The sequence below is a fragment of the Halogranum rubrum genome (assembly GCF_900114455.1).
Taxonomy (GTDB): Archaea; Halobacteriota; Halobacteria; order Halobacteriales; family Haloferacaceae; genus Halogranum; species Halogranum rubrum.
Genome location: NZ_FOTC01000003.1, coordinates 53,840 through 109,788 on the forward strand (window position 1 = coordinate 53,840; position 55,949 = coordinate 109,788).

The 55,949-nt window shown below is 63.4% G+C and carries 54 protein-coding genes and 4 tRNA genes (2 of these 58 running past the window's edge); 29 read left to right on the top strand and 29 right to left on the bottom strand.

The genetic code is table 11. The features are described 5' to 3' along the window. Positions 1-487: the 3' portion of a protein-L-isoaspartate O-methyltransferase family protein gene (locus tag BM083_RS14155; RefSeq protein WP_089870152.1), read on the top strand. Its footprint begins 281 nt before the window's first position; only the last 487 of its 768 coding nucleotides appear in the window; its start codon lies off the left edge, out of view; the stop codon is at positions 485-487. 20 nt (positions 488-507) lie between these two features. On the opposite strand, the gene BM083_RS14160 is transcribed toward BM083_RS14155, so the two are convergent. Beyond that, positions 508-981 carry a DUF7382 domain-containing protein gene (locus tag BM083_RS14160; protein WP_089870153.1) on the bottom strand — a complete coding sequence of 158 codons (474 nt, stop codon included), beginning with the start codon at positions 979-981 and terminating at the stop codon, positions 508-510. Between the two features lie 91 nt (positions 982-1,072). On the opposite strand from BM083_RS14160, the gene BM083_RS14165 reads away from it, so the two are divergent. Genes BM083_RS14165 through BM083_RS14175 form a run of 3 tightly spaced genes read left to right on the top strand, consistent with a single transcriptional unit; the run spans position 1,073 to position 2,896 of the window. After that, complete coding sequence (locus BM083_RS14165) at positions 1,073-2,149, top strand: ATP-binding protein (protein WP_089870154.1); 1,077 nt, start codon at positions 1,073-1,075, stop codon at positions 2,147-2,149. Between the two features lie 52 nt (positions 2,150-2,201). After that, positions 2,202-2,540 carry a fluoride efflux transporter FluC gene (locus BM083_RS14170; protein WP_009366680.1) on the top strand — a complete coding sequence of 113 codons (339 nt, stop codon included), beginning with the start codon at positions 2,202-2,204 and terminating at the stop codon, positions 2,538-2,540. Then, positions 2,537-2,896: a fluoride efflux transporter FluC gene (locus BM083_RS14175; RefSeq protein WP_009366681.1), complete on the top strand. Its 360-nt coding sequence runs from the start codon at positions 2,537-2,539 to the stop codon at positions 2,894-2,896. Before BM083_RS14170 ends, BM083_RS14175 begins: the two co-directional genes overlap by 4 nt. A 218-nt stretch (positions 2,897-3,114) precedes the next feature. Here the strand turns inward: BM083_RS14175 and BM083_RS14180 are convergent. From BM083_RS14180 to BM083_RS14195, 4 genes are all read right to left on the bottom strand, one after another. Continuing rightward, positions 3,115-3,187: transfer RNA gene (locus BM083_RS14180), tRNA-Asp, on the bottom strand. 48 nt (positions 3,188-3,235) lie between these two features. Continuing rightward, positions 3,236-3,308 (bottom strand) — tRNA-Asp (locus BM083_RS14185). A 125-nt stretch (positions 3,309-3,433) separates the two neighbouring features. Beyond that, positions 3,434-3,859, bottom strand: a complete 426-nt coding sequence (locus BM083_RS14190) for a group I intron-associated PD-(D/E)XK endonuclease (RefSeq protein WP_089870155.1) — start codon at positions 3,857-3,859, stop codon at positions 3,434-3,436. 219 nt (positions 3,860-4,078) lie between these two features. Further along, a tRNA-Asp gene (locus BM083_RS14195) sits at positions 4,079-4,151 on the bottom strand. A gap of 289 nt (positions 4,152-4,440) precedes the next feature. Between BM083_RS14195 and BM083_RS14200 the strand changes: the two genes are divergently transcribed. The 9 genes from BM083_RS14200 to BM083_RS14235 all read left to right on the top strand — a co-directional run bounded on the left by BM083_RS14200 (position 4,441) and on the right by BM083_RS14235 (position 14,384). Continuing rightward, positions 4,441-4,674 (top strand): DNA-directed RNA polymerase subunit H, encoded by a 234-nt coding sequence (locus tag BM083_RS14200; RefSeq protein WP_009366683.1) that lies wholly within the window; start codon positions 4,441-4,443, stop codon positions 4,672-4,674. Further along, positions 4,674-6,239, top strand: coding sequence for a DNA-directed RNA polymerase subunit B'' (locus tag BM083_RS14205; RefSeq protein ID WP_009366684.1), 1,566 nt, complete (start codon positions 4,674-4,676; stop codon positions 6,237-6,239). The genes BM083_RS14200 and BM083_RS14205 overlap by 1 nt, the downstream gene beginning before the upstream one ends. Before the next feature lies 1 nt (position 6,240). Then, on the top strand, positions 6,241-8,067 hold the full coding sequence (gene rpoB / locus BM083_RS14210) for a DNA-directed RNA polymerase subunit B (protein WP_009366685.1): 1,827 nt from the start codon (positions 6,241-6,243) through the stop codon (positions 8,065-8,067). A 19-nt stretch (positions 8,068-8,086) separates the two neighbouring features. Next, positions 8,087-11,014: a DNA-directed RNA polymerase subunit A' gene (locus BM083_RS14215; RefSeq protein ID WP_089870156.1), complete on the top strand. Its 2,928-nt coding sequence runs from the start codon at positions 8,087-8,089 to the stop codon at positions 11,012-11,014. Next, positions 11,007-12,275 carry a DNA-directed RNA polymerase subunit A'' gene (gene rpoA2 / locus BM083_RS14220; protein ID WP_089870157.1) on the top strand — a complete coding sequence of 423 codons (1,269 nt, stop codon included), beginning with the start codon at positions 11,007-11,009 and terminating at the stop codon, positions 12,273-12,275. Before BM083_RS14215 ends, rpoA2 begins: the two co-directional genes overlap by 8 nt. Further along, positions 12,276-12,695, top strand: coding sequence for a NusA-like transcription termination signal-binding factor (locus BM083_RS14225; RefSeq protein ID WP_049893657.1), 420 nt, complete (start codon positions 12,276-12,278; stop codon positions 12,693-12,695). It abuts the gene before it with no gap. 217 nt (positions 12,696-12,912) lie between these two features. After that, positions 12,913-13,083 carry a hypothetical protein gene (locus BM083_RS23390; RefSeq protein WP_177197649.1) on the top strand — a complete coding sequence of 57 codons (171 nt, stop codon included), beginning with the start codon at positions 12,913-12,915 and terminating at the stop codon, positions 13,081-13,083. A 258-nt stretch (positions 13,084-13,341) separates the two neighbouring features. Beyond that, on the top strand, positions 13,342-13,770 hold the full coding sequence (locus BM083_RS14230; protein ID WP_009366690.1) for a 30S ribosomal protein S12: 429 nt from the start codon (positions 13,342-13,344) through the stop codon (positions 13,768-13,770). Beyond that, positions 13,770-14,384 (top strand): 30S ribosomal protein S7, encoded by a 615-nt coding sequence (locus BM083_RS14235; RefSeq protein ID WP_009366691.1) that lies wholly within the window; start codon positions 13,770-13,772, stop codon positions 14,382-14,384. Before BM083_RS14230 ends, BM083_RS14235 begins: the two co-directional genes overlap by 1 nt. A gap of 99 nt (positions 14,385-14,483) precedes the next feature. Here BM083_RS14235 and BM083_RS14240 read toward each other — a convergent pair whose 3' ends face one another. After that, positions 14,484-15,245, bottom strand: a complete 762-nt coding sequence (locus BM083_RS14240; protein WP_049893658.1) for a DUF5781 family protein — start codon at positions 15,243-15,245, stop codon at positions 14,484-14,486. Positions 15,246-15,455: 210 nt separating this feature from the next. Here BM083_RS14240 and BM083_RS14245 point away from each other — a divergent pair, with 210 nt between their 5' ends. After that, on the top strand, positions 15,456-17,639 hold the full coding sequence (locus BM083_RS14245; RefSeq protein WP_009366693.1) for an elongation factor EF-2: 2,184 nt from the start codon (positions 15,456-15,458) through the stop codon (positions 17,637-17,639). A 133-nt stretch (positions 17,640-17,772) separates the two neighbouring features. Here BM083_RS14245 and BM083_RS14250 read toward each other — a convergent pair whose 3' ends face one another. The 3 genes from BM083_RS14250 to BM083_RS14260 form a co-directional block, all read right to left on the bottom strand. After that, the gene (locus BM083_RS14250; RefSeq protein ID WP_089870158.1) at positions 17,773-19,827 is read right to left on the bottom strand and encodes a glycoside hydrolase family 15 protein; all 2,055 of its coding nucleotides are present in this window, start codon (positions 19,825-19,827) and stop codon (positions 17,773-17,775) included. A 57-nt stretch (positions 19,828-19,884) separates the two neighbouring features. Beyond that, on the bottom strand, positions 19,885-21,099 hold the full coding sequence (locus tag BM083_RS14255; RefSeq protein WP_089870159.1) for an NAD(P)/FAD-dependent oxidoreductase: 1,215 nt from the start codon (positions 21,097-21,099) through the stop codon (positions 19,885-19,887). A gap of 133 nt (positions 21,100-21,232) precedes the next feature. Continuing rightward, on the bottom strand, positions 21,233-22,027 hold the full coding sequence (locus BM083_RS14260) for an NAD-dependent epimerase/dehydratase family protein (protein ID WP_089870160.1): 795 nt from the start codon (positions 22,025-22,027) through the stop codon (positions 21,233-21,235). A gap of 260 nt (positions 22,028-22,287) precedes the next feature. On the opposite strand from BM083_RS14260, the gene BM083_RS14265 reads away from it, so the two are divergent. The 3 genes from BM083_RS14265 (at position 22,288) to BM083_RS14275 (ending at position 24,402) form a co-directional block, all read left to right on the top strand. After that, positions 22,288-22,893, top strand: a complete 606-nt coding sequence (locus BM083_RS14265; protein WP_009366697.1) for an amino acid-binding protein — start codon at positions 22,288-22,290, stop codon at positions 22,891-22,893. Next, on the top strand, positions 22,890-23,837 hold the full coding sequence (locus tag BM083_RS14270) for a homoserine dehydrogenase (protein WP_089870161.1): 948 nt from the start codon (positions 22,890-22,892) through the stop codon (positions 23,835-23,837). Before BM083_RS14265 ends, BM083_RS14270 begins: the two co-directional genes overlap by 4 nt. 328 nt (positions 23,838-24,165) lie before the next feature. Continuing rightward, positions 24,166-24,402 carry a hypothetical protein gene (locus BM083_RS14275; RefSeq protein ID WP_089870162.1) on the top strand — a complete coding sequence of 79 codons (237 nt, stop codon included), beginning with the start codon at positions 24,166-24,168 and terminating at the stop codon, positions 24,400-24,402. Positions 24,403-24,413: 11 nt separating this feature from the next. Here BM083_RS14275 and BM083_RS14280 read toward each other — a convergent pair whose 3' ends face one another. After that, positions 24,414-25,418, bottom strand: coding sequence for a PrsW family intramembrane metalloprotease (locus tag BM083_RS14280; protein WP_089870163.1), 1,005 nt, complete (start codon positions 25,416-25,418; stop codon positions 24,414-24,416). A gap of 130 nt (positions 25,419-25,548) precedes the next feature. Between BM083_RS14280 and BM083_RS14285 the strand changes: the two genes are divergently transcribed. Together BM083_RS14285 and BM083_RS14290 are read left to right on the top strand one after the other, a co-directional pair. Next, a complete protein-coding gene (locus BM083_RS14285; RefSeq protein WP_009366701.1) occupies positions 25,549-25,923 on the top strand; it encodes a DUF7532 family protein in 375 nt (124 codons plus the stop codon). After that, entirely contained in the window at positions 25,920-27,344 is a 1,425-nt protein-coding gene (locus BM083_RS14290) for a ribonuclease FAU-1 family protein (RefSeq protein WP_089870164.1), read from the top strand. Before BM083_RS14285 ends, BM083_RS14290 begins: the two co-directional genes overlap by 4 nt. A 75-nt stretch (positions 27,345-27,419) precedes the next feature. Here the strand turns inward: BM083_RS14290 and BM083_RS14295 are convergent, their stop codons facing one another. The 6 genes from BM083_RS14295 to BM083_RS14320 form a co-directional block, all read right to left on the bottom strand. After that, positions 27,420-28,133 carry a hypothetical protein gene (locus BM083_RS14295; protein ID WP_089870165.1) on the bottom strand — a complete coding sequence of 238 codons (714 nt, stop codon included), beginning with the start codon at positions 28,131-28,133 and terminating at the stop codon, positions 27,420-27,422. An 895-nt stretch (positions 28,134-29,028) separates the two neighbouring features. Further along, entirely contained in the window at positions 29,029-29,355 is a 327-nt protein-coding gene (locus tag BM083_RS23810; protein ID WP_009366705.1) for a NifU family protein, read from the bottom strand. A 72-nt stretch (positions 29,356-29,427) separates the two neighbouring features. Continuing rightward, positions 29,428-30,870, bottom strand: a complete 1,443-nt coding sequence (locus tag BM083_RS14305; protein WP_245756901.1) for an LVIVD repeat-containing protein — start codon at positions 30,868-30,870, stop codon at positions 29,428-29,430. A 55-nt stretch (positions 30,871-30,925) separates the two neighbouring features. Next, complete coding sequence (locus BM083_RS14310; RefSeq protein WP_089870167.1) at positions 30,926-32,998, bottom strand: bifunctional metallophosphatase/5'-nucleotidase; 2,073 nt, start codon at positions 32,996-32,998, stop codon at positions 30,926-30,928. Positions 32,999-33,170: 172 nt separating this feature from the next. Then, entirely contained in the window at positions 33,171-34,139 is a 969-nt protein-coding gene (locus BM083_RS14315; protein ID WP_089870168.1) for an ROK family protein, read from the bottom strand. A 113-nt stretch (positions 34,140-34,252) separates the two neighbouring features. Beyond that, positions 34,253-34,939, bottom strand: a complete 687-nt coding sequence (locus tag BM083_RS14320; protein ID WP_089870169.1) for a TIGR00266 family protein — start codon at positions 34,937-34,939, stop codon at positions 34,253-34,255. Positions 34,940-35,028: 89 nt separating this feature from the next. Between BM083_RS14320 and BM083_RS14325 the strand changes: the two genes are divergently transcribed. After that, on the top strand, positions 35,029-35,427 hold the full coding sequence (locus BM083_RS14325; RefSeq protein WP_089870170.1) for a hypothetical protein: 399 nt from the start codon (positions 35,029-35,031) through the stop codon (positions 35,425-35,427). Positions 35,428-35,470: 43 nt separating this feature from the next. On the opposite strand, the gene BM083_RS14330 is transcribed toward BM083_RS14325, so the two are convergent. After that, a complete protein-coding gene (locus BM083_RS14330) occupies positions 35,471-35,929 on the bottom strand; it encodes a universal stress protein (protein ID WP_089870171.1) in 459 nt (152 codons plus the stop codon). A gap of 165 nt (positions 35,930-36,094) precedes the next feature. Between BM083_RS14330 and BM083_RS14335 the strand changes: the two genes are divergently transcribed. Beyond that, positions 36,095-36,835 (top strand): SDR family NAD(P)-dependent oxidoreductase, encoded by a 741-nt coding sequence (locus BM083_RS14335; RefSeq protein ID WP_089870172.1) that lies wholly within the window; start codon positions 36,095-36,097, stop codon positions 36,833-36,835. Between the two features lie 79 nt (positions 36,836-36,914). On the opposite strand, the gene BM083_RS14340 is transcribed toward BM083_RS14335, so the two are convergent. Both BM083_RS14340 and BM083_RS14345 read right to left on the bottom strand, forming a co-directional pair. Then, complete coding sequence (locus tag BM083_RS14340; protein ID WP_009366714.1) at positions 36,915-37,298, bottom strand: DUF5611 family protein; 384 nt, start codon at positions 37,296-37,298, stop codon at positions 36,915-36,917. A 152-nt stretch (positions 37,299-37,450) separates the two neighbouring features. Then, a complete protein-coding gene (locus tag BM083_RS14345; protein ID WP_089870173.1) occupies positions 37,451-38,365 on the bottom strand; it encodes a DUF7093 family protein in 915 nt (304 codons plus the stop codon). Positions 38,366-38,493: 128 nt separating this feature from the next. Here BM083_RS14345 and BM083_RS14350 point away from each other — a divergent pair, with 128 nt between their 5' ends. Together BM083_RS14350 and ygfZ are read left to right on the top strand one after the other, a co-directional pair. Then, the gene (locus tag BM083_RS14350) at positions 38,494-38,793 is read left to right on the top strand and encodes a DUF6432 family protein (RefSeq protein ID WP_009366716.1); all 300 of its coding nucleotides are present in this window, start codon (positions 38,494-38,496) and stop codon (positions 38,791-38,793) included. Positions 38,794-38,853: 60 nt separating this feature from the next. Continuing rightward, positions 38,854-39,945, top strand: a complete 1,092-nt coding sequence (gene ygfZ, locus BM083_RS14355) for a CAF17-like 4Fe-4S cluster assembly/insertion protein YgfZ (protein WP_089870174.1) — start codon at positions 38,854-38,856, stop codon at positions 39,943-39,945. 156 nt (positions 39,946-40,101) lie between these two features. Here the strand turns inward: ygfZ and BM083_RS14360 are convergent, their stop codons facing one another. From BM083_RS14360 to BM083_RS14375, 4 genes are all read right to left on the bottom strand, one after another. Then, entirely contained in the window at positions 40,102-41,187 is a 1,086-nt protein-coding gene (locus BM083_RS14360; RefSeq protein ID WP_089870175.1) for a geranylgeranyl reductase family protein, read from the bottom strand. A gap of 191 nt (positions 41,188-41,378) precedes the next feature. Further along, on the bottom strand, positions 41,379-42,380 hold the full coding sequence (locus BM083_RS14365) for a WD40/YVTN/BNR-like repeat-containing protein (RefSeq protein ID WP_177197650.1): 1,002 nt from the start codon (positions 42,378-42,380) through the stop codon (positions 41,379-41,381). A gap of 77 nt (positions 42,381-42,457) precedes the next feature. Further along, positions 42,458-45,421: an excinuclease ABC subunit UvrA gene (uvrA, locus tag BM083_RS14370; RefSeq protein WP_089870176.1), complete on the bottom strand. Its 2,964-nt coding sequence runs from the start codon at positions 45,419-45,421 to the stop codon at positions 42,458-42,460. Between the two features lie 190 nt (positions 45,422-45,611). Next, on the bottom strand, positions 45,612-45,965 hold the full coding sequence (locus BM083_RS14375; protein ID WP_009366721.1) for a cell division protein SepF: 354 nt from the start codon (positions 45,963-45,965) through the stop codon (positions 45,612-45,614). Between the two features lie 160 nt (positions 45,966-46,125). Between BM083_RS14375 and BM083_RS14380 the strand changes: the two genes are divergently transcribed. After that, complete coding sequence (locus BM083_RS14380) at positions 46,126-46,797, top strand: DUF1028 domain-containing protein (RefSeq protein ID WP_089870177.1); 672 nt, start codon at positions 46,126-46,128, stop codon at positions 46,795-46,797. A gap of 43 nt (positions 46,798-46,840) precedes the next feature. Here the strand turns inward: BM083_RS14380 and BM083_RS14385 are convergent, their stop codons facing one another. Continuing rightward, complete coding sequence (locus BM083_RS14385; RefSeq protein ID WP_009366723.1) at positions 46,841-47,320, bottom strand: RNA-binding protein; 480 nt, start codon at positions 47,318-47,320, stop codon at positions 46,841-46,843. Between the two features lie 166 nt (positions 47,321-47,486). Here BM083_RS14385 and BM083_RS14390 point away from each other — a divergent pair, with 166 nt between their 5' ends. The 4 genes from BM083_RS14390 to BM083_RS14405 all read left to right on the top strand — a co-directional run bounded on the left by BM083_RS14390 (position 47,487) and on the right by BM083_RS14405 (position 50,599). After that, positions 47,487-47,816, top strand: coding sequence for a DUF7562 family protein (locus BM083_RS14390; protein ID WP_089870178.1), 330 nt, complete (start codon positions 47,487-47,489; stop codon positions 47,814-47,816). 41 nt (positions 47,817-47,857) lie between these two features. Next, positions 47,858-48,670, top strand: a complete 813-nt coding sequence (locus BM083_RS14395) for a GIDE domain-containing protein (RefSeq protein ID WP_089870179.1) — start codon at positions 47,858-47,860, stop codon at positions 48,668-48,670. Positions 48,671-48,715: 45 nt separating this feature from the next. Next, the gene (locus tag BM083_RS14400) at positions 48,716-50,038 is read left to right on the top strand and encodes an RNB domain-containing ribonuclease (protein WP_089870180.1); all 1,323 of its coding nucleotides are present in this window, start codon (positions 48,716-48,718) and stop codon (positions 50,036-50,038) included. A gap of 90 nt (positions 50,039-50,128) precedes the next feature. Next, positions 50,129-50,599, top strand: a complete 471-nt coding sequence (locus BM083_RS14405) for a YbaK/EbsC family protein (protein WP_089870181.1) — start codon at positions 50,129-50,131, stop codon at positions 50,597-50,599. A 142-nt stretch (positions 50,600-50,741) separates the two neighbouring features. On the opposite strand, the gene BM083_RS14410 is transcribed toward BM083_RS14405, so the two are convergent. The 4 genes from BM083_RS14410 to BM083_RS14425 all read right to left on the bottom strand — a co-directional run bounded on the left by BM083_RS14410 (position 50,742) and on the right by BM083_RS14425 (position 53,429). Further along, positions 50,742-50,813: transfer RNA gene (locus tag BM083_RS14410), tRNA-Ala, on the bottom strand. Between the two features lie 107 nt (positions 50,814-50,920). Continuing rightward, a complete protein-coding gene (rpsJ, locus tag BM083_RS14415; protein ID WP_390079403.1) occupies positions 50,921-51,232 on the bottom strand; it encodes a 30S ribosomal protein S10 in 312 nt (103 codons plus the stop codon). Beyond that, positions 51,229-52,497, bottom strand: coding sequence for a translation elongation factor EF-1 subunit alpha (gene tuf / locus BM083_RS14420; RefSeq protein ID WP_089870182.1), 1,269 nt, complete (start codon positions 52,495-52,497; stop codon positions 51,229-51,231). Before tuf ends, rpsJ begins: the two co-directional genes overlap by 4 nt. Before the next feature lie 344 nt (positions 52,498-52,841). Further along, positions 52,842-53,429: a riboflavin synthase gene (locus tag BM083_RS14425; RefSeq protein ID WP_089870183.1), complete on the bottom strand. Its 588-nt coding sequence runs from the start codon at positions 53,427-53,429 to the stop codon at positions 52,842-52,844. Positions 53,430-53,525: 96 nt separating this feature from the next. On the opposite strand from BM083_RS14425, the gene BM083_RS14430 reads away from it, so the two are divergent. Beyond that, on the top strand, positions 53,526-54,164 hold the full coding sequence (locus BM083_RS14430) for a DUF502 domain-containing protein (protein WP_089870184.1): 639 nt from the start codon (positions 53,526-53,528) through the stop codon (positions 54,162-54,164). Between the two features lie 11 nt (positions 54,165-54,175). Here BM083_RS14430 and BM083_RS14435 read toward each other — a convergent pair whose 3' ends face one another. Then, positions 54,176-55,949: the 3' portion of an SLC13 family permease gene (locus BM083_RS14435; RefSeq protein ID WP_089870185.1), read on the bottom strand. 110 nt of this gene lie beyond the right edge of the window; only the last 1,774 of its 1,884 coding nucleotides appear in the window; its start codon lies beyond the right edge, outside the window — the gene reads right to left on this strand; its stop codon occupies positions 54,176-54,178.

Sequence of the window (55,949 nt, forward strand, 5' to 3'; positions counted from 1 at the left end):
CCTCGTCGGCGACCGCCACGTCCACGCCGTCGACATCAACCGAAGCGCGGTCATCGACGCCCGTGAGAACCTCCGGAAGGCAGGCTGTGAAGCCGTGCTCGTCGACTGCCGCGACGGGGCGAACGGAATGGCAGAATACGCACCGTTCGACTGTATCCTCGTCGAAGCCGCCGCCGTCCGTCCGCCGCGCGTACTCCTCGACCAACTCGCCGACGGCGGCCGACTCGTCATGCCGATGGGCGGTCCCGAACAGACGCTCGTCGCCGTCGAAGCGAGCGACGACAGCGAACCCAGCGGGTTCGACGTCGTCGACGAGTACGGCCCGGCGGCGTTCAACCCCATCCTCGTCGACGGCGAACAGGCGGGCGGGCTCTCGCGAAACCGGATGGAACGCGAGGACCGCGAGTTCGCCCAGCAGGGCTACTTCGCGAAGTCCGGGTGGGAGTACGAGTGGGTCGACTGGGACGACCGACTCGACGGTCGGTGACGCTCGATATCTATTCAACCTCACGACTCGCTTACGACCAATATCTCCGTGTTTCCGCGCTCGTCGGCGAACTCACTTCCTGCCGGTGGCTTGATGTCGACGACGAGCGTGCCGTCTTCTTGATTCGGTCGGAGTGACGGGTCGACGCGGACAGAAGCCGTCCCGTCGCGTCCCGTCGTCGCCGTCTTCACCCCGTCGATGTCGGCGGTGCCGCCCGTGACGACGACAGTAGCGTCCGAAACCGGGTCGCCGTCGGACCCGACGACGGTCAGGTCGATAGTCTGGTCGCCCGGAGTGACGACTTCGGGCGAGGGTCGAGCGTCGAGTTCGGTGACCGAGAGCCCCTGCAACCCGCCGAGCATGTTCATCATCACCGAGAGACTCGCGACGCCGACGACGAGCGCGATGACGAGGCGAATCGGCAACCCTTCGATGGCGCGTTCGTCGGTGTGAAAACCCTGCGACCGGTGGAGACGCGTGAACCTGTCGAGCATGGCCCGGACTGGTCTCGTTCTCGGTGATAAAGCTCCGGACAGTGGATGCAGAGCCAGAGGTTCATCTGTAAAGAGGTGACCACCCACAGCCATGCACGTCCTCGGACGCGACGAAGGGGCTGGAAGCCTTCCAACCGGACGACTCGGAACCTACCGCGCTCGCGACGGGAGCGCCGGTGCTCCGGTCGGCGTCGACTTCGACCGCCCCCACGCTGGCCTCGTCGTCGGCAAGCGCGGGTCGGGGAAGTCGTACACGCTCGGTGTGCTCGCGGAGGCTGCCGCCCGCGCATCGGGTGTCGCACCGGTCGTCGTCGACCCGATGGGTGTCTTCACCGGACTCGCCCGAGGCGACCCGACCGTTCCGGCGAGAGTCGTCTCTGACCCCTCGGTTCGTGCAGACGCACTCGTACCCGCCGCATGGCCGAGACTCCTCGGCCTCGACTCGGCCGACGCAGCGGGAACACTCGTCTGGGAAGCCGCCAGTGCGAGGACGTCACTCGACGGGATGCGAGACTACGTCGCCGACGCCGACGCTACTCAGACGACCCGTCGGGCGGCGGAGAACCACCTTCGGCTCGCCGACTCGTGGGGCGTCTTCGAGTGCGATGGACTGACCCCGGAAGAGCTGTCGGGACCCGAGGCGACCGTCCTCGACGTCTCCGGACGACATCCGGCCGCGATGAACGGCGTCTGCGCTGCCGTCGCCCACGGGCTGTACGACGCGCGAGTCGGAGCGGCCAGAGAGGAATCGGTCGTCGACCGTCTGCCGTGGCTCTTCGTCGACGAGGCGCACGCCTTCTTCGACGGCGTCGCGGCCGACGCGCTTCGGACACTGCTCACTCGTGGTCGTGCACCCGGCGTCAGCCTCGTCGCCGCGACGCAGCGACCCGGCTCACTCCCCGACGTGGCAGTCTCGCAGGCCGACCTGCTCGTCGCACATCGGTTGACCGCCGAGTCCGACGTCGCTGCGCTCGCGGCGGCTCAGCCGACCTACCTGGGAGACGCGATCGCGAACCGACTCCCAACGGAGACGGGTGACGCACTCGTCGTCGACGACGCCACCGAGTCGGTCCACAGTGTGTCGATTCGCGAGCGTGACACACCACACGGCGGCGCGAGTGCTCGTTCGAGTCACGTCCGTCTGAGAGGCGACCGGAGAGACCACTGAAGCTACTCGAAGTCGAAAGGTCCCTAAGCGCCGCCGCCGAGAGGACGGACGAATGAAGCGGGTAGAGCCGCTCGTGCTGGTGGCCTGCGGTGGGTTCATCGGGGCAGTGCTCAGGTACGGCGTCGCCCTCGCACTCCCAGAGGTGGCTGGAACGCTCGTCGCGAACGTCGTCGGCAGCTTCGTCCTCGGATTCCTCGTCTCGGTGACGACGACAGAGCGAATCCGCCTCTTTCTCGGCACCGGCCTGCTCTCGTCGTTCACCACGTACAGCACCTTCGCCGTCGAGACGACACAACTCGGCCCGCTCGCCGGAACGCTCAACGTCGGCGTGACCTACCTCCTCGGGTTCGTCGCTGCCGGGGCCGGACTCGTCGTCGGAGGCCGGCGATGAACCCACAGCCCGCACTCCTCGTCGGCGTCGGCGGAATGCTCGGTGCCGTCTCGCGGTATCTCGTCGGCGAGCGTCTGCGAGGCAGTCGTGGAACGCTCGTCGTGAACGTCGTCGGGAGCGTCTTCCTCGGTGCTATCGTCGCCGGGCAACTCTCGGGTGCGTTCAGCGAGTCGGCGGCGTTGCTGTTCGGGACGGGGTTCTGTGGCGCGTTCACGACGTTCTCGTCGTTCGCCGTCGAGGTGGCAAATCGGTCGGCAGACGGGAGAGAGGTCGCTGCAGGTCGGTACGCCGTCGTCAATCTGGTCGGCGCACTCGTCGGCGTCGCGCTCGGGACGCTACTCGTCGGGTTGGTGTAGCAGTCGGTCGTCAAGCGGATACGCCTCGACGGATTGTTCGACGACGAGACGTCTCACTCAGCGTGTGAGGTCGATAGAAAAGCGCCCGAGGCGGGAGTTGAACCACGGTCGCTCCTTTCAGTCGCTCCCTGATTCGAATCCCTCTAGCGACGTTTAGAGATTCCACTCGTCGTCACTCGGCGACGAGACACCTCGCTAGAGAGTTGGAATCAGAGAAACGCCCGAGGCGGGATTTGAACCCGCGTCACGACCGTGACAGGGTCGTATGATGGGCCACTACACCACCCGGGCACACAAGCGTGAAAACGAGAGTGGCTCTCGTCTCACGAATCGAGCAAGCGCCCGAGGCGGGATTTGAACCCGCGTCACGACCGTGACAGGGTCGTATGATGGGCCACTACACCACCCGGGCTTGCTACACTCACGTATTTGCCGATGTATTAAATAAGACTTGCCATATCGAGAGAGGGCGGGGGTCGGTATCATGCCGCTCTTTCGGCTGAAATAGTCTTACGGCCATCACTCGGAACACTACCGTCATCCCTGCCGTAACTCCGCTACCTTGGTACTGAGGGTGTACTCGGTGGCTGGGTTAATCGAGGGATGGTCTATCTCTGCCTCTTCGATACGAAGGTACGTACTTCGCTTTCCAGCCTCTTCGACTGGCACCCAGTATAGCGACTCGGCGTCCGGACAAACGACCACGAAGGCTTCGATTCGGTCGTCGTACCCGACGTACGAAACGTCGCCGTCTCTCGTGGTCTTACTAGCTGTTTTGAATCGGATACAACTCTCCTCGATCCATCCGGTCTTACACTGAAGACGGAACAATCCACCGTCGACGTCGACGACGAGGTCGTAGGGGTCGTTGTCTCCAAACGGAATCGAGACACTGAGTCCCCGAGAGACCAACTCTGCGAGTGCAGTTGCTTCTGTCTCGTCACCTCGCTGTTTCGTGTTCACACCACAGAGTCGAGTCGAATTAGGACAAGTAGTTTCACCTGAAATCGGCGACGCCTCGCTTAGTAGTTAGCTCCGGTAAAAGACGCCCGAGGCGGGATTTGAACCTCGGTCGCTCACTTCGTTCGCTCCCTGATGCAAATCCCTCTAGCGACGTTTAGAGATTCCACTCGTCGTCACTCGGCGACGAGACGCCTCGCTGGAGAGTTGGAATCAAAGAAACGCCCGAGGCGGGATTTGAACCCGCGTCACGACCGTGACAGGGTCGTATGATGGGCCACTACACCACCCGGGCTTGCTGCACTCCGTCCTTTCCCAGTGAGAGAGATAAGGCTTCTCATCTCGTCGCTCCGTGTGGTGAAGTGCCGAGGTTGGGGTAGAGAGACATGGAACGAGGCGAATCGAGATAGGCACAACGACTATACCACCGGGAACCATGAGTGGAGGTAACAGAGTCTCGTCGGCCGCCCTCCACGGCCGGAGAGCGGTGCGTGAGCGGCGGTTAGCAAGGACTAAATGGATGGGCCGTTTATGCCGCTGTAGTATCTCGTGATAGCTTCTCCCTACAGCCAACCCCATCCAACATGGTAGACGTAAGCCAACACAACCTGGTTCCGGAGCATACTGTCCTCGACGAGCCGGAGCGCGTCGAGGAGGTACTCGAAGAGTACAACGTGGAGAAAACAAACCTGCCGAAGATCAAACGGAAAGACCCGGCACTCCGCGACACGGATGCGGAGGTCGGCGACGTGATAGAGATCGTACGGGACTCCCGAACGACTGATCAAGCGGTCGTCTATCGACTGGTGGTCGAGTAATGGACCGACAAGCACGAAGAACGGTTTCACGCGAGTATTTCTCGCAAGAACGGCTCGCAGAGCATCACTTCCGCTCGTTCAACAACTTCATGGAACGAGGGATGCAGGAGGTCGTCGCCGAGAAGGAGACGATCGAGACCGACATCGGCGACAAAGAGGGCGAAGAGCCCGTCTACGTCGAACTCGGCGACGTTCGCGTCGTCACCCCGCGTGTGCGGGAGGCCGACGGGTCGGAAGAACTCCTCTACCCGCAGGAAGCGCGACTTCGCAACATCACCTACTCCGCCCCGGTGTTCATGGAGATGTCCATCATCCGTGGCGGCGAGGAAGAAGAGGAAGTCGTCGTCGACTCCGCGGAGACCAAAGTGGGCCGGATGCCCATCATGGTCGGGTCGAGCAAGTGTAACATCGCGGGCTTCTCCGACGAGGAACTCGTCGAAATCGGTGAGGACCCCGTCGACCCCGGCGGCTACTTCATCGTCAACGGGTCGGAGCGCGTGCTCATGACCTCGGAGGACCTCGCACCGAACAAGATTCTCGCCGAGTACGACACGAAGTACGGCGACGAGATTCAGGTCGCAAAGACCTTCTCGCAGCGCCGTGGCTACCGTGCGCTCGTCCTCTGTGAGCGTAACCGCGAAGGTATCCTCGAAGTGTCGTTCCCCTCTGTCTCGGGCAGCGTCAACTTCGTCACGCTCGTCCGTGCGCTCGGACTCGAATCCGACGAGGAGATCGTCCACCGCGTCTCCGACGACCCGGAGATCGTCAAGTTCATGCTCGAGAACCTGGAGATGGCCGAAGTCCAAACACAGGAAGAAGCCATCGAGAAACTCGGCAAGCGCGTCGCCAGCGGGCAAGGTAAGAACTACCAGCTGAAACGCGCGAACTACGTCATCGACCGCTACCTGCTGCCGCACCTCCACGAGGAGGGCGTCGAGGAGGAAGAGGTCCGCAGTAACAAGGCGTTCTACCTCTGTCGGATGGCCGAGGCGTGTTTCGAGCTCGCGCTCGGACGACGCGACTCCGACGACAAGGACCACTACGCCAACAAGCGTCTCAAGGTGTCGGGCGACCTGATGAAGGACCTGTTCCGGACGGCGCTGAACAAGCTGGCACGCGACGTGAAGTACCAGCTCGAACGCGCGAACATGCGGAACCGGAACCTCACCGTCAACACGGTGGTTCGCTCGGACGTGCTGACCGAACGGCTCGAACACCCCATCGCGACGGGGAACTGGGTCGGTGGGCGCTCGGGCGTCTCCCAGCTGGTCGACCGGACCGACTACATGGGTGTGCTGTCTCACCTGCGTCGCCTCCGCTCGCCGCTGTCGCGCAGTCAGCCCCACTTCGAAGCGCGTGACCTGCACGCGACCCAGTGGGGTCGTATCTGTCCCTCCGAGACCCCAGAGGGGCCGAACTGTGGGCTCGTGAAGAACTTCGCGCAGGCGATGGAGCTCTCACAGAACATCGAAGACGAACAGGCACTCAAACGCGAACTGGCGTCGATGGGAGTCGAAGGGATTCCCGGACTCGAAGGCGTCGAACCACAACCGGCAGACGACTAACATGGCTCAGGCACGAGAGGCGAAAGTCTACGTCAACGGGAGCTTGGTCGGGACGCATCCGGACCCCCACCAGCTCGCAGCACAGATTCGAGAAGCACGGCGTCGCGGCGACGTCAGCCAGATGGTGAACGTCTCGGTCAAAGACCGCACCCGCGAGGTCATCGTCAACGCCGACGCGGGCCGCGCCCGCCGACCGCTCATCGTCGTCGAGAACGGCGAACCGCTCCTCGGCGACGAGGAGATAGAGGCCGTCGACAACGACGAACTGGAGTTCGAGGACCTCGTCGAACGCGGCTACGTCGAGTTCATCGACGCCGAAGAGGAAGAGGACATCTACGTCGCCGTCGACGAAGACGAGGTCTCCGAAGACCACACTCACCTCGAAATCGACCCACAGCTCATCTTCGGTATCGGTGCCGGGATGATTCCGTACCCGGAACACAACGCTTCGCCGCGTATTACGATGGGTGCCGGGATGATGAAGCAGTCCCTCGGACTGCCCTCGGCGAACTACCGGATCCGTCCGGACACGCGTCAGCACCTGCTGCACTACCCGCAGCTTTCGATGGTCAAGACGCAGACGACGGAACAGATCGGCTTCGACGAGCGACCCGCGGCACAGAACTTCGTCGTCGCGGTCATGAGCTACGAGGGGTTCAACATCGAGGACGCACTCGTCATGAACAAGGGGTCTGTCGAGCGCGCGATGGCTCGCTCGCACTTCTTCCGTACCTACGAGGGTGAGGAACGCCGCTACCCCGGCGGTCAGGAAGACCGCTTCGAGATTCCGAGTCAGGACGTCCGCGGTGCACGCGGAGAAGACGCCTACACGCACCTGGACGACGACGGCCTCGTGAATCCGGAGACGGTCGTCGACGAGAACTCCGTCCTGCTCGGCAAGACGTCGCCGCCGAGGTTCCTCGAAGAACCGGACGACATGGGCGGACTCTCGCCGCAGAAGCGCCGCGAGACGTCGGTCACGATGCGCTCCGGCGAGGACGGCGTCGTCGACACCGTCACGCTGATGGAGGGAGAAGACGGTTCGAAGCTCTCGAAAGTGAGTGTCCGCGACGAGCGTATCCCCGAACTCGGGGACAAGTTCGCGTCGCGACACGGCCAGAAGGGTGTCGTCGGTCACTTGGCACCCCAAGAGGACATGCCCTTCACGGAACAGGGCGTCGTCCCCGACCTGGTCATCAACCCGCACGCGCTTCCGTCGCGGATGACGGTCGGTCACGTGCTGGAGATGCTCGGCGGCAAGGTCGGTGCACTCGAAGGGCGCCGTGTCGACGGGACCGCCTTCCAGGGCGAGTCCGAAGAGGAACTCCGTGGCGCACTCGAAGAGCACGGGTTCAACTCCGCCGGGAAGGAGGTCATGTACTCCGGTGTGACCGGCGAGAAGGTCGAGGCGCAGATCTTCCTCGGCATCATCTTCTACCACAAGCTGTACCACATGGTGAGCAACAAGCTGCACGCCCGTTCGCGCGGGCCGGTGCAGGTGCTCACCCGTCAGCCCACCGAGGGACGTGCCCGTGAGGGTGGTCTCCGTGTGGGTGAGATGGAGCGTGAGGTGCTCATCGGTCACGGTGCGGCGATGGCCCTCAAGGAGCGACTGCTCGACTCCTCGGACCGCGAAGAGGTCTACGTCAGCGCCGACACCGGAATGGTGGCGGTCGAGGACCGCGAGCAGCGACGTATCTACGACCCCATCACCGGGGACGAGGACAACATCCACAAGATCGAGGTCAGTTACGCGTTCAAGCTGCTGCTCGACGAGATGAAGGCGCTCGGCATCCGACCGAAGATCGAACTGGAGGACGCGGTTTAAGGAGAACTCAGCAATGTCAATGCAAACACCCAAAGAGATCGGCGGCATCCAGTTCGGGTTGATGGACCCGGAGACGTATCGAGATATGTCCGCCACGAAGGTCATCACAGCGGACACGTACGACGACGACGGGTACCCCATCGACATGGGGCTGATGGACCCACGGCTGGGCGTCATCGACCCGGGACTGGAGTGCCGTACCTGCGGACAGCACTCGGGGTCGTGTAACGGCCACTTCGGCCACATCGAACTCGCCGCACCGGTCATCCACGTCGGCTTCACGAAGCTCATCCGTCGGCTCCTGCGTTCGACCTGCCGTGACTGTGGTCGACTCGCACTCACGGAGGAAGAACAGGAGGAGTACCACGAGAAGCTTCGCCGCACGAAGGAGCTCGGCGAGGACTGGAGCGACGTGATGAAGGCGGCCGTTCGACAGGCACGGAAGGCCAAACGCTGTCCGTACTGTAGTTCGCCGCAGCACGACATCAAACACGAGAAACCGACCACCTACTACGAGGTCCAAGACGTCCTCTCGGGCGACTACTCGGAGCTCATCGCGCAGGCGATGCAACCCGACCCCGACGACGAGGACGACGAAGGGATGTCGCCGCAGGCGCTCGCCGAGAAGACCGGCATCGACCTGCAGCGCATCAACGAGATCATGTCCGGTTCCTTCCGCCCGCGGAAGGAAGACCGCAAAGCGCTGGAGAAGGCGCTCAAGATCGACCTGACCGAGGAGGACATGAACAAGCTGATGCCCTCGGACATCCGCGACTGGTTCGAGGACATCCCGGACGAGGACCTCTCTTCGCTCGGTATCGACCCGAGCCGGTCGCGACCCGAGTGGATGATTCTGACCGTCCTGCCGGTGCCGCCGGTGACGGCTCGACCCTCTATCACGCTGGACAACGGCCAGCGTTCCGAGGACGACCTGACCCACAAGCTGGTCGACATCATCCGCATCAACCAGCGGTTCATGGAGAACCGCGAGGCCGGTGCCCCGCAGCTGATCATCGAGGACCTGTGGGAACTGCTGCAGTACCACGTTACGACCTTCATCGACAACGAGATTTCGGGCACGCCGCCGGCGCGTCACCGCTCCGGTCGCCCGCTCAAGACGCTGTCACAGCGTCTGAAGGGTAAGGAGGGCCGCTTCCGTGGTTCTCTCTCCGGGAAGCGTGTCAACTTCTCGGCGCGTACCGTCATCTCGCCGGACCCGACGCTCTCGCTGAACGAGGTCGGTGTCCCCGAACGCGTCGCACGCGAGATGACGCAGACGATGAACGTCACCGAGCGTAACATCGAGGAGGCCCAACAGTACGTCCGCAACGGACCCGAGGGCCACCCCGGTGCCAACTACGTCAAGCGACCCGACGGTCGCCGCCTGAAGGTGACCGAGAAGAACTGCGAGGAACTGGCCGAGAAGGTCGAACTCGGCTGGGAGGTCAACCGACACCTCGTCGACGGTGACATCGTCATCTTCAACCGACAGCCGTCGCTGCACCGGATGTCCATCATGGCGCACGAAGTCGTCGTGATGCCGTACAAGACGTTCCGCCTGAACACCGTCGTCTGCCCGCCGTACAACGCAGACTTCGACGGCGACGAGATGAACATGCACGCGCTGCAGAACGAGGAGGCCCGCGCGGAGGCGCGCGTCCTCATGCGTGTGCAAGAACAGATTCTCTCGCCGCGCTTCGGTGAGAACATCATCGGCGCGATTCAGGACCACATCAGTGGGACCTACCTCCTGACGCACGAGAACCCGCACTTCACGGAGACGCAGGCACTCGACCTGCTCCGTGCGACGAGTGTGGACACGCTCCCGGAACCCGACGGTGAGGAAGACGGTGAGCCGTACTGGACGGGTCACTCCATCTTCTCGGAGCTACTGCCCGACGACCTCTCGCTCGACTTCACGAGTTCGACCGGCGACGACGTCAAAATCGTCGACGGCCAACTCGTCGAGGGAACCATCGACGAGGACGCAGTCGGTGCGTTCGGCGGCGAGATTGTCGACACCATCACGAAGGTCTACTCGGAGACGCGTGCACGCGTGTTCATCAACGAGATTGCCTCGCTGGCGATGCGCGCCATCATGCACTTCGGGTTCTCCATCGGTATCGACGACGAGTCCATCCCGCCGGAGGCGAACGAACAGGTCGACGAGGCCATCGAGAACGCCTACGAGCGGATTCAGGAACTCATCTCGACCTACGAGGCAGACGAGCTAGAGTCGCTGCCGGGTCGAACCGTCGACGAGACGCTGGAGATGAAGATCATGCAGACGCTCGGAAAGGCACGTGACTCCGCCGGTGAGATCGCCGACGACCACTTCGGCGACGACAACCCGGCAGTCATCATGGCCCGCTCGGGTGCGCGTGGTTCGATGCTCAACCTGACCCAGATGGCCGGCTGTGTCGGACAGCAGGCAGTTCGGGGCGAGCGCATCAACCGCGGGTACGAAGAGCGAACCCTCAGCCACTACAAGAAGAACGACCTCTCCGCCGAGGCCCACGGGTTCGTGGAGAACTCCTACCGTGGCGGTCTCACGCCGCGTGAGTTCTTCTTCCACGCGATGGGTGGTCGTGAGGGTCTGGTCGACACGGCAGTCCGTACCTCTAAGTCCGGATATCTGCAGCGTCGACTCATCAACGCCCTCTCGGAACTCGAAGCGCAGTACGACGGCTCGGTGCGCGACACCTCGGGCACCATCGTCCAGTTCGAGTTCGGTGAGGACGGTACGAGTCCGGTGAAGGTCTCGTCGAGCGAAGACGGCGACGTCGACGTCGAGAGTATCGCCGACCGCATCATCGAATCCGAGTTCGACAGCGAAGAGCAGAAAGAGCGGTTCCTCGGTCGGGTCGAACCGCCGACGAACCTCTCGGAACACGCCGGTCCCGGCCTGAACAAGGCGATTGGGACGGAGGTGGAATCCGATGACTGAAGAAGAAAAGAGCGTCAACCAACTCGTCGGTGAGTACGAACACGTCACCGAAGACATCGCGCTCGTCGTCGAGGACACCGAACTCCCACGTCGCCTGAAGACACGCGTCTACAACACCATCCAGAACCGGGAAGGGCTTGTGACGCCCGAGCAGGCGAACGAGATCGCCGAGGCGGTCGAGAACCGTTACATCGACACGCGCGTCGACCCGCTCGACCCTGTCGGCACCGTCTCTGCACAGTCCATCGGTGAACCGGGAACGCAGATGACGATGAACACGTTCCACTACGCCGGTGTGGCCGAGATCGACGTCACGCAGGGGCTGCCACGACTCATCGAACTCGTGGACGCCCGGAAGACGCCGGACACGCCGATGATGACGGTTCATCTCGAATCCGAAGAGCAGAACGAGGCAGACATCCCGTTCGCGACGGACCGCGAGTACGCACACGAAGTCGTCTGGGACATCGAGGCGACGAAGATTCTCGCACTCGGTGACGTCTCGACGAACGTCGCGGACATGCTGGTCCAGATCGACCTCAACGACGACACGCTGGCCGAGCGGTGGCCGCGTGCGAACAACGTGACCGAGGTCGCCCAAGAGATCGCCGAGACTATCGAGGACGCCCTCGGCGTCAAGACACGGCAGTCCGGGACCGTCATCGAGTTCGGACCCGACCAGCCGAGTTACCGCCAGCTGCTCCAACTCGTCGAGGAACTGCGCGAGATCACGTTCAAGGGTATCGAGGAGATCAGCCGCGTCGTCATCCGGAAGGAGAAGATGGACGACGGCGAAGAGGAGTTCGTCCTCTACACCGAAGGGTCGGCCTTCGGCGACGTGCTCTCCATCGAGGGCGTCGACGCCTCGCGGACGACCTGTAACAACATCCACGAGGTCTACCGCGAACTCGGCGTCGAGGCCGCCCGTGAAGCCATCATCGAGGAGACGATGGACACGCTCAGAGAACAGGGTCTCGACGACGTGAACATCCGTCACCTGATGCTCGTCGCAGACATCATGACGAACCGCGGAACCATCGAGTCTATCGGTCGTCACGGTATCTCCGGCAGCAAGGATTCGGTGCTCGCACGAGCAGCGTTCGAGGTCACGGTCAACCACCTGCTGGACGCCGCCATCCACGGCGAGTCCGACGACTTAGACGGCGTCATCGAGAACGTCATCGTCGGGAAACCCGTCGCCATCGGTACGGGTGACGTCGACCTGAAGATGGGGTCGTTCAGCGCACCCTCGGACGACTAGATGAAAGTGACCCTGTCGGACGAGGCGATGCGACTCATGGGCCTCTTCGACGAGTTAGCCGAGGTCAGTGCGAAAGACTGCCTCGTCGACGACGGCCGAGTAGTCATCCTCGTTCCCGCAGGGGAGATGGGGAAGGCAATCGGTCCCGCCGGCAAGACGGTCAAGCAGTTCGAGGACCGCGTCGGCAAGACGGTCGAACTGGTCGAAGACGCCGACACGCCGTCGGCGTTCGTCGCCAGCGCGCTCGCACCGGCGGCGATTCGTCACGTGACCATCTCGGAGCAAGACGACCGGGTCGCCTACGTCGAAGTCGAAGAGGCCGACCGCGGCGTCGCCATCGGCAAAGGTGGGGCGAACATCGAGACTGCTCGCGTGTTGGCCCGCCGTCACTACGACATCGACGACATCCAACTGACGTAGTCGGCGGCGACCGTTCGTTTTTGTTCGGCTTTCTGTGTCTGAATGACGTCGAAGACGTCGAGAAATCGTACTACGGAGCGAGTGAAGTAGCCAGGTAGGAGTATCCTAATCCCCGTGAACGACGGGTTCACCCGCGAACTCGCGAGGTCGGACGAGCGGTCGTCTGGAACACTTATTCGATTGATAACTAAGCATATACAGAACGTCGAGTTCGAGTATGTCACAGCCACCAGTCCCCATCTCCTGTCCCTCCTGCGACGCCACCCTCCCGGCGACGTTGGCGGTGGCCGACGGGGGAGAGCCAGAACTCGGTGACATACTCTACGGTGAACTCGTCACGTGCGACGACTGTACCGCCGAGTTCGAAGTGCTGTTCTATCTGGACTGAACTATCGTAGCTCGTGTAACTGGTCACTCACCCGACCGCACGCTGTCATGCGGTCGGGTGAGTGATGACTTGCACTCGTTACAATATCGAGACGGCTTGTGCAGGCCGTTCGTTCCCTCTTCTCCGCTGAGCGCCCGTAACTCGAATTACTAAGACAGCCTCAGAATCGAGTAGCGGGGTGAAAGAAGGTATCTGAGGCCGTTTCGCCCGAGACGAAAAGGGAGGCTTAAGTAGCTCGGTCAGGAACTCATGGTTACTATGGCGAACGGCAAGTACGCAGCACGCAAACTCAAACAGGACCGTCAGAGCCACCGATGGTCCGACTCGAAGTACGCGCGTCGTGAGCGCGGCCTTCGAAAGAAGTCCGACCCCCTCGAGGGTGCACCGCAGGCACGCGGTATCGTCCTCGAGAAGGTCGGTATCGAAGCAAAGCAGCCCAACTCGGCGATCCGAAAGTGCGTCCGTGTCCAGCTTATCAAGAACGGTAAGCAGGTCACCGCGTTCTGTCCGGGTGACGGTGCAATCTCCTTCATCGACGAGCACGACGAAGTCACCATCGCCGGGATCGGTGGCGCGAAGGGTCGCGCGATGGGTGACCTTTCCGGTGTCAACTACAAAGTCGAGAAGGTAAACGGCGTGTCGATGCTCGAACTCGTGCGCGGTAACGCGGAGAAACCGGTCCGATAATGTCTGAGAGTGAAGCACCCGAGCCGGAATCCCCGGCCGACAGTGAAGAAGCAGAGTCGAACGCACAGCTCTTCGGCGTCTGGGACGTCACCGAAATCGAGTACGCAGACCCGAGTACCCAGCGCTACCTGAACGTGACCCCCATCGCGCACACGATGGGCCGTCACGCCTCGAAGCAGTTCAAGAAGTCCGAGATCAGCGTCGTCGAGCGCCTCGTCAACCGTCTGATGCAGACGGAAGACAACACGGGCAAGAAGCAGAAGACGCTTCAGATCGTCCGCGAAGCGTTCGAAATCGTCCACGAGCGCACCGAGGAGAACCCGGTGCAGGTGCTCGTCACGGCCGTCGAGAACGCCGCCCCGCGTGAGGAGACCGTCCGCCTGAAGTACGGTGGCATCTCCGTCCCGAAGGCCGTCGACGTCGCACCGCAGCGCCGTGTCGACCAGGCCCTGAAGTACATCGCACAGGGAACGAAGTCCGGCTCCTTCAAGTCGAAGACCAGTGCCGCCGAGTCACTCGCACAGCAGCTCGTCGGTGCGTCGAACTACGACGTCCAGACGTACGCCATCTCGCAGAAAGAAGAGCGCGAGCGCGTCGCCGCCGCAGCCCGTTAATCCGGGTTCGGCGTCTTACGCCTCCGCACCGTCTTCCGATCTTCTCTCTTTCCCCTGTTCGTGAGCGACGCCGTCGGTTTTCTGTCGACACCGACACCTTCAGTCCGCCGCAGGCCACGACCCCGAGTGAACCGCGTAGGCGCGCGTGACGTCGACGAGCGTCTTCCGGTAGTCGCTCTCGGTCGGGTCGGCGACGAGCGACTTGAACCGCCGTTTGAACGCGTGGAGGTCAACGTCGGGTGCGTCGTCGCCGGCGACTCGTGCGAAGTCGTAGAGCGGGTGGTCCGAGCCGACGAGGTCGTGTCGTTCGACGAGTGCCAACGCGAAGGCGGCGTTGACGGCGGTGATGTCCGGGTCGGCGGCGGCGGTCAGCCGCGTCGACTCGGGACGGCCGTCGGTGGTCGGTCGGTCGGCGACGGCGGCCGCGAGTTGCGATTCGAGGAAGGTGAGGAGTTTCGTCGCCGACGTGAGCGAGAGGGTGATGTCGTCGGCGTAGATGTCTTTCATGTGGTTCGCAATCTGATAGCAGTGAATCAGTTTGTGGCGTTCGACCGAGCGACCAGCGAGTGCGAGAAAGAGGACCTCCTCTGTCGACTGCGTGTGAGACGGGTGAGACTCCTCGTATCTCGCCATGTGAGCGAACTCGTGGAGTGCGAGTTCACGGGCCATGACGCTCGTCGCGGCCTGTCGAGAGATGTTCAGCACGTGGTAGTCCTCGTAGTGGCCAGCCCACGTTCGCTCGTCCGGGTCGTCTCTGACGCGGACGCGAACCGGCCACTCCAGGTCGTATTCGGTCTCGAACAGGTCCGCCGCACTGAGAAACGGGTCGGGAGCGGCGGCCCCCAGCACACGCACATCCATGTGTAATAGTACCAAGTGACACGGTGGTATGACTCTTGTGCCCTTTCCTCATGGTACGTGAGTTATACCGACGTGAACAGCCCTCGGCTCCCGCTCCATCCCTTTCGCGTGGTACATTGCCACACATAGCGACGAGGACGGAGAATTCGGGGGTTTCTCCACCGGCAAAACACTACCCTTTTGACCCTCCTACTGGAAGGAATCAGTATAATGGGCCGACGAAAGAAGATTGTTCAAGAATGTGAGAAACTGATGGACAACCCGGAGCACATCCGGAACATCGCCATCGCCGCTCACGTCGACCACGGGAAGACGACGCTCTCCGACAACCTCCTCGCAGGTGCCGGCATGATCTCTGACGAGACCGCAGGCCAGCAGCTCGCGATGGACACGAAAGAGGACGAGCAGGAACGTGGGATCACCATCGACGCAGCAAACGTTTCGATGACCCACGAGTGGGAAGATCAGAACCACCTCATCAACCTCATCGACACACCGGGTCACGTCGACTTCGGTGGCGACGTCACGCGTGCGATGCGTGCTGTCGACGGTGCGCTGGTGGTCGTCGACGCCGTCGAAGGCGCAATGCCGCAGACGGAGACGGTGCTCCGGCAGGCACTCCGCGAGGGTGTCAAGCCCGCACTGTTCATCAACAAGGTCGACCGCCTCATCAACGAGCTTCAGGAAGGACCGCAGGAGATGCAGGAGCGCCTGTTCGAAGTCATCTCCGACGTCAACGAGCTCATCCGAGGCATGACCGAAGAGAAGGACTACGACTGGACGGTCTCCGTCGAAGACGGTACCGTCGCCTTCGGGTCCGCGCTCTACAAGTGGGGCGTCTCGATGCCGTCGATGCAGGAGACGGGCATCTCCTTCGGCGACATCATCGACATGGAGCAGAACGACGAGCGTCAGGAACTTCACGAGCGGACGCCGCTCTCGGACGTCGTCCTCGACATGGTCGCCGAGCACTTCCCGAACCCGCTCGACGCCCAACCCCGTCGTATCCCCGCCGTCTGGCGTGGTGACTCGGAGTCCGAAATCGCAAAGCAGATGCGCGAAGTCGACGACGACGGCGACGTCGTCTTCATGGTGACCGACATCTCGATGGACCCCCACGCGGGCGAAATCGCGACCGGTCGCCTGTTCTCGGGGACCATCAAGAAGGGCCAAGAGCTCTACGTCTCCGGGACTGCCAAGAAGAACCGCGTCCAGTCGGTTGGTATCTTCATGGGTGGCGAGCGCGAGGACCTCGACCGTGGGGTCCCCGCAGGGAACATCGCCGCCGTCACCGGCCTGCGCGACGCAATCGCCGGTTCGACCGTCTCCTCCGTCGAGATGACGCCGTTCGAGTCCATCGAGCACATCTCGGAGCCGGTCATCACGAAGTCCGTCGAGGCGACGAACATGGACGACCTGCCGAAGCTCATCCAGACGCTCCAGCAGGTCGCCAAGGAAGACCCGACCATCCGCATCGAAATCAACGAGGACACCGGCGAGCACCTCATCAGCGGACAGGGTGAACTCCACCTCGAAGTCATCACGCAGCGTATCCAGAAGAACCAGGGTATCCCGGTTCACACTGGTGAGCCTATCGTCGTCTACCGCGAGGCACCGACGCAGGCCTCCCGCGAGGTCGAGGGTGTCTCTCCGAACCGCCACAACAAGTTCTACATCTCCGTCGAGCCCCTGTCGGAGGAGATCGTCGAGGAGATCCGTCTCGGCAACATCGCCAACGACATGCCCGAACTGGAGCGCCGTGAAGCACTCCAGGAAGCCGGCATGGACAAAGACGCCTCCCAGAACTTCGAGCACATCTTCGGCTCGAACATCCTGCTCGACAACACGAAGGGTATCCAGCACCTGAACGAGACGATGGAACTCGTCATCGAGGGGATGGAAGAAGCACTCAACGACGGCCCGCTCGCCGCCGAGCCGGTCCAGGGTGCGCTCCTCCGTCTCCACGACGCGAAGCTCCACGAGGACACCATCCACCGTGGTCCCGCACAGGTCATCCCCGCCGCACGCGAGGCTGTCCACCGTGCACTCATCGACTCGAAGGTCAAGCTGCTCGAACCCATCCAGAACGTCCGCATCGACGTTCCCTCGGACTACATGGGCTCGGCCTCCGGCGAGATTCAGGGTCGCCGTGGCCGCGTCGACGACATGTACCAAGAGGGTGACCTCATGGTCATCGAGGGTATCGCACCCGTCGAAGAGATGATCGGATTCTCCTCGGACGTCCGCTCGGCGACCGAGGGCCGCGCCTCCTGGAACACGGAGAACGCCGGCTTCCGCGTCATGTCTGACAGTCTTCAGACGGACAAGATCATGGAGATTCGAGAGCGCAAGGGCATGAAGCTCGAACTGTCGCCCGCCATCGACTACATCTAACTCGCGGCTCTCTCACATTCGCGGTTCTTTCGGTTCTTTTTCGACCCGGTCACGACTCGACGAGCGACGGCGTCGCTGACGCAGGGATTTCGTCGTTCGGAAAAAGTGCGTCCTGCGGCGGACGTAACTACTGCTACTCGTCCGGCGCGAAGCCGACTGGTTCGTCCGCTGCGTAGCTCTCGGCGAGCAGGATGTACATCGCCTGACTCCACTGGAGGTTACTGTTCCAGCGAACGTCACCCTCGCCGTCGACCTGCTCGGGGAGGAGTCCGGCGGCCGTCGTCCACTCGGGTGCGTCGGTGAACACGTAGTCCTCGACGGCGTCGGCGTCGTGCTCACTCTGCCAGCGCACCACGTCGCCGTAGGCCTCACAGAGCGGCCACCCGCCGGCCTCGGGCGACCCCGACGGGGTGTAGTTGTCCTCCGGATACCGAGCGAGACACCGTGCTCCCTCGGCCGACCACGCCTCGTCGTCGCCGGCGGCGACGGTCGACTGCATCTCGTCGCTGTCGGCGTCGGCGACGTTCCACGGCCAGTAAGCCATGAACGTGGCGGCGTCCGGCCGTTCGTTCGGCGAGACGTTGTCGTCGCGTTCGGGGCTGTCGGCGGTGACGTAGTGGTCGCCGAGGTAGGCGTCCTCGTGGAAGCAGTAGTCGTCGAAGTTGTCGGCCCACGTCTCGGCCTGCTCGCGACAGTCGTCGGCGAACTCGTCGTCACCCTGCTCGTCGGCGAGAGCAGCCATCGACCGCAGACCGGCGATGGCAGCGGCGACACCTTCGGTGCTGTAGCCCCACACTTCCTCCCACGGGTCCTGATGTTTGCCCGGGAAGCCCTCACCGTTGTCGTAGTCGAGTAGGAACTCGGCGGCTTGCTCACTCATCTCGTAGTAGGCGTCGACCACGTCGTCGTCCTCGGTTTTCTGCCAGAGGAGCCAGTGAGCGTAGATGGGGCCACCGACCTGGTCCAGTTGGAGTTCCGTCCAGTGGGACTCGCCGTCGGTGCGATAGTTCTGCCACCACGTGCCCGTGCGCGGAATATCACGCTCGTCGGCCACGTCGTCGGTAATCTGCGCGTCGTCCAGCCAATCGAGCGCCGCACGCGCCTCGTCGACGGCCCCCGCAGCGAGCGCCGCCTGGATGAGGATGACCTGGTCGCGCGGCCAGACGTAGCGATACCCTTGGTCGTTGGGTTCGAACGCACCCGCAATCATCGGACCGCGTGGGTCCTGTGCGCACTTCATGCTCGTCAGCGAGCGCTCGTACATCCCGGTGACGGTGTCGTCGTCGACGGGCGACCCGTCGGTCGATTCGTGCCACGACTCCCACGCGTCGGTGAACGCCTCGCGCTCTTCGTCGTAGCCGTTGTCGAGCGCCGTCGTCGCCGCGTCGAGGGCGTCTTCCTCGCTCTCGCCGAAGCCGACGGCCGTCAGCCACGTCGCCGACTCGTCGTCGTCGAGGAAGAGACCGACCCCGACGTCGACGTGTCCCTCGTTGCCGTCGTTGGCGTCGATGTACCCGTCGTTCTCCTCGTAGATGTCGGTCCACGCGCTCTTGTCCGGTCCTTCTTGCGTATCGACGTGTCCGACGCGCTGGCCGTCGAACTCGGTCTGGTCCGTCTCCGGGCGTGACTGTGCGAGCGCGAAGTACAGCCCACATCCCTCGTCGTGGGCGACGATGCAGTCGTAGCCCTCGCTCGTGGTGAGATACGCCTCCTCACCACCCGCGTCGGCCTCGGTGGAGTGAATCGCCGAGTTGAGCACCGTGTAAGCGGTGTGGGTGTTCGCGTTCCCGAACGCCACGTCGCTCTGCACGAGCAGCGCCGGACGCTCCGCGCTGACGAGGACGTGTTGGTCCAACTCGGCAGTCGAGTCGTCTGCGAACTCGAATCGGTTCTGCATTCGCACCTCGGGGACGCGACTCGACGCGTAGTCGACGTCGCTGTCGACGGCGTCGTTACGGACGTCGAGTGTCTGTTCGAGGTCGGCGTCCCACAGGAGCGTGTGCAGGTCGGTGAACTGCAGAATGTCCGCGCGGAACGCCGTCGGTTCTTCGACGAGTGCGCCGTGCCAGCCCTCGTCGCCGGTGCTCGACGGGTACTGGTTGACGGTGGCGAGGATAGAGCCACTTTCGTCGGTCGGTGCGCCGAGAATCGCGTCTTTGTCGCTGGGAAGATGATCTTCGGTCAACATGGATGTCGTCTGTGTGGTGTCGGTAGAGTCGTCAGATGTCGCGTCGTGAGTCGGTCGTCACATCTCGGGCCACGCCCGCGCCGCCCGTCGCCACGAGGAAACCGTGCCGAGCCATCGTGCCGAGATAGCCCGTTTGATGTTCCGGGCGGCGGGTCCGCCGAAGGTGTTGCTGGGGATACCGAGCACCTCGTGGGCGACGGCGGCGTCGCCGATGGAGACGAGCGTTCCCTTGTTCGTGTACACCCAGTGGGCGAGTTCGCGGCCCTCGGCGTCACGGGCGACGTTCTCGCCGAGATGTTTGCCCGCCTCCCACGCGGCTTCGGCGGTCGGTGGCGGGACGTCGTCGGTGTCGGGGTTGACGACCGTCTCCCAGAGCGCGCCTTCGGTGAGTGGGCCGTTCTCGTCGTCTTGGTGCATCAACGCCGCGTCGCCGATGGCGAAGACACGCTCGTCGCTCGTCTTCAGCGTCGCGTCGGCGTACGCTCGGTTGTGGTCTTTCTCGACGTCGGCGTCGGAGAGCGCGTCCTGTCCGGTCACGCCACCGGCCCAGACGAGCACGTCGTACGAACGGTCGTCTGCCCCGTCGAGGTGGACCGTCTCCTCGTCTACCGAGGAGATGGCCGTCTCCGTCTCGATGTCGACGTCGTGCGCCTCCAGTTGGTTCCGGATGGCTCCCTGGAACTCGTGGTCGTGCCCGGCGAAAATCTCGTCTTCCTCGTCGAGGAGGTGGACGTCGACTGGCGCGTCGCGTTCGTCACGCCACGCGGCAATCTCGCCGGCGACCTGTATGCCCGTGAGTCCCGCCCCGCCGACGACGACCTGCGCGGGGTCGTCGGAAGTCCCCTCGCGGGCCGCGACTCGTAACTCCTCGCGGATGCGACGGGCGTCGTCGAGGCTCTTGACCGTGTGGGCGTACTCTCGCAAGCCGTCGACGTCGAAGAACGCCGTCTGACTGCCGAGACAGACCACGGCGTAGTCGTAGTCGAGGTTCTCTGCGCCGTCGAGTTCGACAGTGCGGTCCTCGACGTCGAGACCGGTCACCGCCGCGTGGACGAACGTCGTCTCGTCCGACTTGACCTCCTCGACGGGGACGGTGATGTGGTCGCGGACGCCCGGGTTTCGGATGTAGCGGTGTACTTCGTGTAAGACGAGATGGTACGGCTCTTTCGAGACCCACACCACCTCTGTGTCCGACTCGTCGAGTTCCGCTTCGAGGCTCTGGACGGCCGCACATCCGGCGTATCCCGACCCGAGGACGACGACGCGTGTCACGGCTGACGCCCCCCGCTACTGGATACGGTCGTCTCCACAGATGCGATAACGGTCGAAGTCGTCGACAGGTCACACATCTCTCGTTCTCGACTACCCTCGAATCGATGTTAAACGCGCTGGCCGGTTGGCATCTTCACTCGTCGTCGAGTACCCGAGCGGCGTCGTCCTGCGGTTCGTATTCGAGCGTTCGCCGCGTCTCGACGAGCGAGAGCAGTCTGTCTTCGTTCTCCGAGATGGCGTGAGCGACGAGTGGGTTCTCCGGGAGGTCGGCCGTCGCCGCCTTCAACAGCGCGTCACGACAGTCGCGTGGGCTGAGCCACATCGCGCGAGCGAATCGAACGGCCGCCTCCTCGTACTCCGAAGAGGGTGGGTCGTCCACCGTCTCGCGGAGTTCGGACTCCGAGAGGAGCCATCCGATTCGGAGGTTGACGACGTCGAGTCCGTGACGGTGTGCGTAGAAGTTCCCCATCGCCTCGCCGGCCACCTTCGTCACACCGTAGTAGGAGTCGGGTGCGTGACGGTCGTCGGTGAACATCGCGCCGGCGTCGTCTGTCGTCGTCTCCGGTTCGGTCGGGTCGGCGACGCCCGTCGCGTTGAGTACGTGGTTCGAACTCGCGTAGACGACGCGCGAGAGGTCGTTCTCGACGGCCGCGTGGTAGGCGTTGTAGACGCCGTCGACGTTGACCCCGCTGAGTTCGTCCCAGTCGGCGTAGGGCGAGGGGTTCGCCGCGAGATGGACGAGCACGTCCGCGTCGTCGGGGAGTTTCTCGACGAAGGCGTCTCGTTCGGTCACGTCGAGGACGACGCTGTCCATCTCGTCGTTCTCGCTGTGCGTGAACAGTGTGAGTTCGTGCTCCGACTCCTCGAACGCGTCGGCGGCGACCTGACCGACGTTACCGGCCGCGCCGGTGATTGCGATATGGGACATGGTGGCCGGGAGTTCGACTGCGTCGCCTACATACGTGGTGGCCAGTAGAGGCACCCAGTGTCGTCACAGTGTGAGACACGTGGTAACATTCGATGGACGCCGGAGAGAATTGCGACCGACGAAGGCTTATACCACGAGCAACGAGTGGTGCGTAACATGCAACGGGGCACGCACTACCCGAACTGCATCGGCACGGAACGACGACGCGTTGCGTTCCAGCCGACAACACCGACAGCGGCGCGTGCCACGGGAGGTGGGCGATGAGCGAGAACGCCTCGGACACGTTCGATTCGAACGGCGGAGGCGACTCGGAAGTCGACGACGGCGACGGTACCGAGACCGACGGTGGCGAACACCCACAGGCGCACACCATCCGTCTCGAACTCGTCGACGAACCGGGACAGCTGCTCGCGGCGCTCAGCCCCATCTCCGAGAACGGCGGCAATCTCCTGTCGATATTCCACGAACGCGGGAACCTCACACCGCGTGGGCGTATTCCGGTCGAAGTCGACCTCGAATGCCCGCCGGACCGCTTCGAGACCATCGTCACGGCACTGCGAGACAACGGCGTCAACGTCATCCAAGCCGGTGCAGAGCGGTACGGCGAGGAGTTGACGCTTCTGCTCGTCGGCCACCTCATCGACACGGACCTCTCGGACACGCTCCAACGGATACAGCGGTGTGCCGACGCGACGGTGACTGACCTCTCGCTGTCGGCACCGGAAGGAACCGACGACGTCTCCAGCGCACGTCTCCGTCTCGCGGCGCGGACGGGCAAGACGGAGCGTGTCCTCGACGCGATTCGCGAGGTGACCGACGGGAAAGACATCCACGTCGTCGAACCCCTGACGGAGGTGTCGGCGTGAGCCTCCGTCTCGCCGTCCTCGGCGCGGGGGCGGTCGGTCAGTCGGTCGTCGAACTGGCGAGCGAGTACGGCCACGTCGTCACCGCCGTCGCCGACTCCACGACGGCGACTGTCGACGCCGACGGACTCGACCCGGCGTCGGTGCTGGACCGCAAAGAACGGGAGGGGACCGTCGGCGACGCCGACATCGAAGACGTCCTCGCATCCGACTACGACGTCCTCGTCGAGGCGACGCCGACGACGCTCGGCGACGCCGAACCCGGCTTCTCACACGTGCGGAGCGCACTCGAAGCAGACCGACACGTCGTCCTCGCCAACAAGGGACCGGTCGCCGAGCGCTACGACGACCTGCGCGCACTCGAAGCCGACAGCGCAGGAACCGTCCAGTTCGAGGCTGCCGTCGGCGGCGCTATCCCGGTTCTCTCGACCATCTCGGACTTCGGACCCGACCACATCAACGCCGCACGCGGTGTCCTGAACGGGACGGCCAACTTCATCCTGTCGCGGATGGCTGCCGAAGGACTCGGCTACGAACACGTCCTCGCGGAGGCCCAGGACCTCGGCGTCGCGGAGGCCGACCCCTCCTTCGACGTGGAGGGGACCGACGCCGCGCTGAAGTGCGTCATCCTCGCGAACGTCCTCGGCGACGGCGGCTACAGCCTCGACGACGCAGAGGTCGAAGGGATACAGAACATCCCCGGTAGTGCACTCGACTTGGCGGCCGAAGACGGCCGAACAGTCCGTCTCATCGGCGAGGCGACACCCAGCGGCGTTCGCGTCGGCCCGCGACTCGTCCCGCAGAACGGCACGCTCGCCGTGAGCGGCACGCGAAACATCGTCCAACTGGAGACGGAGTACGCTGGGAATCTCAACCTGAGCGGTCGTGGTGCTGGCGGACCGGAGACGGCGACAGCCGTCCTCTCGGACGTCAGCCGAATCGAGTAGAGACTGTTCCTGCTCGCGCCTCTTACTCACGGTTTTCGAACGGACGCCATCTCGACGGGGTGTCAGCCGTGGCTATTTCAATGGCTTGACGCAACAAGGGTGCTACTCAACCTCTCGGCTCACATCGGTTCGTCTTGCACCAGCGAGTGCCAACGGCCCACAGCACACACGCAGGGCAACGGCGTCACGACCTGCCAGTTCGGCGACTCGACGACTGTCCGCACTGACGGACGTCGTCGAACCAGTGTGTAGAAAGGACGTGTCGACCGGCACAGAGGGAGACAGCCCGAGCGCACCAGACGCGGCCGAGACCACGACAGACTGACCAATGTCGAACCTCAAACAGACGGGAACCAGTGGTATCGAGCGGCAATCCGACGACGACGACCCAGAACCGCCGCAGGACGAAGACAGCTGCTACATCTGCTACCGAGAGCGTACCGACGGAGAGCCGTGCCAACGGCGGATAAACGCCCCGTGGGTGGCTTGTTACGACCACTTCGGAGAACAACCACTGGTCCAGGACCGAAACCAGACGAGTGAGGAGGAAGACCGAGGCGAGTAGAGCGGTCGGAACTACTCGAACTCCGTCGTCTCCGACCGGACGACTCGCTCGACGTCACGGTCGTTCTCGTGGGCGGCGCGGTAGGCGTGCTTGTAGCGACGAATCTTCCGGAAGAGCAGGAGACCGAAGAAGCCGTCGTAGAGGATGATGTAGACGATAAACGCGAGGATGCCCGGAAGACCGGTGACGGCCGCGATGGCGTCCGACGCGATACCGACCGTGGAGTTGTACGTCGCGTGGATGAACGCCGCGATGAGGAGTCCCTTGATGACGATAGGGCCGGCGTTCTCGCGGTTGAACTTCGCGAGTCCGAGATAGTAGCCGGCGAACGCGGAGTAGATGACGTGACCCGGTCCGGCGAGCGCGCGGACGAAGGCGATGCCGTTGCCCGCGCCGATGAGACCGAGACCGAAGTTGACGTCCTCGCCGAGTTGTTGGGCGATGTAGAGGGAGTTCTCGATGGTGGCGAAGCCGAGTCCGGCCATCGCACCGTAGACGGCACCGTCGATGACGGCGTCGAAGCTACTGCTTCGGTACGCGTAGAGACGGACGGCGAGCAACTTCACCGTCTCTTCGACCGGTGCGACGACGAGGAAGAAGAACAGTATCGACCCGACGACGGCGACGGACCGAAAGATGGGACCGAGGAGGCTGTTCAAGATGGCGGCGAAGTTCGCGGTCAAGACGCCGAGGAGAAACGTCGCCACGAGTAGCGAGAGCGGTTCGCCCGACGTGGCGTCGCTGTAGTAGACGTACGCCGCCAGTGCGAAGGCCGGGAGTGCAGACAAGAGGGTGAGCGCACCCGTTTCGAGGTCGGTCAGTGCGGCCAGTCCCCCGATCCCGAGCAGGATGAGCAGTGCGGCGAGGACGACGATGATGCGAGCGGACCACGAGAGAAATCGATACAGCGCGACGGCCAATCCGTCGAGTGAGGTCCGTTCCTCCCACGTCGAGATGTCGTAGAGGTCGACATCCGAGTCGGACTCGTTTTGAATCGGGTCGCTTTTCTCTGGCATGATGGTCAGTATTCGGGCCTGACGAATAATTAACAGGGGTCTAAGCGGCCAACCTCGCCGGAGGCGCCGACGGGCGTCGGAGTCGGGACAGACGAGGTAGGCTGAAAACCCCGGCAGTCCAAAGAGAGGTATGCACTTCGACCAACGCACGCAGAAGGCGTTGCGGGAGGTCGGCCTCGACCGTGAACGACTCCGAAAGGCGTCGAAGTTGGTCACCGAGGCCGTCCAGCGCGACGCCGAAGAGTTGGAAGCGTTCTTCGAGGACGGTGGAACGTTCTACTCGGATATGGAGATGGCTCACAGCGCGAGCGACGTCCAAGAACACGACGTCGAGTTCGTCGACCTGTTCACACACGGGGCAGACCTGCGAGGCTACCTTCGGTTCGGTTCGTGGGGTGTCCCCGTCGAAGACGGCCGCATCCTGTCCGACGAGAAAGTGGAACTCCGACTAGGGTCGACGGTCAACGCCCGCGTCCGATTCGCTCGCGACGAAGACGCGCTATGACCGAGGGGAGCGTTCGAGCACGTGTTCGTGGCATCTACACCACGTCGCTGACACAACTCCTCCTCGATTCCGGCCACGAGGTGGTACAGGCGTCCGACCCCATCCGAGAGCGGTTCGACGCGACGCTCCCCGACGAGGACCACGACGTCGAACTCGCGACGACCGACGACCGACAAGGCGTCGGTGTCGAGGGTGACCCGGACGCCGTCGAGACGGTTCTCGCCCTACTCCGAGACGTCGGTGTCGACACCCTCGCGTGGTTCGACCCTGCACCGACGGGGTCGGTGTTCGACGGCGTCGTCCGCGAGACGCTCGGCAGCGGTGCCGTCGTCGACATCGGCGACGGCGGCGAGGGCTTTCTCCCCTTCAGAAACGCCGAGAACCACATCAGCGACGACGACGCGGTTCGAGTACAGGTGACGGAGGCCGCCCCGCCGTGGGACGACGACCGACCGCTACTAGACACCGAGTTGAAAGCGTTCGCCGGACTCGCGACGCTCGTCCCCGGACAGGAGGGAACTCGTGTCGACACTCGCGACGACGCCGCCGGACGCGAACTCGCCGGGATGACGGACCTCCTCGGTGCCGACGTTCCGGACGGATGGGGCGTCAGGTGGTCACACTCGGCGACTGCGGCGAGCATGGACGCGCTGGGCGACGCACTCACGCGGGCCTCCGAGCGAGCGTCGGCACTCGACGACGTCGTCGGCAGCGAGGTCGGTGAACCGGGGCGAGTCGCCGCCCCGACGGAGACGGCGTGGTGTTGGTTCGGCCGCGAGTCACGGTTCGCACTCGACGAACACCGCCGAGCGGTGACGCGGACGATGCCCGGTCACCACCGCATCAAGGCCGCCCACGAGGCGGCGAGCGCCGGCGTCGACTTCGCGGAGGCACTGTGTGACCTCGGCGGCGACGACGCGGCGTTCCCGTTCGACGTCGTGACCCGACAGTTCGGTCCCGGCGCGGGCGACACGGTCAGAATCGGCCACGGGAAACCCGACGGCCGACTCATCCTCCTCGGGAGCGGCGACGTCGTCGACTACGACGGCGCGGAGGGGACGCTCTCCGTCGAACGACAGATGTCCCCCGGCGGCACCTACGACGCACTCGGAGTACCACGAGAGTCGGGTGACACCGCCCTGACGAAGTTCCGCGAGGGTCGCTGGTGGTATCCGACGGTCTACCGCGATTCGGAGGGGAATCGGAAGGGAACCTACGTCAACGTCTGTACGCCCGTCGAGTGTTTCCCGAAGACGATTCGGTACGTGGACCTCCACGTCGACGTCATCAAGCACGCCGATGGGCGAGTCGAACGCGTCGACGACGACGAACTCGACGACGCCGTCGAGGCGGGAGAGTTGTCCGAGGCACTGGCCGAGAAGGCACGAGACGTGGCGAGTGCGTTAGAGCGGGCGTTGTAACCCGCAGTATAGACTCTCGTCAAAAGTGGCGTGCCGAATAGAGAGGACGTATGCGGCACGAGGTACTCTCATTTCTCATGCCGACGGGTGAGTCTCCTGTTTCTGCTCAGTAGTGTCTGGGGTGGTCTGTGTACGTCTGAACAAGATACCAATCAGGAGAAACGCGATTGGAGACACGACAGCGTACCCGACAATACCGATGTTTCGGACCTGCATGTCGGCAAGCGGGACACCGACCAAACCTACGAGACTCAGCACACCGCTCACGAGTAACAGCGTTCGAACTGCCAGTTCCAGTCTCCCACCCGTGAAGACGAACGAAGCAAAGAGAAGCGAGAGCGCGAAGAACCAGTCCCACGCCAAGATGTCTAACGCATAGAGTACCGATGGCCACGTAAACGAGATAACCAGTGGAACCCACGGCAACCCTGTCGCTTCTAACTGGGGGCCGACAGTCAGAATGACAAAATGGACGCTGGTTGTGATCGCTGCTAGTACGGTCATGAAGACGAGTGCAGTGAGACTGTATATCTTGGCCGCAGGACGCGCATACGCGTGAATAGCGACCATGGTAACGAGATAGAGTGCTGCCAGCGGGAGGATGAGCAGTTCCATGAGCGTGACGTAGGGATACCCGATTGGGTCCTGTGGTGACGCTAACGAGAGGAAGCCGAGAGCCGTTACGATGGTGTACGCAACTCCGAAGACGAATACGGACAGGGCTGCGAGTTCCCCAACTACCCGATGGCTGGACGTGAACCCTGCTTGGAGATTTCTGTTGAAATTCATCGGTCGTTATTCGCTCTGTTAGGACATAGAATCGTCCCCAGTTCTACTCTCTCACGAACCGATAGTGGCTACGCGCGCTAAGTTCAGCACGACCATCGAAACCTCCCCGGATGCTGTCAGAAGATGCGTGCAACATACAGAGAGTGAATCTATCAGAACACACATTACCGTTGTCTGGAAATTCGTCTCATATGCCCTCTAATTGGTCTCGACGCCGACTCCTTCAAATTGGAAGTTTCTCTGCTGTCGTAGCACTGTCGGGGTGCACCTCACTACCATTCGTGGGAACACTGGGATTCATTCTCCGGAATCACACAAGTGAGGCACACGACGCGCATATCGAAATTCAACTCTACGGGCGAACAACGTTTGAGCAGACGTACCAGCTACCCCCTGCACAGGGAGGAAAACCACACGTACGCATCGAAACAGATGCAGTCTCAAGTATCCCTGCTGGTGTCACTTACTCTGTGTCTGTTTCCCTCGATGGAGGAGAAGCAGAATCAATCAACGCGACTATGGACTGTACAAGTCGAGAGGGCCAGCAGATGGACGAAGAGTTAGACATCAACATCGGGTTTGGGAATTCTCGTGGCGTTCAGATTTCAGAGACTTCCTGTTAGGTTGCTCGCCCCGGCGTTTACTCAGAGGAAAAGTGGGAGAGATACATGTTCTATTCAGCACGACCCCAGAAACCTCTCCAGTCGCTGATAGAGATAGTGACGAACCGAATTTGTGCACCACATCTCGAACCAGACACTCGTTGTCTCACTCTGGTGGTGGCAGGTCCTTTGAACTACTCTCGACTGGCGTCTCCCGAGCGTTGGCGATGACGCTACAAAGCGAGTTGGGGGTCGAGCAGGCCAGAGGCCCGTTCGACACTCGAAAAGACCGACTAGAAGTGCTCGGCGGACTCGTTGGAGAACTGCAGGTCGCCGCCGCGGCCACCCTCGACGGTGCTGCTACCGCTGTCGCCAGTACTGGGGACGCGGACGGTGACGTCTTGGACCTCCTCGAAGTCCATGATGAGGTCACGTTTAATGTTCTGTGCGGTGAGGTTGCTGATGCCGCACCCCGAACAGGTGCCACCGAGTTCGACGGTGACCTCGCCCGTCTCGGGGTTCGCCTCGCGGACGACGCTCGTTCCGCCGTGCATCTGGATGATGGGCATCTGTCCGACCATCCAGTTCTCGATGCGCTTCTGGAGGCTTTCCTCGGTCATTACTCCCCTTTGGAACTGCAGCTATGGGTATGTTGTGGTTTCCACAGCGAGACCAAGACCGTGAAAAACTGCTCACTCTCGGCGGCGGTCCGCGAGTCGCCATCCAGCGAGACCGAGTGCCGTGAGGCCGACGCCGACACCGAATCCGGGCGCGTCGGCGTCGCTCGTGGGCGTCGACTGGGACTCCGTGTCCGATGCGTTCGGTGTCGGCGTCGCGGTGACGACGTCCGACCCACCGTCCATACTGGTTCCGTTCGTCAGCGACGGTGGGTTCTCTTGGTCGCCCGCGTGGTCGGGGAAGACGTAGATTTCTGCGCCTTCGCCACGAGGGACGCCCATGTCGCTGGCGACGAACGTCTCACCGGGGACAGCGAGTTGGGCGGTCCAGAAACTCGCCGCGTCGGGGTCGCGCCACCACGTCAGTTCCTCGGGGTTCGACGGGTCGGAGATGTCGTGTCGCTTGACGCCGCCTTGGTACCACGACGAGTAGAGCCGTTCACCACGGAACTCGAAGTTGTGGGCGGTGGTCCAGACACCGCCGTAGACGGGATTGTCTGTGGTCGGTGGTTCGATGGTCGTGAGGCGTTCGGGAGTCGTCGGGTCGGAGATGTCCCAGAGGTCGATACCGCTCGGCCCGCCAACGAGTCCGTCTTCTTCGGTCTGACGCGCCCACGACTCGCGGCCGACGCCGAGGAGACTGCTGTCGTCGGTGACGCTGACGAAGTGGTGGTTCCCCGGCGGCGTCATCCCCTGTCGACGTACCTCGCCCTCCGAGAGGTCCAGTAACTCGTCACGAGGAACGCCCTCGATGTGCGAGAGATAGCTCGGAGCCGTCGGGTCGCTCACGTCGAGGAGCCACGTTCCGGCGTCCCACTCTGCGAGGTAGGCGACGCCGTCGTGGACCCACACGTCGTGGGTCGACCGAAGCCACGGCGGGACGTCGCTCCACGCCTCGTCGTAGTCGGGGAGCGACCACCGGGCGACCTCTTCGGGTGAATCGCCAGAGACGTCGGCGATTACGATGGGGTTCTTCGCGCCGTTGTTGGCGGTCAGGTAGGCGTAGTCGCCGTCGAGGTAGCAGTTGTGGATAGGGTGGTCCGTCTCGTAGAAAGCGACCGTCTCGGGGTTCGCCGGGTCACTCACGTCCTCGACGAGCATCCCCGCGAGCGCACCGGGAATGGGGTTGGCTGGGCCGACGACGACGAGACGGTTACCGCGGAGTTTGACGTCGTAGATGCCGCGGAGGGGGCCGTTCTCGCGGTCCGCGAGGAGGTCACGTCGGTCGGCGACGACTTCGGGACGGTCGGCGACGGAGACGTCGACGACGGCGTATCCGGTCGTCGCGGCGACGAAGACGTACTGACCGTCGGGACCGACGACGGCCTCTTTCGCCCCGTCGACGGCGACGCTGCCGTATGGGCGGTAGGGACCGGGGTGGGCGGTAGCCGTACTCCCTCCGACGACGGACGCACCGAGTGCGGCCGCGCCGAGACGGAGTACGTCACGTCTGTGCATACCGGTTCAAACGGGCGCAGAAAAATAAGGGGCGTGGGTCGTCGAGTCGACTCGATTACGCCGACGCTGGACTCGTCGCCGACGCGTCGACTGACTGTGCCTGCTCGTCTGCGGTACCCGAGGTCTCCGAGTCGTCCGACTCGGACTCGCCGGAGACCAGTTTCGCACAGAGGTCCTCGAAGTTCGCCGTGAAGTCGGCGTTCAGTCGCGAACTCGACCAGTACGCCCGTTCGTAGTCGTCGGAGTCGTACTCGCCGTAGAGTTCGAGTTCACGCTCGTCTGCGCCGTCGGCGAGTGCGGCGAGTTCAGCCTCGTCGAAGCGGACGACGAGTCGGTTCTCCGCTTCGTCGTACGTGACCTGTTCGGCGGATACCGAGGCTGAACCGGGTCCCGGCGAGACGACGGAGAACGAATCGGCGTCGACGCTAGTCGTGTTGGCCGGGGCGTCCATCGTGAGCACCATCTTACCCTTCCCGTCGACGGCGACTGTCGCGTCGTCGACTGTGACCTCCGACGTCACGCGCTGCATCCGGCCTTCCCGTTCGGGGGCGACGGTGCCACGCGCCTGGAGATAGTCGATGACAGTCGTCGCGAGGAGTTCGTCGGTCGTCTCCACACGAGGTGCGTCGGCCAGCGGATAGCTACTGCCGCCGCCGGCCATGAAGCTGTTGACGGCGACGGTGTACGTCTCGTTCTCGTCGAGGCGTTCCCAGTTCGGGTCTTCGGTCGGACCGGCGGTGTTCACGTAGATGTCGCGAATCTTCGGGTCGGCGTCTTCCCGGGGAATCCAGTCGAACCGGACGCCGCTGACCTGCTGGGAGATTTCGGACCCGTACTGCTGGCCGGTCTCACTCTCGACGGTGATGACCTGACTGGCGAGCGTCTCTCGGAGTTCGCTCCCGGTGAGTTCCACCGAGACGAGGGTGTTGGCGAACGGAAGCGTGTTGAACACGTCGCCGCCGGTAATCGGGCCGGGGCCGTAGACGGAGTCAGAGCGGATGCCGCCGGCGTTCGTGATGGCGACGTCGGCGTCGACCCGCTCGCGCATCGCGTCGGTGACGAGATTTCCGTACCCCGTCTCGCCGTGGTAGTTCGCGGCGAACGTCGCGTTCAGTTCGGTCTCCGAGTAGCCAACGGTGGAGTCGAGGTTGACTTCGGAACGGTAGTCGTCGATGGTGGCCGAGGCGTTCTCGTCTTTCGGGATGTCGTCGGTGACGGTGATGAGTCGTCCGTCCCAACTCGTGACTTCGCCACCCTCGACGATGAGGTTGACTTCACTCAGGTACTCCGCGCGGGCGACGCCTTCGGTGATGACGGTGTCGGACGTCTCCTGCGGCGGGTACTTTATCTCGTCGTCGCCGACGGCGATGACGTCGATGTTGCCCTCGTCGGCTTCGGCGAGTTCCTTCGCCTCCGGGACGCCGGTGTGGGCCAGCGCGACGACGACGTCGACGTCCTCCTCACTTTTCAGGTACTCGGCGGTCTGCGGGCCTTTCTCGCGGAAGTCCTGAACTTCGAGGCCGCGCTCGGAGAAGTTGATGTTCGTCTTGCCGTAGGTCGCGCCCTCGTCGACGACGCCGATGAAGCCGACGCGAACGCCGTCGTGTTCGACGATAGTGTAGTTCTCCGTCCCGTCGAAGGATTCGCCCGTGGAGGCGTTCACGAGGTTCGTCGCCAGCCACGGGAACTCGGAGTCGGCAGTGACGTTCGACATCTGTTCGAGTCCGTAGTCGAACTCGTGGTTGCCGACGACGTCGGCGTCGGGGTCGATCTGATTCAACACGGCGACGGGTGCACGCCACTGACTCACCGGCGAGAGCGCGTGCGGGCTAATCTGGTCGCCCGCACCGGCGACGACGGTGGGGTTGTCGTGCGCCGCGCGTCGTCGCTCGATAAGGGTCACCAGACGCGGGAGGTTACCGTCCTCCGCGGCGGCGGTCTGGATGTCGTTGTAGGTTAGGACGGTAAGCGTCGTCGAGTTGTTCTCGGTCTGTGCGAGCGTCTCTGTCGCGGACGTACTCGCGGGCGATACGGCTTGTGCGGAATCGGTCGTCGGCTGTGCGGTCACGGGGGCGAAGCCAGTCGTGACGAGACAGACGAGCAGGAAGAGTGTGGTTACGCGTCGCATCCGTCTGAACCCTGCCGGAACGAAGTATTAAGTCTAATTGCCAATACGACCAGAGATGATTGAACCCGAACTGAGCAGTATATAGCGTGCCGTCGTGTCTGCTTCGCTATCGAACCTGCAGATGCGACCGGTCACCTGTCCCGCCTACGAAGAAACCGCTGGTCGTCACGGCCTACAGCCGTGACCGGTCACCGGTTCCTCCGGTCAACGCACTCGCGACGGCACCCTTCAAGACGACTTCGTCGCCGAGCGTCGTCAACTGGATGTCGGGGACGTTGATGAACACCATGTCGTCGATGCGCTCTTTGATGGGTTCGAGGATGAGTTCGGGATTGTTGGTAGCGACGGCACCGCCGATGAAGATGACGAGGGGCGCGTACGATTGGACGATGTTGGCGACGCCCATCGTGTTCCAGTGGTTCACTTGGTCGATGACGTAGTCGGCGAACTCGTCTTCGCCGGCGTGGTCGAAGACGTCGATGGCGTCGAAGTCGGGGTCCTCGATGGGCAACTCCGTCTCCACTGTGTCCTCCTCGTAGATGTACTCGGCGTATTTCGGGATGTTGTTGCCCGAGCAGTACGCCTCCCAGTGGCCGTCGCGGCCACAGCCACAGCGCATCTCGCCGTTCGGGTCGACGGTCATGTGTCCGACCTCGCCGGCGTTGCCGTCCCACCCGGAGAGCACGTGCCCGTCGACGCAGACGCCGGCACCGATACCGGAAGAGATGGTAACGTAGACCATGTCGTCGGGGTTGCGGTCGCTGTAGAAGCGCTCGCCGATGACGCCAGCAGCGGTGTCGTTGTGGAGGTAGATACGGTCGGTGTCGAGGAGTTTCGAGAGCGGGCCGGTGAGGGGGATGCGGTCGATGGTGTCGGGGAGGTTCGCCGGGTTCTCGACGACGCCCTCCGCGAGGTCGAGCGGACCGATAGAACCGATGCCGGCGGCGACTGCCTGCTCGGGGTCGACGCCAGCCTCGTCGAACGCGGCGCGGGTGACTTCCAGCACGGCTTCGGTGACCGCGATACCGGTTGGGCCGCGTGGCGTCCCGCGCTTGCTTACTCCGAGAATCTCTGCGTTCTCGTCGGCGACGGCCGCCCGGACGTTCGTCGCCCCCAGGTCGACGCCCACGTAGTAGGCCATTGTCTATGTAGCCTCGTGCCCACCACTTAACTACACTCGTTCTAAACCTTTCGCAGAGCTGAGTAACACCCCTGCTAAGAGCGGTGTACGCCGACTCCCGTGGGTCTGTACGATTACTGCCCGCTGCTGCTCGTGTTGCTCGGAAGTTGCGGGATGAGCCACGTGAGGAAGGCGTCTTGACTCCGCGACTGGAGCCACAGTTTTCCGGGGCCGGTGAACTCACAGACGAGTCCCTCGCCGCTGAACAGCGTCGACTTCATCCCGCCGACACGCCGCACCTCGAACGTCGTCGACTCCTCGAAGGCGACGATGTGGCCGGTGTCGACGACGTACTGTTCGCCTTCGGTCAGTTCGACTTCGTGGACCGCACCGTAACTGGAGAGGAAGGTGGGACCGGTCCCCGTCAGTTTCAGCAAGAAGAGGCCTTCGCCGCCGAAGAAGCTTCGACCGCCGCCGAACTTGGTGTCGAGTTCGACGGTGTCGTCCGCCGCGAGAAACGACCCCGACTGGACGAGCAGTGTCTCGTCGGTGATGTCGTGACGGACGACGTCACCGGGGAGCGGCGGTGCGAGGGTGATGTGGCCCGGTTCGGTCGCAGTGTAGGTGTTCTGAAAGAAGCTCTCGCCGCCGAGGACGCTCCGTTTCAGCGACCCCAAGATGCCACCGTTGGCCTTCGTCTCGACGTCGAGTCCTGGCGTGTGACTCACCATCGACCCGGCTTCGGTTCGGAGGCGCTCGCCGGTGTCGAGGTGGACGGTCAAGAGGGCAAAGGAGGGACGGTAGTCGATTTCGTGCTCCATGGTTTCGGTGACGTGAGACGGAGAGATAACTTCTCGCCCAGAGAGCAGACGCAAGAAGGGCTATGCGTCGCCATGTGCTACGATGACACATGACAGGCGAACGCGAACGGCCTGACCTCACAGAGATAGAGCAGAACGCGATGCACGAGGTGGAAGTCGGCGTCGAGTGGATGCTCCGCGCACAGGGGCATCTCCTCGCGTTCCACCACGCTATCGGCCACGGGATGGACCATCTCGACGCGGCGGAACAACCGTTGCGAGACGCCGGCTATCCAGCCCTCGCGGACCACATTCGCGACGACTTGCTCTCGCGGGGCGTCACTGCCGACGACCGCTGGACGTACAGCGTCGTCGAGGAGTTTCAACGGTCGTTTCTCCCCGCACTCACCGAGTTCGAAAGCGAGGCGCGCGAGACGATTACCGACGGGAGACGACACGTCGCAGAACGGGCACAAGAGAAGACGTGGCGCGAGCGCGCTAATCGTTGACGTGCTCGGTGAGAGGACGGTCAGAGGACGTAAAAATCGTCTGTTACTTCGTGTCCGCGCGGACGAAGGTCACTGGGCACGGTGCCGAGAGCATGACCTCCTGTGCGACACTCCCGAAGACGGCCTTGCCGGTCGGGGAGCGCTTTCGGCCGCCGACGACGACGCGGTCGGCGTCGACGTTCTCAGCGAGGTCGACGATGGCTTTCCCGTGGTCGCCGACGGCACCGCGAACCACGTAGTCGACACCTGCGTCGTCGAACAGTTTCGTCAGTTCTCGGATGGTCGCGTGACGGGTCGCGACGTCGTCGGGCGAGACATTGTCGGCCGTCGTGTCGAACTCCAGTTTGTCGAGGGCATCGTCGTACTCGGATTTCGTGAAGACGTGACCGAGGACGACTGTCGAACCGGCCGGTTTGGCGACGTCGATGGTCTCTTCGGCGAGTCGGTCGATACGGTCGCTGTCGCTCGGACCGATTGCGAGCAGAATCGTGTCTAGTGACATACGACGATATTGTCGCTTCCTCGACTTAAATATGGTGGATATTTACTCAGACTCGAATAAACATTTAGAACGCCGAGGTGCTCCTCACCGTGTGTGTCAATAGCACACTACTTGTACCTTTCCCCGACCGAGACGATTTTGAGACGAGCGACCGAGCAGACTTGTATGCTAACACCCGACCTCTCGGGACGGACTGTACTGGTGACGGGAAGTGCGAAGGGAATCGGCCGCGAACTCCTCCTCGCGACGGCCGAGGCCGGCGCATCGGTCGCCGTCCACTACCACACGAGCGCCGACGAAGCGAGAGCGACCGCCGAGGAGGCTGCCGAACGTGGCGCACCGGCGACGACGACGGTGCGCGGAAACGTGACCGAACCCGACGCCGTCGACGCCATGTTCGACGCCGTCGAGAAGGAACTCGGCCCCGTCGACGTCCTCGTCAACAACGTCGGTGCGTTCGCTCCGGACCACTGGGAAGAGATCGACTTCGAGACGTGGAACACCGTCATGGACACGAACTTCAACGGCACGTACCTCTGTTCGAAACGTGCGCTCCCGGCGATGCGCGAGCAAGGATGGGGCCGCATCGTCAACGTCGGCTACGCCGGCAGCGAGAAAGCGCTCGTCTACCCGAAGAACTTCCCGTACCTCGTCGCCAAGACGGGCGTCTTGATGTTCACGCGGATGCTCGCGCGAGACACTCAGAACGACGGTATCACCGTCAACGCCGTCTCCCCGTACGTCGTCGAGAACTCCGACGAGTTCCCAGACGACGCCCCCCGTGGTCGGTGGGCAGCGTTCGAGGACCTCCAGCAGGTGTTGCTCTTCTTCCTCGACGAGGGAAGCGAGTACATCAGCGGTGAGAACATCGAGGTCGACGGCGGGTGGATTCCCGAGCGGTTGTAGACGGGACGGTGGCGCAGTCGCTCCTGTCGGGTACTGCGAGACCGAGTGGTCGAGAAGTCGACCTGAGGTGAAGTCGAAGTTAGTAATCCGGAGCGTCGTCCTCGACGGTGCGCTTCATCGAGTCACGGCGAGACTTGGCGTCGCGACCGGTGGCTTCGAGTAAGAAACTGTTCTTCGCGTTCACGGCGTCGGCGGCGTTGTCGGCGAGACCCTCGGCGATGACCTCCTCGGCCGGACGCTCTTCGAAGTGGACAGCGAGTTTGTCCTTCTTGCCACTGTACTTGACGGCGCCGGCGACGATCTTCGTGAACACGGGGTTCTTCGGTTCGCCGACGACGAACAGGTCGCTGCCGTTGAACTCCTCGGTTCCCGTAATCGGGCCGAAGTAATCCTCGATACTTCCTTCGAGGTCGGGCATTCGTTCGTCGAGCGTCTCTCCGCGGCGCATCTTGTACTCCTTCATGACAGGCCGTTCGGTAGGGGATGGTTTACCTGTTTCGTCGTTCGAACGGCGTGCAGACTGTTGCCAGCCGTCGAAATCACCGTCGTCGGGATTTCGTACAAAAAGGTTGCTACTGTCGCTACCAGAGAGGGAGAAGTGGACGCGACTGTGGGTTACCGTTCGCGCTCGGTGATGTAGCCGTGTTTACACTCCGGGCAGATGTCGCCTGCGCGCATCGACGACTTGTCCGCGACGCGCGTCATCTCGCAAGCGGGGCAGTAGTACTCCGTCTTGAGGTCTGCGGCGTCTTCACGCGAGAGCGTCTCCGTACGGGCGAACCCACCAGACGACCCGCTGTCGTGTGTCGTCGCCTCGTCGGACGCGTTTCCGATGAACTCGGCGTCGTACCCTTCTTCGGCCGTGTCGTCGCCGAGTTCCGGCGCGAGTTTGTTGCCGAAGTCGACTTCGACGCCCTCGTCGTCGTCGTGAGGTTCGGCCGCGAACCCTTCGTCTTCGCCCTGTTGTTCCGGCCACGGTGACGACGCATCGCCCGCGACGCTCGCGTCGGTGTCAGAACTGTCGGCGTCGGCGTCAGTAGTGTCGGCGTCGAGTTGTCCCTCGACCTCTTCGAGCGTCGGCATCCGGTCGGGTTCGCGACCGACGTCGTCCGAGTCGGGCCACTCGCCCGGTTGTCGGTCCACGGGGTCGTCCTCTTCGTCGTCGTCTTCGAGGATGACGCCGTCGTCTTCTTCGGCGGTCTGCGGCGGTTCGAAGTCGTCCTCGACGAACGACGAGTCGTCGCCTGCGGTGGTCTCCTCGAACGACGAACTGTCGGCGTCGCCCCATCCGCTGGCATCCGGGTTTGGTTCGGTCGCCGCGTCGTCGGTCTCGGCGGGGTCTGGTTCGTCCGACCGGGCCGGACGAATCGACGTCACCTCTTTGTTCTCGCTGAGTATCTGTGTCTGCCCACAGCGTGTGCAGGTTTTCACCTCACGGACGGTGACGACCATCTCCGCTCCCTCCTCCTCTCGCTCGCGCTCGATCTCGGGGTCAGCGAAATCGTGCCCGAGTAGACACCTAAGTCCCATTGCACGGACCTTCCGAGGTCCAAAACTAAAACCTACCTGCTCTCCGTCTGCCGAGCGTCAGACGCTCCACCCTGCAGGACGTGCAACTCGCCGGTAAGCGTAAAACCGCCGCGCTCGTTGGGAAGAGTATGAGAGCGAAGCGAGAGTATCGGGACCGCGGCGACGTCGAAGTCGCCGTTCTCGATGCACTCGTCGACCGCGCAGAAGGAGGGATGACGGTCTTCGAACTTCGCGCTGCAGTCGACGCCGACATCGATACCATCGAACAGGCGCTCGGTGAACTCAAAGATGATAGCCTCATCACCGTCGAGGACGCAGGTGACCGACTTCGCATCCGCCCGGACGACAGAGTCGTGCCGGACCCCGGCGACGTACAGGAGGACGAACAGGGCCTCTTCGACGCCGTCCGCGAGCGGTTCGGATTCTGACTCTCGACCCGAGAGCGAGATGACGGGACGTTTTACCTTCGGGACCCCTATCGCCGAGCGATGACTGTACTACGCGACCTCCATGCGGAACACGGCGCGACGTTCGAAGAGCGTGGCGGGCGAGACGTCGTTCGAGACTACGGTCGTCCGGCAGTCGCACACCGGGCCGTCCGCAACGGCGTCGGGACCATCGAGATGGGGTACGGCGTCGTCCTCGTCGAGGGCGACGACCGCGTCGAGTTCGTCGACAACGCCGTCTCCAACCGAGTCCCCGACGACGACGGCGAGGGCTGTTACGCCCTTCTCTTAGACCCGCAAGGTCGCATCGAGACCGACCTGTACGTCTACAACGCCGGCGAGCGCCTCCTCCTCTTCACACCGCCGGCACAGGCCGAACCCCTCGTCGCCGACTGGCAGGAGAACGTGTTCATCCAAGACGTCGAGATTAGAGACGCCTCGGAGGAGTTCGGCGTCTTCGGCGTCCACGGTCCACAGTCGACCGAGAAGGTAGCGAGCGTGCTCAACCACGCCGGTGCACCCGAGCCACATCTCTCGTTCGTCCGTGGTTCTATCGCCGACATCGGCGTAACCGTCATCGCCAGTGACGCACTTCCCGGTGAGGAGGGGTACGAAATCGTCTGTTCGGCCGACGAAGCCGGGGACCTCTTCGACGCCATCCTCAACTACGGCAACGCGGCCGCACCCTTCGGCTACGCCTCGTGGGAGTCGCTGACGCTCGAAGCGGGGACGCCGCTCTTCGAGACAGAGTTGGAAGGACGACTCCCGAACGTCCTCGGTCTCCGCAACGCCCTCGACTTCGAGAAGGGCTGTTACGTCGGCCAAGAGGTCGTCTCGAAGGTCGAGAACCGCGGGCAACCGAGTCAGCGACTCGTCGGCCTGCGTGTCGAGGAACTGCCGTCCAGCGAGGCCGCTGTCTTCGCGGGTGACGCCGCAGTCGGCGAGGTGACGCGCGCCGTCGACAGTCCGAGTCTCGGCGAACCGGTCGCACTCGCGCTCGTCGACTACGACCTCGACACAGACACCGCGCTCACCGTCCGTGTCGACGGCGAGGAGGAAGCCGCCGAGCGAACCGAGTTGCCGTTCGTCGAGGGAAGCGACCGGTCGGGGCGAGTTCCGAAGTACCGCGACTGAAACAGCGCTCTCCGCGGCTGAAACGACACTCTACCGATCTGCGACGGTCCTCTCTTCGTGGGGTGAACATCGAGTGCGACTAGTCTCAGGTTCGGGTCGGTGAGCGCAGTTCGCCGACGAAGGTGACGGGAGGCCTCGCCACGACCCGTTCGTCGCCTACGAGCGAGAGAGCAACTTGCCGATGTGCTCCCGAGAGAAAAACGAGGAGGGTTTGTCCATGTGGACGCCGATTTCGCCGGCGAGCGTCCCGAGACCGAGTCGCTGGACCGGTTCGGGAAGGGAGTACGCTCGTCGGACGAGGTGACCCAGTCGAATCTCGCGAGAGAGTTCACTCCGCCACGCTCGTTCGTAGTCGGCGAGCGTCCGGGGATGCTCGGGGTCGATTTTGCGAACGGCGATGTCGGCGGCGGTCATCCCGTAGAGGATGCCGCCGCCGGTGAACGGTTTGGTCTGGGCGGCCGCGTCGCCGACGAGGAACACCCGTCGCGTCGTCACCGTCTCGGCGGGGCCGATGGGGATGGCACCCGAACAGAACCGGTCGGTCTCGACGCCGTACGCGTCGGTGAGCAACTCGAACATCTCGTTGACCTCCTTGCCCGGCGGTGCGGCGAGGCCGTACTCGACACCCGCGTCGCCGCGCGGGATACGCCACGCGAAGAACCGCGGGACGGTGAGGTGGACGCTGACGTCGTCGCCGAAGTCCGGTTCGTCGGTGAACGCGAGGACGCCGTGGAGTTTCTCGGCGGGTTCGGGCAGACCGACTTCGCGGCGGGTCCGGGAGATGGGGCCGTCGCACCCGGCAACCATCTTCGCTTCGAATTCCCGTGTCTCGCCGCTCACGCTGGCGGTCACGGTGACGCTGTCGGCGTGTTCGTCGACGCTGGTGACGGTGTATCCCTCGCGGACGTCGGCACCGGCCGTGCGGGCCGCGTCGGCGAGCGTCCGGTCGAGTTCGACCCGATCTATGACGTTCGAGACTTCCTCGGATTTGTAGAACCGGTAGGGGTCGCTGTCGGGGCCACCGACGTGGAAGTTCGCGCCGTAGACGCGATTCTGGAGGAGACGGTCGTGTGCGTCCTCGGGGACGTACTTCCAGATGTCGGTGCTGACGTGCCCAGAGCAGGCGAGTGGAGACCCAACCTCGCCTTTCTCCAGTGCGAGCACGTCGTATCCGGCCTCGGAGGCCCGGCGAGCGAATCGTGCGCCGGCAGGACCCACACCGACCACGACGAAGTCGTACATACCCCGTTCGAACGGCGCGTTCGGTAAATATCTTCCCGGTTCGAGGCCGTGAAGGTTCAAAGGAGAAGGCGAGACCATCGACGGTGTGACCTGACCTTGGTCGCGAAGCGCACAGCGGTCGTACGGCACAGTGCTTCGTGACGCCGCCTGATGCCGCCGCCGTGCCGTCTGTTCGCCATCTCGCTTATGAACTACTGAACGAGCGCGAGTCCACGGACCGTCTGTGACTCGAACGACGTGGGCCACTCGACGGCGAGTTCTCGCCACGAGTCACCTCCATCCGTCGTGTGGAACAGACCACGGTTGTTCGCGGCGTAGAACTCGCCGCCGCCGCCGGCGACGAGTACCGCTCGCGTCACGCCGTCTCCCATCGGGAGGCCACGTCCGTCGAGTCGTTCCCATGTCTCTCCATCTACCTTCCGGTAGACGTACGTCTCCGCTCGCGAGGCCGAGTGTGCCGAGTACGCACCCGACGCCGACGAGACGAGCACCGTCTCGGGGTCGTCGCTGTCGACAGCGACACTCCAACAGTAGCGGTGCCGCAGTTCGTTCTGTGGGTACTGCCACGTCTCGCCACCGTCGCGTGTCTCTGCGTAACCGTCGCCGGCCGCGGTCCACGCTCGGTCTGGGGCGTCAGGATGTGTCGCCATACTGTGGGTGTCGATTCGTGCCGAGGGGACGCGGTCCTCCCACGTCTCGCCGCGGTCGTGTGTCTGGACGAGCGCTCCAGCCTCGATAGCGACGTAGAGATGCGCCGGGTCAGTGGGGTCCACTTCCAGCCATCGGACGTGATGTGTCTCGGGGCGTGGCGGGAACGACCAGTTCGGCGAGGAAGAGAGGTCGGTCAGCCCGGTCTTCTCGGTCCACGTGTCGCCACCGTCGGTAGAGTGGTAGACTGCACTCGGTTCGGTACCAGCCCATAGTTCGTCGGGGTCGTCCGGGTTCGTCGCGAGCGCTGTGACCATGTCGCTGTCGACGACGCTCTCGCCGACGCGGTGCCAGGTCTCGCCAGCGTCGTCGCTCCGAAGGAGTCCGGTGTCGGTGGTGCCGCAGACGACTCTGTCCGGTCGGTCCGGGTGGACTGCGAGACACTCCGGTTCGTGGTCGATGAGTGCCAACGACCGGTGCCAGTCACTGGCGGTCGCAGTAGCAGTGAGGAGAGCATCTTCCATGGCGACGTAGAGGGCAACCATAGCGTCTATACGTGCAGAAAACACGAAAAGGCTCCGCCAAAACGGGACAGCGAATCACCGCTACTGACTGGTCCCGATCAGTCGTCGTCGCCGATAGGTTTCGCCGGTTGGCGCTTGTCGGCGCGTGGACCTTCTTCGTCGACGTCGGGAAGCATGTCACGCAGGTAGCGACCGGTGTAGCTCTCCTCCGTGCGGGCGACGTCTTCGGGCGTCCCGCGAGCGACGATTTCGCCGCCGTTCTCGCCACCCTCGGGACCGAGGTCGACGACGTTGTCTGCGTTCTTCACGAGGTCCAGTTCGTGTTCGACGACGACGATGGTGTTGCCGTTGTCGGTCAGTCGCTGGAGCACGTCGATGAGTTTACGCTCGTCTTCCTTGTGGAGTCCCGTCGTCGGTTCGTCCAGTAGGTACAGGGTCTCACCGGTCTGTTTCTTCCCGAGTTCTTCGGCGAGTTTGATACGCTGTGCCTCGCCGCCGGAGAGCGTCGTCGACGGCTGGCCGAGCGACATGTAGCCGAGGCCGACGTCCTTCAGCAGTGCGAGACGACGCCGAATCTGGGAGTTCGCCTCGAAGAAGTCGTGAGCCTCGTCGACTTCCATGTCGAGGACGTCGGCGATGGTGGCTCCCTTGTAGGTGACGTCGAGCGTCTCGTCGTTGTAGCGCGCGCCGCCACACTCCTCACACGGGACGTAGACGTCCGAGAGGAAGTTCATCTCGATTTTGACGGTCCCTTGTCCACCACACTCCTCGCAACGTCCGCCCTTCACGTTGAACGAGAAGCGTCCCTTCTCGTACCCGCGCTGTTTGGATAGCTTCGTCTCGGCGAACAGTTCGCGGATGTAGTCGAAGACGCCGGTGTAGGTCGCCGGGTTGGAACGAGGTGTCCGACCGATGGGCGACTGGTCGATGAGACGTACCGTCTCGATGCCTTCCAGCCCTTCGATGGAATCGTGCTCACCAGGGTCGACACTCGTGTTGTCGTTCATCTTCCGGGCGAGCCCCTTGTAGAGGATGTCGTGCATCAACGTCGACTTCCCCGACCCGGAGACGCCGGTGATGGCCGTGAACTGACCGATGGGGATGGGGACGTCGAGGTTCTTCAAGTTGTGCTGGCGTGCACCCTTGATGATCAGTTCGTTCCCGGACTCTCGGCGCTCCTCGGGGACGGGAATCACCCTGCGTCCGGAGAGGTAATCGCCGGTGATGGAGTTCTCGGCCGCACAGACCTCGTCGAAGTCACCTTGGACGACGATTTCGCCGCCGCGCTTGCCCGGACCGGGGCCCATATCGATGATGCTGTCGGCCCGTCGCATCGTCTCTTCGTCGTGTTCGACGACGATGAGCGTGTTCCCGAGGTCGCGGAGGCCTTCGAGCGTGTTCAGGAGGCGGTCGTTGTCCCGCTGGTGAAGGCCGATAGAGGGTTCGTCGAGCACGTAGAGTACGCCGACGAGTCCCGACCCGACCTGCGTCGCGAGTCGAATCCGCTGGGACTCGCCGCCGGAGAGCGTCGCCGCCTCACGGTCGAGAGTGAGATACTCGAGACCGACCTCGGTCATGAAGCCGAGGCGGGCGCGAATCTCCTTCAGAATCTCCTCGGCGATGGTCCGCTCGCGGTCGGTGAGGTCCGCCTCGAGTCCTTCGAAGTGTTCGAGCGCATCGCCGATGCTCAGTCGGTTGACCTCGGTGATAGCCGTCCCGTCGATGAGTACCGACCGGGACTGCGGCTTGAGACGTGTCCCGTCACAGGCCGGACAGGTGGTGACGGCCATGTAGTCCTCGATGTGCTCGCGCGTCCCCTTCGACTCCGTCTCGACGTGGCGACGTTCGAGGTTCGGGATGACCCCCTCGAAGCGCTTCTCCTTTCGGCGGGTGCCGTTCTTCGTCGTGCGCTCGAAGACGACTTCCTCGTCGGTGCCGTAGAGGAACTGTCGCTGGACGTCCTCGTCGAGGTTCTCCCAGTGCGTCTGGACGCTCACGCCGAAGTGCTTCGCGACCGACTTGATTCGAGTGCGGTAGTACGAGCGCTTGTAGCTCCACGGTTCGAAGACGTGCTTGAGTGGTTGTGACGGGTCTTGGATGACCAAATCTTCGTCCACTTCTTTCGTGTTCCCGATACCCTCACACTCGGGACAGGCACCGTGCGGCGAGTTGAACGAGAACGACCGCGTCTCGATTTCGGAGAAGTCGATGCCACAGTGCGTACAGGCGAGTTCTTCGGAGAACTCGACGACGAGTCGGTCGTCGCTACCTTCGCCTGCGAGGTCACCCGTCGCGCGGGCCGTCGACCCACCGAGTGCAGTCGCGGCCTCTTCGCTCGGGTCGGGGACGATGACTTTGAGGACACCGCCGGCTTTGTCGAGTGCCGTCTCGACACTGTCGGTGATTCGTGAACGGGCCTCTTCTGTGACCGAGATACGGTCGACGACGACGTCGACGGTGTGGTCGTAGTTCTCGTCGAGGTCCGGCCGGTTCAGCGTCAGGTCGTACTGCTCGCCGTCGACTTCGACGCGCGAGTAGCCGTCGGCGACGAGTTCGTCGAACAGGTCCGCGAACGCGCCCTTCTGGTCGCGGACGACCGGTGCGGCAATCTTCGCTTTCGTCCCTTCGGGGAGTTTGAAGATGCGGCGCACCATCTGCTGGGCGCTCTGCTCGCCGACTTCACGGCCACACTCCGGACAGTGCGGTGTCCCGACTCTGGCGTAGAGGAGACGGAGGTAGTCGTGGAGTTCGGTGACCGTTCCGACCGTCGAGCGGGGGTTGTTCGCGGCGTTCTTCTGGTCGATGGAGATTGCCGGCGAGAGGCCTTCCACCGATTCGACCTGTGGCTTGTCCATCTGCCCGAGGAAGTTCCGGGCGTAGGCGCTCAACGATTCGATGTAGCGGCGTTGCCCTTCGGCGTAAATCGTCTCGAACGCGAGCGACGACTTCCCCGACCCCGACAGGCCGGTGACGACGGTGAACTGCTCCCGCGGGATGGCGACGTCGAGGTCTTTGAGGTTGTGTTCTTCGGCACCTCGAACCTCGATGTAGTCCTTGCTCATCTGGAACTTTGGTACGAGGAGCAGACCTGAAAACTCGTCGGTTGACGAAGGTCGAGACGGCCAAAACGGCCAAAAGAGCCACCGACCATTACGATACGCGAAAACGCGTCGTGGCGAACCGACTCGGGAGACGAGTTCGTATCGGGAACGCTATCGAGTGGAGAAGCGAGGGTGACGAGAAGTCGTCGAGTTAGCTCAGTTTCTGTCGAGAGATGGTGACGCCAGTCGGCGCGACGATGAGTTGGTCGTCGCCCTTCTGGACGATGTCGCCGTCGACTTCGCGAGCGACCTGCTGGAGTTCGTCGATGATGTGTTCGACCGTGCGATCCTGTGTCCGGAGGCGTGTGATATCTGCGATGACGAAGTCGCCGTCGTAGACGGCGTCTTTGATGGCGACGACGTCCTGCTGACCGCTGATCTCGGCGATGTGGACCGTCATCCCCGCCTCGCCGCGGGCGGTGTCGAAGTCGTCGAGGTCCAGTTCGACGTAGTCCTCGGTAGTGTGCGTATCGCCACCCGCGAGGAGCTTGTCCATGATGCCCATAGCATATACACTCACTCTCCCCCCATTAGTTCTTACGTCAGACGACGGGCTGACAGACGCCGCTCTCGACGGACACGACTGTCGCCGACGAGACGATACGAGCAGCGAGCGGCCGAGGACGACACGAGGGGCTTTTCGTGTCCCACGAGAACAGCCCGGTATGACCTTCAGCATCTGCGTCCGCGAGGAGTACGTCGACGACGACGGCGACGACCAGACCCGGTTCGGCGTCGCCGTCACCACCCGTCTCCCGGGGGTCGGCGCGCTCTGCCCGTTCGCCAGCGAAGACGGCGCAATCTCCACGCAGAGCGTCACCAACGTCGAACTCGGGCGGCGAGGACTCGACTATCTCGCGGACGGCCTCGCCATCGACGATGCACTCTCAGCGCTCCTGAACGCCGACGACGGGCGCGAGACCCGGCAACTGCACGGCGTCGACCACGAAGGGACGTTCGCCTTCTCCGGCGACGAGTGCGGCGACTGGTACGGCCACTACGAGGGCGAGAACGTCACCGTCGCTGGCAACCTGCTCGCGGGCGAGAGCGTCGTCGAGGCGACGGCGGCGTCCTACGAAGAGAGCGACCGGGACGAACCGCTCGCAAAGCGTCTCGTCGACGCCCTCGCCGCGGGCAACGCCGAAGGTGGCGACAAGCGCGAGGACCTGCCCGTCCAGAGCGCGGCGCTGGTCGTGGCGTCGACGGAAGACCAGGAGTTCGAACCCTACTACAACGACCTGCGAGTGGACGCGACGGAGACGCCGGTTCGGTCTCTCCGTGAGACGTTCCACGAGGCCAAGCGCGGCTACGAGTTAGCGTTGCAGAAGTACGCGTGAGACGCGTGAGCGTCGAGAAGCGTGGTGAGCGCGATACGCTCGATTAGACGCTGAACTCGAACAGTTCGTCGCCGACGTGGTGGACCGACTCGACGACTTTCCCCGAGTCACCGACCATGTCGTCGCCAGCGACGAGTGCACGGCCGATGGCCAGCACCTTCCCGTGAGTCTCTTCTTGAATCGCGACGAGGTCACCCTCGGCGATGTCGGCGTCGGCTTCGACGATACCGGGGCGCATCACGTCCGCGCCGTTGCTGACGAACGAGATGGCACCGGCGTCGACGGTGACGACACCCTTCGACGGCGAGTGTTCGTTGGCACCGCGAACCGTGAGGAACGGTTCGTCGTCGACGTAGAGGACGAGCGGTTCGCCGTCGACGAGGACGACGTCGAACTCGGAGTCGGCCAGTTCGACCAGTTCGTAGCTGTCGCCGTCGAGTTCGACGCCGAGGCTCTCCGACATGGTGTCTTCGATGTCGCCGACGTCGTCGCTGCGCAGGTGGTGGCGGGATTTGACCTTCATACACCCACGATACGTCGCACCGTGGATAAATCGCCCGTTCCGTCACGGTTCTCGCCCGTGCATGGAGAGACGCAGTGTGCTTCTGACTCGCTGCGTCTCTCGTGGTGTCGTGTGGGTCGTTGACACTGTGGTAAACGCTAAGTGACCGACGTTCTTTGACAGTCCCATGTGGCGCTCCCGGACCAACCGGGGCGGGAAGACGGTCGTCTGCATCGCCTGTGGAAGTTCCCTCTCTCGTGCGGATGCCCGCGAGTACGACAAAGCGGGGAACCGATGGGAACGACACGGCAAGGAGTTCGAGCATCTCTGTAAGGGCTGCTACCGCGACCTCTGTCACCACCCCCGAAACGAACTGGAGTCTCTCCTCGGCGACATCGAAGAGCACGGCCTCTCACAGGAGGAGTTCCTCCGCCGGTACCTCGCCGAGGTCGAAGCACGGTACGGCCACCTCGGCGAACAGGAAGAACACGGAGAGCACGAAGAACGAGAACGATAAGCACACAGTCGTTTTCTTCGACCGCTCCGTCTCTCTCGGTGATGCAGTTACAGGTCCTCCCGTTTCTCGGTATCCAAACGCTCGTCGCCGTCGCGTTCGTCGCCATCGGCGGCTACGTCGCGTTCAGGTCACTTCGTTACTCACTTCTCGCGGTTCGCTTGCTTCGCACCACCCAAGTTCCCGTCCGCGAGTTGATGGAAGAGACCGACCGACAGGTCGCGCTCGTCGGCACTGCCGAGGCGGCGACAGACCACGACCCACTCGTGGGGCCGTTCTCGGGTCGGCCGTCGCTCGTCGTCGGCTACGAGGTGAAAGAAGAGCGGACGAGCCACGACGCCAACACGAACACCACCCGGCGGACGTGGAAGACAATCGACGAGGCGTGGGCGAGTGTCCCGTTCGTCCTCGACGACGGCACGGCGAGCGTCCGCGTCGACCCCTCGGAGGCGCAGTACTCGATTCGGCTGGACGAGTCGACGCGCGTCGCCGGTGGACGGACTCCGCCCGAACGGATTCGCTCGTTCATCGAGACGAACGAACGCGTCGACTCCGAAGAAGGCGGATTCGACGTCGGCCCGATTCGGCTCTCGACCGGACGCGACCGGAAGTACGTGGAGTACCGCGTCGAACCTGGTGACGAAGTGTGCGTCCTCGGAACGCCCCAGCGCGCTCGCGGCGACGTGGGACAGGTGAACGCCGTCGTCGCCGGCGGGTCGCCGTTCGTCGTCGTCGACGACGACCCTCGGTCGGCCGCCCTTCGGATGGTCGGTGGGTCGTTGCTTCCGGTCGTGTTCGGCGGGTTCTTCGCCGTGGTCGGACTGCTGTTGCTGTTCAGGGGAGCACTCTTCCTGTAACCCGACCCCGACACGCATAACTACCTCTCTACCTTTGTCGAAACTATGTCGAACGAAACGACGGACAAAGACGAGCAGGCGCACGCCGGGACGGCGGAAGGGCAAGGGCCGGTGCGGGTCACAGAGGAGATTGACCGCCATCTGGCGAACAAGCGCGAGGAACTGTTCGAGGAGTTCGAGATTCGCGACAAGTTCCCCTCGGTCGTACTCGAGGAGGCCAAAGAGCGAACCAGCGACGTCCAACAGGAGATAGAGGACGAACTGGAGCACCGCCAAGACCTGCGGGACCTGACGACGTGGACGACGGACCCCGTCGACGCACAGGACTTCGACGACGCCATCAGCATCGCCGAAGAGGAAGAGCACTATCGGCTCTGGGTCCACATCGCCGACGTCACGCACTACGTCCACCCCGGCTCCGAGATGTGGGCCGAGGCGGTCAAACGCGGGAACACGGTCTATCTCCCTGCCTACACCATCCACATGCTCCCGCCGGCGCTCGCCGAGACGGTCTGTTCTCTGGTCCCCAACGAGGACCGCCTCGCGCACACGGTGGAGATGGCCATCAAGAAGGACACGCTCTCGTTCGAGAACATCGAGATTTACAAGTCCGTCATCCACTCCGACGAGCGGCTCACTTACACGCAGTGTGAACGCCGACTGGACGAACCCGACATGCCGCTGCACGAGGAGAACGTCCTCGTCTACGACCTCGCCGAGCAACTCCACGAGCAGCGCAAGGAAGACGGCTCGCTCGTCCTGAACCCGAGTCGTGACCGCGCGCACACCATCATCGAGGAGTGCATGCTGAAGGCCAACAAGGCCGTCACGCACGAACTGATGTGGAACCGCGGCGTCGAAGCGATGTACCGCGTCCACCCACAGCCGACGCCCGACCAGTGGGACAAGGCCCTGAAGGAGATCGCCGAACTCGACGGCATCAACATGTCTGGGGCGTCGTGGGACGACCCGCGGAAGGCGGTCAACCAGGCGCTGGAGAACGCCAACGGCAAGAACCTCAACAAGGTCCAGCGAGCGGTGCTGAAGGTGATGCCGCGTGCGAAGTACATGAACGACCCATTCGGGGGCCACTACGCGCTGAACTTCGACATCTACGGTCACTTCACCTCGCCGATTCGACGTCTCTCGGACCTCATCAACCACTGGATCGTCCACGAGAACGACGTGCCGGAGGACCTCATCGCGCTCTGTGACCGCGCCTCCGACAAGCAGAAAGACGCCGAGACGGCCGAACGCCTCTACAAGCAGTTCATGGAGGAGATCGGTCTCAACCCGTACGACGTCAACAACCGCGGCCTCGAAGTCGTCGAGGACGACGACGAGATAGAGGACGACATCGAGTACTGAGTCGTCTTCGCTGGCGTCACCGCGACGAGAACGACCGGAAGAATCGCAGGCAAGCGTAGCTTTTTCTCGGTTCCATCGGTCACACCGACCATGCACCCCAGCGCCGAAGAGTTCGTCTCACTCGCTCGCGAACGCTACGACTTCGAACCCGTGGTAGAGGAGTTCCCCGAAGGCACGAAGACGGCCGCCGACGCCGCCGACGCAGTCGGTTGCGACGTCGCCCAAATCGCGAGCAGTATCGTCCTCGTCGCCGACGACGAGGTGGTCGTCTCGGTCACGTCGGGCGCGAATCGAGTGGATATGGAGAAGGTGGCCGCACTGGTCGGGAGTGAGTCGGCGCGGATGGCCGAGGCCGACGAAGTGAAGGAGGCGACAGGGTGGTCTATCGGTGGCGTGCCGCCGATTTGTCACTCTACGGCGGTGCCGGTGTTCGTGGATGAAACGTTGACGGAGTTCGAGACGGTGTGGGCCGCCGCCGGGACGCCGACAGCGGTGTTCGCGGTTGGGTCCGAGGAGTTGGTGGAGATGAGTGGTGGGGAGGTTGTGGAGGTGGCTGAGTAGGAGAGAGAACTCACCGGGAGTTCCGCGAGCGAAGCGAGCGGGCCGACGACTGAACGGAGCGAAGCGAAGTGAAGGAGGAGTGCTTTTGGCCGAGCTTTTGCCGAGGCTCACCGAAGGTGAGCCGCAGCGCAAAAGGTCGTAGTGGACTCGCCGGGATTTGAACCCGGGGCCTCTTCCTTGCGAAGGAAGCGATCTACCACTGATCTACGAGCCCGCAACAGGACGGAGCCTGCGTGCGTATTTAGTATCTTCTGTTCGATTCCGCCCTAAAGAGGAAACGGAAATGTAGTGGCGCAAACGCCTTAGCGCCAGTCCCGCGCGTCAGTCTTCGAGAACGATCTCGATACTGACGTCGTTGGGCACCTGGATGCGCATGAGCTGGCGCAGTGCGCGTTCGTCGGCGTCGATGTCGATGAGACGCTTGTGGACGCGCATTTCCCAGTGCTCCCAGGTCGCGGTCCCCTCGCCGTCGGGGGACTTCCGGGCGGGCACCTCGAGCGTCTTCGTCGGCAGCGGAATCGGACCGCTGAGTGCGACGCCCGTCTTGTCCGCAATCTCGCGGACGTCCGCGCAGATGTCGTCGAGGTCCTCCGGGCTGGTCCCGGCGAGCCGAACGCGAGCCTGCTGCATTATCGCTCGTTGACTTCGAGGACCTTCCCAGCCGCGATGGTCTGACCCATGTCACGGACTGCGAAGGAACCGAGTTCCGGAATCTCACCCGACGGCTCGATGCTGAGCGGCTTTTGCGGTCGCACGGTCACGACTGCGGCGTCGCCGGACTTGATGAAGTCCGGGTTCTCTTCTGCGACCTCACCCGAGGCGGGGTCGAGCTTCTGGTCGATTGCCTCGATGGTACACGCGACCTGCGCCGTGTGGGCGTGGAAGACCGGCGTGTAGCCTGCCGTGATGACAGACGGGTGCTGCATGACGACGAGCTGCGCCTTGAAGGTCTCGGCGACCTTCGGCGGGTCGTCGGCCGGGCCACAGACGTCACCGCGACGGATGTCGTCCTTGCCGATACCGCGGACGTTGAACCCGACGTTGTCACCGGGTCCGGCCTGCGGCACTTCTTCGTGGTGCATCTCGATGGTCTTGACCTCGCCACCGGCGTCGGACGGCTGGAACGAGACGTTCGCGCCGACGTCGAGGGTACCGGTCTCGACACGGCCGACCGGGACCGTACCGATGCCGGAGATGGTGTAGACGTCCTGGATCGGGAGTCGGAGCGGCGCGTCCGTCGGCGGCTCGACTTCCGGCAGGTCGTTGAGGGCCTCGACGAGGTGCGGGCCGTCGTACCAGGACATGTTGTCGGAGGACTCTGCGATGTTGTCACCCTCGAACGCGGAGATCGGGATGAACGTCGCGTCGTCCGACTTAAAGCGTACCTGCTTCAGGAGCTTCTGGACCTGCTCTTTGACGTCCTTGTATTTGTCCTCACTGTAGTCGACGATGTCCATCTTGTTCACGCCGATGATGAGCTCGTTGATACCCAGCGTGCGGGCCAGGAACACGTGCTCTCGGGTCTGCGGCGCGACACCGTCGTCGGCGGCGACGACGAGGACAGCGTTGTCTGCCTGCGAGGCACCCGTGATCATGTTCTTCACGAAGTCACGGTGGCCGGGGCAGTCGACGATAGTGAAGTAGTACTTGTCAGTGTCGAACTGCTGGTGGGCGATGTCGATGGTGACACCACGCTCACGCTCTTCGGCGAGGTTGTCCATGACGTAGGCGAACTCGAATCCACCCTTGCCCTTCTCCTCGGCTTCCTCTCGGTGCTGCTCGATGACGTGCTCGGGGACGGATCCTGTCTCGAACAGGAGTCGACCCACGAGCGTGCTCTTCCCGTGGTCAACGTGGCCGATGATGGCCAAGTTCTGGTGCGGTTTGTCTTCGCTCATGGTTGAGTTCACGCGCTAAGGCGCTTCGTGGGGCTTCTTTCGGATGATTCCCCTAAAACCATTTCGATACGTTGGCTGAGACACCCCGACGCCGTCATGCGGTTATTGGAATATGTGCCATGTGGTGAACCGACATACCCCCGAAATCGAGGGGAGATTCGCCGGCAGAAACGAGCGGGGTGTTTCGAGCGAACTGACCGACGGCATCGACCCAATCTGCGACCGGAGTTCGGCCGTCCTCGGACGCGCCGCTGAAGCGACTCGGAGGCCGCGCGCGCACCACTCGAATCGAAGCAGTCACAGACGACGACGCCCGTGACGAACGACGCTACGCACCCGTTCTGTCAGCGATAGCCGTCGAGCATACTCTCGACGTACTTCGCCACCACGTCGACTTCCAGATGAATCGGGTCGCCGACTTCTTTCGTCGAGAGCGCGGTCAACTCGTACGTCGTCGGGATGATGGCGACGGTGAATCGGTCCGCGCGTTTCTCGGCGACGGTGAGGCTGATGCCGTCGAGCGTCACCGACCCTTTGTTCACGACGTACTGCGCGGCGTCCTCGGGGAGCGCGAACTCGAAGAACCAGTCCTCGCCGACCTGTTCTATCGCCGTCACCTCCGTCGTCGTGTCGACGTGTCCCTGGACGATGTGACCGTCGAAGCGACCGTCGGCACGCAGTGCGCGTTCGAGGTTGACCGCGTCGCCGACGTCGACCGTTCCGAGGTAGGTCTTCTCGACCGTCTCGGCGGCCAGGAAGACCTCGAACCAGTCCTCGCCGTAGTCCTCGACGGTGAGACAGACGCCACTCACGCTGATAGACTGCCCGTGCTGGAGTTCGTCGAACGTCGTGCGGAGACGGAGGCGGCGGCCGCCGTCGGTGTCGGTGACGTCGACGACGGACCCCGTCTCTTCGACGATGCCGGTGAACATACCGGCTCTTGCTCTCGACTGCTCGAAAGTGTTGTGTCTCTCAGTTCTGAGAGCGGCCGCGCAGTTTTTTTGTCACGCTCTCCCCCAGCAGAGAGTATGAACGTACTCGCTCGTGCACGGAACAGTTTCGTCGCCGGTCTCCTCCTCGTCACCCCACTGGCGGTGACCATCTTCGTCCTCCAGTTCGTCTTCGTCCGCCTCGCGGGGATTCTGGACCCTGTCGTCGCCGCAACCGAGTTGACCAACTACACGGCCAACATCGAACTCGTCGCGCAGTTGCTCGCCGCCGTTCTCATCGCGCTGGTCATCACCGTCCTCGGCTTTGTCGCCTCGTGGAGCCTCGGCCAACGGCTCTTCGGCGGGTTCGAGCGCGCCGTCGGCCTCGTTCCCGTCGTCCGCACCGTCTACTTCGGCGTGCGTCAGGTCTCTGAATCCCTCACGAAGCGCGACGACCGCTTCGAGAGCGTCGTCCTCGTCGAGTACCCGAGAGAGGGCGTCTACCGCATCGGCTTCGTCACCAGCGACAGTCCCTCCTCGTTCGACGACGCGACCGGCGAGGACACCGTCGCCGTCTTCCTCCCGCACAGTCCGAACCCGACGGCTGGCGCACTGGTGATGGTCGCTCCCGACCAACTCCACGAAGTCGACATGTCGGTCAGCCGTGGTCTCCGTCTCGTCGTCACCACGGGACTCACCGTCGACGAAGACGAGATTCCCGCGGGCGTCGTGCAGTGAGACTCGGCGGGTCAGGGAGGCGTGAGTCCCCAGAAGAACCAGATTCCGAGCGTCGTCACGACGGCGAGCAATAGCTGCAGCGGCGCACCCGCGCGCACGTAGTCGGTGAACCGGTAGCCACCCGGACTGTACACCATCAAGTTCGTCTGGTAGCCGACGGGCGTCATGAACGCCGTACTCGCCGCGAACGTCACCGCGAGGACGAACGCGAAGGCGTTGCCACCGGTACGGAGCGCCGTGTCGACGGCGATGGGCATCAAGAGGACGACGCTCGCGACGGGCGTGATGATGTTCGCGAGCAACCCCGTCAGCAGATAGAACAGCATCAAGACGACCGGAGCAGGGAGTTGCTCCGCCTCACCGACGACGAACTCTGCGAGCAACGCTGCCCCGCCAGTCTCCTGCATGGCGAGTCCAAGCGGGATGACGCCTGCGAGCAGAAAGACGACGTTCCAGTTGACCGCGTCGTACGCCTCGTTCGGCGACAGCACGCCGGTGACGACCATCGCGACGATGCCGCCGAGCGCCGCGATGACGATGGGGACGACGCCGAGTGCCGCCAGCGCGATGACGCTCCCGACGATGAGGAGCGCCGGAACCGTCGTCGGACTCAGCCCCCGTTCGCGCTCCCGTTCGAGCATCTCGTCGACGAGTTCGCCGGTGACGAGGAAGTCGTCGTTCTCCGCGAGGTAGTCTGCGGTCTCTTCTGTCGTCTGGACGAGCAGCGAGTCACCCGCCTCCAGTTCCAACGACCCGAGTCCTTCACGGACCAACTCGCCACCGGCGCGGCGGACGGCCAAGACCGTCGCGTCGTAGCGTTCTCGCAGACGGGTGCTACCGATGGTGTCGCCGACGAGCGTCGACCGCTGCGGGATGACGAGTTCGACGAGCGTCGCTCGGTCGGGGTTGTCGAGTTCCGCGTCCGTCACCGTCGCTCGTGGCAGGATACGCAGGTCGACGAGCGTGCAGAACTGCTGAATCGTCTCGGGGTTGCCGCGAACCGTGAGGATGTCGCGCGAGTCGATGGTCCGGTCGCCCTCGGTAGCGATGAAATGTTGGTCGCCGCGGACCACGTCGAGGATGTCCAGGTCGAGGTCACGGTGGGCGTCCTCGATGACGTCCGCGGCGACGGTGCCGACGAGTGGTGAGCGCTGCGTCACGAGCACGCGCGCGAGGAACGGTTCGACCTCGAAGCGTGCCGTGCGGTCGCCCGGTTGGACGCGTGCCGGGATGAGAACGCGACCAATGGTGAGGAGATAGAGTCCGCCCACGGCGAGAACGAGTACGCCGAGATGAGTGAACTCGAACATCGAGAAGGCGTGCAGTCCCTGTCCGGGGTTCTCTCGTCCCAACTGCGCGGCCAAGTCGCTGGCGACGAGATTCGTCGCCGTTCCGATGAGCGTGAGCGTCCCGCCGAGCATCGAGGCGTACGAGAGCGGGAGCAGTAGTTTCGACGGCGAGATTCCCGCGTCGTCTGCGAGTTCCGTCACCATCGGGATGAACACCGCGACGACCGGCGTGTTGTTGATGACGCCCGCGATGGGACCGGTCAGTCCGACGACGGCGACGAGCAGGCGGTTCTCGCTTCCGCGCGTCAATCGCGCCACTTCGACACCCAACCGCCGGACGATGCCAGTCTCTTGAATCCCGCGCGAGAGGATGTACATCGCGAGAATCGTCACCGTCGCCGGGTTCGAGAAACCCGAAAGCCCCTCCGCCGGGCTGATACCAGTCCACGGCTCGAACGCGACGAGTGCGACGATGACGCCGATGGCGGTGATGTCC

Bases quoted from the DNA above. Each gene is read 5' to 3' on its own strand.
- BM083_RS14160 (WP_089870153.1), bottom strand. From the start codon at position 981: ATGCTCGACAGGTTCACGCGTCTCCACCGGTCGCAGGGTTTTCACACC.
- BM083_RS14165 (WP_089870154.1), top strand. From the start codon at position 1,073: ATGCACGTCCTCGGACGCGACGAAGGGGCTGGAAGCCTTCCAACCGGA.
- BM083_RS14170 (WP_009366680.1), top strand. From the start codon at position 2,202: ATGAAGCGGGTAGAGCCGCTCGTGCTGGTGGCCTGCGGTGGGTTCATC.
- BM083_RS14175 (WP_009366681.1), top strand. From the start codon at position 2,537: ATGAACCCACAGCCCGCACTCCTCGTCGGCGTCGGCGGAATGCTCGGT.
- BM083_RS14200 (WP_009366683.1), top strand. From the start codon at position 4,441: ATGGTAGACGTAAGCCAACACAACCTGGTTCCGGAGCATACTGTCCTC.
- BM083_RS14205 (WP_009366684.1), top strand. From the start codon at position 4,674: ATGGACCGACAAGCACGAAGAACGGTTTCACGCGAGTATTTCTCGCAA.
- rpoB (WP_009366685.1), top strand. From the start codon at position 6,241: ATGGCTCAGGCACGAGAGGCGAAAGTCTACGTCAACGGGAGCTTGGTC.
- BM083_RS14215 (WP_089870156.1), top strand. From the start codon at position 8,087: ATGCAAACACCCAAAGAGATCGGCGGCATCCAGTTCGGGTTGATGGAC.
- rpoA2 (WP_089870157.1), top strand. From the start codon at position 11,007: ATGACTGAAGAAGAAAAGAGCGTCAACCAACTCGTCGGTGAGTACGAA.
- BM083_RS14225 (WP_049893657.1), top strand. From the start codon at position 12,276: ATGAAAGTGACCCTGTCGGACGAGGCGATGCGACTCATGGGCCTCTTC.
- BM083_RS23390 (WP_177197649.1), top strand. From the start codon at position 12,913: ATGTCACAGCCACCAGTCCCCATCTCCTGTCCCTCCTGCGACGCCACC.
- BM083_RS14230 (WP_009366690.1), top strand. From the start codon at position 13,342: ATGGCGAACGGCAAGTACGCAGCACGCAAACTCAAACAGGACCGTCAG.
- BM083_RS14235 (WP_009366691.1), top strand. From the start codon at position 13,770: ATGTCTGAGAGTGAAGCACCCGAGCCGGAATCCCCGGCCGACAGTGAA.
- BM083_RS14240 (WP_049893658.1), bottom strand. From the start codon at position 15,245: ATGGATGTGCGTGTGCTGGGGGCCGCCGCTCCCGACCCGTTTCTCAGT.
- BM083_RS14245 (WP_009366693.1), top strand. From the start codon at position 15,456: ATGGGCCGACGAAAGAAGATTGTTCAAGAATGTGAGAAACTGATGGAC.
- BM083_RS14250 (WP_089870158.1), bottom strand. From the start codon at position 19,827: ATGTTGACCGAAGATCATCTTCCCAGCGACAAAGACGCGATTCTCGGC.
- BM083_RS14260 (WP_089870160.1), bottom strand. From the start codon at position 22,027: ATGTCCCATATCGCAATCACCGGCGCGGCCGGTAACGTCGGTCAGGTC.
- BM083_RS14265 (WP_009366697.1), top strand. From the start codon at position 22,288: ATGAGCGAGAACGCCTCGGACACGTTCGATTCGAACGGCGGAGGCGAC.
- BM083_RS14275 (WP_089870162.1), top strand. From the start codon at position 24,166: ATGTCGAACCTCAAACAGACGGGAACCAGTGGTATCGAGCGGCAATCC.
- BM083_RS14280 (WP_089870163.1), bottom strand. From the start codon at position 25,418: ATGCCAGAGAAAAGCGACCCGATTCAAAACGAGTCCGACTCGGATGTC.
- BM083_RS14285 (WP_009366701.1), top strand. From the start codon at position 25,549: ATGCACTTCGACCAACGCACGCAGAAGGCGTTGCGGGAGGTCGGCCTC.
- BM083_RS14290 (WP_089870164.1), top strand. From the start codon at position 25,920: ATGACCGAGGGGAGCGTTCGAGCACGTGTTCGTGGCATCTACACCACG.
- BM083_RS14295 (WP_089870165.1), bottom strand. From the start codon at position 28,133: ATGAATTTCAACAGAAATCTCCAAGCAGGGTTCACGTCCAGCCATCGG.
- BM083_RS23810 (WP_009366705.1), bottom strand. From the start codon at position 29,355: ATGACCGAGGAAAGCCTCCAGAAGCGCATCGAGAACTGGATGGTCGGA.
- BM083_RS14305 (WP_245756901.1), bottom strand. From the start codon at position 30,870: ATGCACAGACGTGACGTACTCCGTCTCGGCGCGGCCGCACTCGGTGCG.
- BM083_RS14310 (WP_089870167.1), bottom strand. From the start codon at position 32,998: ATGCGACGCGTAACCACACTCTTCCTGCTCGTCTGTCTCGTCACGACT.
- BM083_RS14315 (WP_089870168.1), bottom strand. From the start codon at position 34,139: ATGGCCTACTACGTGGGCGTCGACCTGGGGGCGACGAACGTCCGGGCG.
- BM083_RS14320 (WP_089870169.1), bottom strand. From the start codon at position 34,939: ATGGAGCACGAAATCGACTACCGTCCCTCCTTTGCCCTCTTGACCGTC.
- BM083_RS14325 (WP_089870170.1), top strand. From the start codon at position 35,029: ATGACAGGCGAACGCGAACGGCCTGACCTCACAGAGATAGAGCAGAAC.
- BM083_RS14330 (WP_089870171.1), bottom strand. From the start codon at position 35,929: ATGTCACTAGACACGATTCTGCTCGCAATCGGTCCGAGCGACAGCGAC.
- BM083_RS14335 (WP_089870172.1), top strand. From the start codon at position 36,095: ATGCTAACACCCGACCTCTCGGGACGGACTGTACTGGTGACGGGAAGT.
- BM083_RS14340 (WP_009366714.1), bottom strand. From the start codon at position 37,298: ATGAAGGAGTACAAGATGCGCCGCGGAGAGACGCTCGACGAACGAATG.
- BM083_RS14345 (WP_089870173.1), bottom strand. From the start codon at position 38,365: ATGGGACTTAGGTGTCTACTCGGGCACGATTTCGCTGACCCCGAGATC.
- BM083_RS14350 (WP_009366716.1), top strand. From the start codon at position 38,494: ATGAGAGCGAAGCGAGAGTATCGGGACCGCGGCGACGTCGAAGTCGCC.
- ygfZ (WP_089870174.1), top strand. From the start codon at position 38,854: ATGACTGTACTACGCGACCTCCATGCGGAACACGGCGCGACGTTCGAA.
- BM083_RS14360 (WP_089870175.1), bottom strand. From the start codon at position 41,187: ATGTACGACTTCGTCGTGGTCGGTGTGGGTCCTGCCGGCGCACGATTC.
- BM083_RS14365 (WP_177197650.1), bottom strand. From the start codon at position 42,380: ATGGTTGCCCTCTACGTCGCCATGGAAGATGCTCTCCTCACTGCTACT.
- uvrA (WP_089870176.1), bottom strand. From the start codon at position 45,421: ATGAGCAAGGACTACATCGAGGTTCGAGGTGCCGAAGAACACAACCTC.
- BM083_RS14375 (WP_009366721.1), bottom strand. From the start codon at position 45,965: ATGGGCATCATGGACAAGCTCCTCGCGGGTGGCGATACGCACACTACC.
- BM083_RS14380 (WP_089870177.1), top strand. From the start codon at position 46,126: ATGACCTTCAGCATCTGCGTCCGCGAGGAGTACGTCGACGACGACGGC.
- BM083_RS14385 (WP_009366723.1), bottom strand. From the start codon at position 47,320: ATGAAGGTCAAATCCCGCCACCACCTGCGCAGCGACGACGTCGGCGAC.
- BM083_RS14390 (WP_089870178.1), top strand. From the start codon at position 47,487: ATGTGGCGCTCCCGGACCAACCGGGGCGGGAAGACGGTCGTCTGCATC.
- BM083_RS14395 (WP_089870179.1), top strand. From the start codon at position 47,858: ATGCAGTTACAGGTCCTCCCGTTTCTCGGTATCCAAACGCTCGTCGCC.
- BM083_RS14400 (WP_089870180.1), top strand. From the start codon at position 48,716: ATGTCGAACGAAACGACGGACAAAGACGAGCAGGCGCACGCCGGGACG.
- BM083_RS14405 (WP_089870181.1), top strand. From the start codon at position 50,129: ATGCACCCCAGCGCCGAAGAGTTCGTCTCACTCGCTCGCGAACGCTAC.
- tuf (WP_089870182.1), bottom strand. From the start codon at position 52,497: ATGAGCGAAGACAAACCGCACCAGAACTTGGCCATCATCGGCCACGTT.
- BM083_RS14425 (WP_089870183.1), bottom strand. From the start codon at position 53,429: ATGTTCACCGGCATCGTCGAAGAGACGGGGTCCGTCGTCGACGTCACC.
- BM083_RS14430 (WP_089870184.1), top strand. From the start codon at position 53,526: ATGAACGTACTCGCTCGTGCACGGAACAGTTTCGTCGCCGGTCTCCTC.